The sequence below is a fragment of the Actinomadura spongiicola genome, from assembly GCF_003432485.1.
Classification (GTDB): Bacteria; Actinomycetota; Actinomycetes; order Streptosporangiales; family Streptosporangiaceae; genus Spirillospora; species Spirillospora spongiicola.
The window spans coordinates 630926-686800 of record NZ_QVNQ01000004.1 but is presented as its reverse complement, the minus strand read 5'-3'; the positions used below and the strand labels follow the sequence as shown (position 1 = coordinate 686800).

The window sequence follows — 55875 nt, the reverse complement described above, 5'->3', positions numbered from 1 at the left end:
ATCGCGGTGGTCGCCACGGCGATCAGCATGGCGGTGGCGCTGGTCGCCGCGCACAGCGCCATCTTCGCCTCGACCTCGTCGCGCAGCGCGATGCCGAACCGCACCCGGACGGCCTCCGCCCGGATCACCGCGGCGATCAGCACATCGGTGAAGCACGAGGCGATCACGACGCTGCTCATCACGGCGAGCAGCAGTTGCCAGGGCAGGTCGAGCGTCAGCACGGGCCGGAAGCACAGCGCCACGAGCGCGACGGTGAACAGCCGCCGCGCCATCGCGTCGGGGCGCGGCCACCGGCCGACCGCGACATGCGGCAGCGAGCCGACCAGCATCCCGACCGCGGTGACGGCGACGACCTGGAGCGCCGAGTGTTCGGCGGCGACCACGCCGAGCGGCGCGTCCTTGGCGGCGCCCTCGGGGCCGACGCCGACCAGCAGCGCGTAGCCCAGTGCCCCGGCCCCGGCGATCGGCGCGACCTCCCGGTTGCCGGGCATGACCATCCGGAACAGCTCGCCGAGCGCGATCAGCACCCCGAAGATGATCGCGACGTTGGGCTGGCGGAGGCCCGCGGCCGCGACCTGCGCGAACGCGACGACGACGAACAGCCCGACGGTGGCGATCAGCAACAGCTGGCCGGTGTCGATCGGCTGCCACACGGCCCGCTCCCGGACCTGGCTCTCACCGCTCATGGGGGCGCCGTTCACCGCCGCACTTCGTCGCCGGGCCGTTCTCGCGTGGGTGGTCGGCGTCCCACGCTCCCCGGCTCCTGCCGTTCCTCGTCACCGGCCACGCGCAGGGGCGTGCTCGGGTCGTCGTGGTCCTGCTGGGTGGTCTCGACGACGTCGTCGTCCGGGAGCACGACGGGACGCGGCGGTTCCCAGCCCTCCCGGTCGAGCGCCCGCAGGAACGCCTCGACCATCGCGGGGTCGAAGTGGTCGCCCATGGAGCGGCGCAGCTCCGCCACGGCCTCGTCGACGCTGCGGGCGGGACGGTAGGAGCGGGTGGACGTCATCGAGTCGAACGCGTCGGCGACGGCGATGACCCGGGCGAACTCGGGGATCTCGTCGCCCGCGAGGCCCATGGGGTAGCCGCGTCCGTTCATCTTCTCGTGGTGGTGCATGATCCCGGCGAGCGCCTCGTCCAGGAACCCGATCTCCCGGACGATCTGCAGCCCGCGCATCGGGTGCAGCTGGATCGCGGCGAACTCCTCCTCGGTCATCGGACCGTTCTTCTGGAGCACCTTCGTGGGGACGCCGAGCTTGCCGACGTCGTGCAGCATCCCGGCGTAGCGGATGGCCTCGACCCGGTCGGCGCGCATCCCGATCTCCTGCGCGATCATCACCGAGCCGCGGGAGACCCGCTCGGAGTGGCCGCGGGTGTAGTAGTCCTTGGTCTCGACGGCCTGGCACAGCGCGGCGAGGGTGGCGGCGTGGGCCTGCTGCTGCACGTACGCCTGGTCCATCGCCCACCGGGCGATGAGCAGCGGCAGCAGCACCAGCACGGCGGCGAACGGCCCGACGCGCGGCCACAGCCCGGCGATCAGCAGGCCGACCATGCCGTAGCCGAGGCAGCCGACCGACAGCTGCCCGTACTCGTGCAGCAGCTCGCGTGGTTTGGCCTGCCGGCTGAGCAGCAGGACCCCGGCCATCAGCGTCAGGTTGACGACCACGAAGGTGACGAGGGCGCCGAGGAACGGGCCGATGACGTTCTCGACCCAGCGGATCTGCCCGGGGTCGAACCGGTCGCCGCCGAGGAGCTTGAAGACCGTTCCGGCGACGTAGCCGCTGAGGGCGAGCTGCGCGCCGTTGAAGACGCGTTTGACCGGCGCGAAGAACCGCTGGCCGGTGACCACGGCGCAGATGCCGAGCAGCGCCGCGCCGGCGGCGCCGAACAGCACGACGGAGGCCAGGCTCGCGGCGAAGCTCATCGACACCCGGGCCCGGGCGACGTTCAGCCGGGCGGGCGCGGAGTCGCAGACGAGGAACAGCAGGGCCAGCACGGCGAGTTCGGCCCAGTCGATGTCCGTGAAGGACGACGTCGCGATGAGTCCGGTCGCCAGCGCGACCACGCCACAGACGTACGCCCAGGCAGCGAGAGGTAGTCCACGCATTGCCGCCCCCTCGGGGAGTGAACGCCTTTCCTCCGGCGTCTCCGCGGCGGCGCGGCCTTCGCGGGGCGCGGCCGGTGCGGGGTCGCCGGGGACGAAAGGTGTTCGGTGACGAAAGGCGGGCCACCGGGCTGAACGCGTGCCTACCGGCACTACACCCAGGACACGCCCTCGGGCATCATCAGCGACGACGCCGAGGCGCTCCGGCGCCGGACGGTTTCCGCCGGCGTCACGCGCTTGAGCATGGCTCCTTGCCTCCCCCCGCGAACCGGGCCGTCCGGCCTCGCGGCCGGTCACCGGGACCGGGACGGTCCAGGCTTCCGGCCGTGCACATACCCCGGAATTCCCGGGTATGCACATGCTCCCGTCGCTGATTTCGGCTCAAGCCTAACGCGGACCGGCAAGGTCACACAGGCATGCACGAAAACGTGAACGAAGCGTGAACCAATCGTCACGTGTTGTGATCATTTGTACTGCACGAATACGGGTTACGTATGCGCACCATATCCCGAGGCCCCGAAAATCATGTGCAAATGCAATAGCATCCGAAAGCGCATCGGAACGAGGTTACGAAACGACAACATCCGGCATTAGGGGGTATTCAGCTCCGCGCCCGGGCGTTCCGCTCCCGCGCCCACGCGACCGTCGCGGCGAGACCGTCCCGCAGCCCCGTCCTCGGCTCCCAGCCGAGCGCCTCCCGCGTGCGCCGCGGATCGACGGACATCGCGGGGAGGTCGCCCAGGCGGGGCGGCGCGAACTCCGGGTCGTCCGGGGCGCCGGCCGCCTCGGCGACCAGCGTGTGCAGGTCGCGGTCGGTGGTCTCCACGCCCGTGCCGACGTTGAGGCGGCGCCCGTCGCCCCCGCCCTCGGCGGCGCGGGCGAACGCGTCCACCACGTCCAGCACGTACACGTAGTCGCGGGTCTGGGTGCCGTCGCCGTAGACGCGGGTGGGACGGCCGGACAGCAGCGCGTCGGTGAAGATCGAGATCACGCCCGCCTCGCCCTCGGGCGTCTGCCTCGGCCCGTACACGTTCGCCAGCGTCAGCGTCGTGTGGTCGATGCCGTGCAGGGCCGTGTACATCCCCGCGTACACCTCGCCGGACACCTTGGACGCCGCGTACGGCGACGCGGGCCGCAGCTCCGCGTCCGGCGGGACGGGCAGCGCGTCCGGCACCCCGTACACCGCGCAGCTGGAGGTGAACACGACCTTGCGCGCGCCCGCCGCCCGCGCCGCCTCCAGGACGTTCGCCGTCCCGACCACGTTGATCCGCGCGTCGCGCAGCGGGTCGGCGACGCTGGCGCGCACGCTGACCTGCGCCGCCAGATGGCAGATCACCTCGGGACGCCGCGCCGCCGCCTTCTCGGCGAGGGTCGGGTCGGTGACGTCCATCTCCCACAGCTCCACACCGGGACGGACGTTCCGGCCGGACGACAGGTCGTCCACGCCGATGACCTCGTGGCCGTCGGCGACGAGCCGGTCGACGAGATGGGACCCGATGAAACCGGCGGCGCCGGTGACGAGTGCGAGCACCCGCGAAACGATACCGGCGATCAGCCGCCCGCGGACCCGGTCTTCTCGGCGCCTCCGGACGCCTTGATCTCGCCGCAGATCTCCTCGATGCGGCCGAGCACCTTGGCGCGCAGGTCGGTGGGCGCCGACTCGCAGCCGCAGGACTTGTTCACGAGTTTCTTGACGGCCTCTTCGAGCCCGTACTCGCGCAGGCACGGCCCGCACTCGTCCAGGTGCTGGCGCACCTCACCGCAGCCGCCCTGGTCGAGCTCGCCGTCAAGATAGGTGTAGACCCGTGCCAGGACCTCGTCGCACGGGGTCTCGTGGTGGTTGCCACAGCTCATGGCTCACTCACCCTTCTCGCACACCGCGCCGCGGCAGGGCACGGTGTCCGGCTTCACGATGTCCGGCTTCACAGCGTCCGGCATCGAGACCACGCTCATCGAAGCCGCGCTCATCGAAGCCGCGCTCATCGGGACCCCCCGCTCGCCCGCGTGAGGCCCCTCTCCTCAGCGTAGTCCTCCAGCATGACGCGCAGCTGCCGTCTTCCGCGGTGCAGCCGCGACATCACCGTGCCGATGGGCGTGCCCATGATCTCGGCGATCTCCTTGTAGGCGAAGCCCTCGACGTCGGCGAGATAGACGGCGATGCGGAACTCCTCCGGCAGTTCCTGCAGCGCCCGCTTCACGTCCGTGTCGGGCAGGTGCTCAAGCGCCTCCGACTCGGCGGACTTCAACCCGCTGGAGGTGTGCGACTCCGCGCGGGCGATCTGCCAGTCCTCGATGTCCTCGGTGGCGGCCTGCTGCGGCTGTCGCTGCTTCTTGCGGTAGGAGTTGATGAACGTGTTGGTCAGGATCCGGTACAGCCACGCCTTGAGGTTGGTGCCTTCCTTGAACTGGTGGAAGGACGCGAACGCCTTGGCGAAGGTCTCCTGCACGAGATCCTCGGCGTCCGCGGGGTTGCGCGTCATGCGCAGCGCGGCCGAATACAGCTGGTCCAAGAACGGGAGCACGTCGCGCTGGAACCGTTCCTGACGCTGCTCCACGGTCTCCGTGGTGCCCGGTACCTGACCCACCTCCTCGGCTGTGGCGCCCTTGGCCCCGACTAGGCCGACGGCGTCGTATCCCACAGACGATATCGGTCCGCGCGGCATGCCGAGGCGGGCGGGTGCCCGCGCGGCGTCGCGCGCCGTCCGCTGCTGATCTGCAACGGCTGTGGTCATAGGTGTGCACCTCCGCTGTACTCCCTGTGCGTCGGTGCAACACCGCTACATCGCCGCCGATTCCCCGGCAGGGAGTGACGAAAAGAACAGGCGTCCCGGCCCCCGTCCTATACGGAGGGTGGCGATCATGCGGAACGGGGAAGGACGTCACGTATACGGCGAGAACAGGAGCAAGCGGTGCATCCGGTGCTTCCGGCGCAACCTTCCGAGCCCACCATCGCCAGTCTGCGTGACACCAACGGGGACTCCCTGGCGCGCTACTGGAGGTTCTACTGGGCGGTCGCGGCCGCCCAGCTGGGCCGCTGGCTCCCGCGCGGCCCCTCCCGCGTGCTGGACATCTCGGGCGGACGGTGCGCCGCCCAGGCCGCCGCCGCCGGTCACACCGTCCTCGAAGTGCGCGATCCGGGCGAGACCTCGGAACCCGGACGGCCCGCGCGGGGCACCGCGATCCCGATCATCGGCGAGACCGGAACGCTCGGCTTCATCGCCGACGGCACCATGGACGCCGTCATCGCGGAGAACCGCGTCCTGTCCCGGCACCTGGCCACCGAGGCGACCATCGCCGAGATCGCCCGCGTCCTGCGCCCCGGCGGTCGCGTCCTGCTCTGCGTCGACTCCCTCACCCTCGGCATGGCGCTGCTGGCCGAACGGAACTACTGGGCGCACCTGTCCGACCTGCCGAGCGCGGAGGTCTGCCTCGTCCCCTGGCCGGACGGGACGATCACCCGCTCCTTCTCCGCCCACCAGCTCCGCGAGCTGCTCGCCGACGCGGGCCTCGAGGTCGAGTGGATCAGGCCCCGCACGGTGCTGTCCCCCTCGACCGTCGAGCACGTCCTCGCCCAGCGGCCCCGGGCCCTCGGAAGACTCGTCCGCACCGAACTCAACGCCCCCGCACCTGACGAGTCCCTCGGCATGGGCCTTCTCGCGAGCGCCGTCCGCCCGTCAGGTACCGGTGAGTCGAGGTCATCGCACGTCAGATGACCCCGACTCGGCACGGGTCACCGTGAGCTGCGGGTGGCGCGGTCGTGCTTGGACTGGCAGGTGATGCAGCGGGCGGCGTCGGGACGGGCTTCCAGCCGCCCTTCGGGGACATCCTTGCCGCAGCCCAGGCACCGGCCGTAGATACCGGCGTCGATCCTCTCCAGCGCGGCGGCGACGCCGCGCCGGTGCCGGCCCAGGGATTCCAGGGCGGCCTCCACACGATCGTGATCGGTGAGACCGGCCCCGGCGTCCGCGGCCGAATTGTCGCGTTCTGGACTTTCGCCCCTGAGAATGGCAATGGAACGGTCCAGGTCCTGGAGCATGGCCTCCAGGCGAGAGCGGGCTACGGCGGTGTCCACGATGCTGCGAACTCCTCCCGGTGGGGGGCTCCGGGCAATTCGGTTCAGAACAAACCGTCGGAATGGTTTCCAGGACTATCCCCAGAAGCCGCCGGTTCTATGAGTTCCGGTCCGTTGTTTCTCACGCTGTTGACGGCCTTCGACACAGGGTAGGCGTCCATTGTTCCGGCCATCGCCGGCACGAGGAGCCCGCGCACCTCTTCGGTGTCGGTGAGCGCGGGATCGAGCCACGCGTCCCAGCGGTCCCGTTCGACGATCATCGGCATCCGGTCGTGAATGCGGCCGAGGTCGTCGGGCGCGTCGGTCGTGATGACGGTGCACGTCCAGACCCATTCGTCCTCGGGGGACTTCCACAACTCGTAGAGACCGGCCATCGCCATGATCGCGCCGTCGTTGGGGCGGATGAAGAACGGCTGCTTCTGCGGCTTCTTGGCCTTCTTCTCGCCGTCGGCCGGATCCTGCTGGAGGGTGTACCACTCGAAGTAGCCGTCGGCGGGCAGCAGGCAGCGTCGCCGGGCGAACGCGCGCCGGTACGACGGCTTCTCGTGCACCGTCTCGAACCTCGCGTTGATCATGCGGGATCCGATGGACAGGTCCTTGGCCCAGGACGGGACGAGGCCCCAGCGGACCGTGCGCAGCTGCCGGACGGCGGGCTCCTCCTCCGGAGCGTCCTTCGGGCGCCGGTTCAGCACGACCGGGACCTGCTTGGTCGGGGCGACGTTGTAGTCGGGCTCGATGTCCCCGTCGACGGCGTCGAGTTGCACCTGGAACTCGTCCAGCAGCTCCTGACGCGCACGGGTGGTGGCATAACGTCCGCACATGGCCCCCATCCTGCCGCGCTTGAGCGGCGGCGCGCTGGGCATGTAGCGGGTCATGCGACCCTTCACCACTCTCGCCCGCCCGTTCGTGGCGGCCCCGTACATCATGAACGGCCTGGACGCGCTCCGGGATCCGCGCGAGCGCGCCGAGCGGGTCGGCCCGGCGGTCAAGCCGGTCGCGGACCGGATCGACTGGCTGCCGAAGGACCCCGAGTCCCTCGTCCGCATGCAGGGCGCTCTCAGCCTCGGCACCGGCGCGCTGCTGCTGACCGGCAGGTTCCGGCGGCTCACGACCCTGCTGATGGCGGCGCAGCTGGTGCCCGTCCTGGCGACCGAGCACCGCTACTGGACGGAGGACGACGCCGAGCGCCGCGCCGACGAACGGTCCCATCTGCTGAAGAACGCCGGGCTGTTCGGCGCGCTGCTGATGGTCGCGTCCGAGCCCCGCCGCCCGCCGCGCCTTGCGGAGGTGCGCCGGCAGGCGCGGGAGGCGCAGATCAAGAGCGGCGCGGAGGCGAAGGCGATGCGCCGGGAGGCGGCCCTGGCGTTGCGCGACGCGCGCCGCGAGGCGGCCCGTCAGGTGCGCACGGCACGCGCCCAGACCGGCAGCAAGGCCGCCAAGGCCGGAGGTAAGGCCGGTAAGGCCGGTATCAAGGTCGGTAAGGCCGCCAAAGCCGGTAAGGCGGGCGGCGCGGTGAAGAACGTCGGGCGAGCGTTCCGGACCAACCGGACGTCCAAGCCCGGTCGTGTGGCCGTCCAGGCGGGCAAGGTCAAGCAGGCCGTCAAGCGCTGAACTTTCCGAAGGGAACCTTAAAGGAGGCTCAAATCCGTTGAACCGTGGGGTGGCGCGGTCCCGTACTGCCAGATGACCGGCTCGTAGACGAGGACGGAGACGCCCCGGCCATGGCAGTTCCCGGATCTTCCGGTCGACAGACCGGCGGGCTGCGGAGCCTGCTCCGCCGACCCGGCACGCGCGGCGACGACCGTGACGAGGAGCGTGACGAGGACATCGCCGCGGGCCTGTACCGCGAGTACCATCGCCCGCTCCTCGCGTTCGTCCTCCGGTTGACCGGCGGCGACCGTCCGTGGGCCGAGGACGTGGTGCAGGAGACGATGATCCGGGCGTGGCGGAGCGCGGACCGGTTGGACGACCGCACGTCCTCGCTGATGCCGTGGCTGGCGACCGTCTCCCGGCGTATCGTGATCGACAACCGGCGGCAGCGCGAGGTCCGGCCCCCGGAGGTCGGTGACGCCCCCCTGGAGAACCTGCCGATGGCGGACGAGCTGGACGGCCTGCTGCGCAAGGTGGTCGTGACGGAGGCCCTGGAGTCGCTGTCCCCGGCGCACCGGCAGGCCCTCACCGAGACGGTGCTGCGGGACCGGACGGTCAACCAGGCCGCCGAGTACCTCGGGATCCCGGTGGGGACGGTCAAGTCCCGGGTCTACTACGCGTTGCGCGCGTTGCGCGTCGCCCTGGAGGAGAGGGGGGTGACCTCGTGAGCTCCCAGGTCGAGCACACCGATGTCGGCGCCTACGCGCTGGGGCTCCTGGAGGACGGGGACCGCCGGGCCTTCGAGGCGCATCTGCGCGGGTGCGCGCCCTGCCGGGCCGAGCTGAACGAGATGTCGGGAACGGCCGGGATCCTCACGTCCCTCGGCGAGGTGACCGCGGCGGCGCCGTCCCCTCCCCCGGCGCCGGTGGTCGACATGATGCGGCGCAAGCGGAGCGCGGACCGGCGTTCGTCGCGCCGTGCCGTCCTCACCGCCGGGTCCGCCGCCGCGGCCGTCGCGCTGGCCGCGGGCATCGGCGTCGGGACGGTCCTGGGCGACGACGACACGCCTTCCACGCCGCCGGTGCGGCAGGCGCTGCCCGGCGACAAGTTCCGGGCGACGGACCCGCGGACCGGCGCGTCCGGCACGGTCGGCCTGGTCGACAAGGGGTGGGGGACGCAGGTCGGCCTGGAACTGCGCGGCATCAAGGGCCCGCTGCGGTGCCACCTGGAGGCCGTGTCCCGGGACGGCGAACGCAGCGTCGTCGCGGGATGGCGCGTCCCGGACAAGGGGTACGGCGTGCCGGAGCAGCCGAAGCCGCTCGTCATGCAGGGCGGAACGGGCCTGACCCGCCAGGAGATCACCCGTTTCGAGGTCCGGCTCGACACCGGCGGAACCCTGCTGAGCATCCCCCTCTGACCGCCCCTCCGAACGTTTCCCGCCGGGAGCGGGCCGCCGGATACCCTTGGATCATGCCCTCTCCGCACTGGTCCGCGCCCGTCGCGCATGCCCCGGTGGACGCCGTGGTGCCGCTGCCCGGGTCGAAGTCGATGACGAACCGGGCGCTGGTGCTCGCCGCGCTCGCGGACGCGCCGTCCCGCATCGTGCGGCCGCTGCGCAGCCGCGACACCGACCTGATGGCGGGTGCTCTGCGCGCGCTCGGCGTGGACGTCGCCGACGACTCCGCGGACTGGCTGGTCCGTCCGGGCGACCTGACCGGTCCGGCGCGGGTCGACGTGGGTCTCGCCGGGACGGTGATGCGGTTCCTGCCGCCCGTCGCGGCGCTGGCGTCCGGCGAGGTGGCCGTGGACGGCGACCCGCGCGCCCGGGAACGTCCGATGGGCCCGATCATCACGGCGCTGCGGGCGCTCGGCGCCGTGATCGACGACGGCGGGCGCGGCGCGCTCCCGTTCACCGTGCGCGGGACGGGCGCCGTCGACGGCGGCGAGGTCACGATCGACGCGTCCGGGTCGTCGCAGCTGGTGTCGGGGCTGCTGCTGGCCGCGCCGCGCTTCGAGAAGGGCGTGCAGGTCAGGCATGAGGGCCCGCCGGTGCCGTCGGCGCCGCACCTGGCGATGACGGTCCGGATGCTGCGGGACGCGGGCGCGGCCGTCGAGACGGAGCCGGACGTGTGGCGGGTCGCGCCGGGCACCCTCCGGGGCGGCGACAGGGAGATCGAGCCGGACCTGTCGAACGCGGCGCAGTTCCTCGGCGCGGCGCTCGTCACCGGCGGCCGCGTCACCGTGCCCGGCTGGCCGACCGAGACCACACAACCGGGCGACGCGCTGCGCGACCTGCTCACCGCGATGGGCGCGCAGGTGTCCCACGGCCCGGACGGCCTCACGGTCCGCGGCGGCGACGGCTTCCACGGGCTGGACGCCGACCTGCGCGAGGTCGGTGAGCTGACCCCGGTGCTCGCGGCGCTCGCCGCGCTCGCCGACTCGCCGTCCAGGTTGACCGGCATCGCGCACCTGCGCGGCCACGAGACCGACCGGCTCGCGGCGCTCGTCACCGAGATCAACGGGCTGGGCGGCGACGTCAGGGAACTGCCGGACGGGTTGGACATCCGGCCGCGACCGTTGCGCGGCGGCGTGTTCCACACCTACGACGACCACCGGATGGTGATGGCGGCGGCCGTGCTTGGCCTGGCCGTTCCCGGCGTCGAGGTGGAGAATCCGGGCACCGTGGGCAAGACTCTTCCGGATTTCACCGAGTTGTGGGCGTCGATGCTCGCGCCCGCCTGAGAGCAGGGACAGGACCACTGGCACGACGAACAGGGGACTACGACGAGGACGATGTCCGGGTGCGGCCGGGGCGGCGCGGGTCGCGGCCACGCACCCGCCGCCGTCCCGCGCACGAGGACGCCTCGCCCGGTTTCGTGATCGCGGTGGACCGGGGCCGGTACCGCTGCGTCGTCGACCGCGGCACCGCCGACGAACGCGGCGTCACCGCGATGCGCGCCCGCGAGCTCGGCCGCAAGGGCGTGGTCGTCGGTGACCGGGTGGCGCTGGTCGGGGACGTGTCCGGCGCCCCCGACACCCTGGCCCGGATCGTCCGCGTCGAGCCGCGGACGTCGTCGCTGCGCCGCACCGCCGACGACACCGACCCGTTCGAGCGGATCGTCGTCGCGAACGCCGACCAGCTCGTGATCGTCACGGCGCTCGCGGACCCCGAGCCCCGCCCCCGCATGATCGATCGGCAGCTCGTCGCCGCGTACGACGCGGGGATGGACCCGCTGCTGTGCCTCACCAAGGCCGACCTCGGGGACCCCGCCGACCTGATCGCCGAGTACGCGCCGCTCGGCGTCCCGTACGCCGTGACGCGCCGCGACGGCGACCCGGACGGGCTGCGCCGCCACCTGACCGGCCGGACGAGCGTGCTCGTCGGCCATTCGGGCGTCGGCAAGTCGACGCTGGTGAACGCGCTCGTCCCGGACGCGGAACGGGCCGTCAGCCATGTCAACGCGGTCACCGGCCGGGGCCGGCACACCTCGTCGTCGGCGATCGCGCTGGAGCTGCCCGGCGGCGACGGCTGGATCATCGACACGCCGGGCGTGCGGAGCTTCGGCCTCGCGCACGTCGAACCCGGGCACGTCATCGCGGCGTTCGAGGACCTCGCGGAGGGCGCTGCGGAGCGCTGCCCGCCGCACTGCGACCACCTCCAGGACAGTTGCGGGCTGGACGGCTGGGTCGACGACGGGCACGCCAGCCGCGCCCGTCTCGACTCCCTGCGGCGCCTGCTCGCCAGCCGCGAGGGGGAGCCCGAGTAGTAGTGGGCGACTCGCCCGGCTCACGTCGGTATGGTCGCTGCCATGGTCCGGTTGATCGCAGCGCGCTACGAGCTGGTGGAGGTGCTCGGACGCGGCGGGATGGGCGCCGTGTGGCTGGCCCGCGACCGCACGCTCGACCGCGAGGTGGCCGTCAAGGAGGTGACGCCGCCGGAGGGCCTGGACGAGGCGCAGGTGGAACGGACGTACGCGCGGACGTTCCGGGAGGCCAGGTCGGCGGCGCGGCTGGACCATCCGGGCATCGTGACCGTCCACGACGTCGTCGAGGAGGACGGGCGCCCCTGGATCGTGATGCGGCTCGTCCGCGCCGAGAGCCTCGACAAGTTGATCGCGCGGGAGGGGCCGCTGCCGCCCCGGCGGGTCGCGGCGATCGGCGCGGACCTGCTGGACGCGTTGCGCGCCGCGCACGCCGCCGGGGTCGTGCACCGGGACGTCAAGCCCGGCAACGTGCTGCTGCCCCCGGACCGGGCCGTGCTCACCGACTTCGGCATCGCGACCGTCGCCGGGGACGAGACCCTCACCCAGGCGGGCGCCATCGTGGGGTCGCCCGCCTACCTGGCGCCCGAGCAGGCCCGCTACCAGAAGGCCACGCCCGCGTCGGACCTGTGGTCCCTCGGCGCGACCCTGTACGCCGCCGTGGAGGGCCGCCCCCCGTACAAACGGCCGGACGTGTGGGGAGTGATGGCCGCCGTCCTGTCCGACGACCCCGATCCGCTCCAGCTCGCCGGGCCTCTCGCTCCCGTCCTGTACGGCCTGCTCCGCAAGGACCCCGAGCAGCGAATGAGCCCCGACGAGGCGGGGCGGCTCCTCCGCCAGGTCGCCCAGGGCCCCCTCGCCCCCTTGCCACCGCCTCCGCGGAACGCGGCGCCGCACAACCTGACGCTTCCGCCGCCGGCCCCGCCGACGGTTCCCGGAACCGTCCCGCCGCACCCACCGCGCCCGCCGAGACGCGTGCCGTGGCCGCTGATCGTCCCGGCCGGGGTCTTCGCCGCCGCGCTGGTCGTCGCCATCGCCTCCATCGTGATCTTCACCGCCGGCGGCGAGGACGCCGACCCGCGGACGTCGCCGTCCGGCAGGGCGTCGTCGTCCGGCCAGGCGTCCACGTCGACGCGGCAGAACGTGGCCCTGCCCTCCGGGTACCGCCTCCATCGCGGATCGGCCTTCGTCGCGGCGGTCCCGCGGGGCTGGCAGGTCGAGGTCTCGGGAGACGACCTGACGATCAAGGATCCGACCGAGGGAGTGGTGCGGGGCCTGGCGATCCAGCGTCTGGTGTCCACGGCCTTCCCCGACCCCGGAAACGGCCTGGCCTCCGCGCTCGGCAAGATGAAGGCGGACACGACCCAGTACCCGAAGTTCAAGGAGGAGAGCTTCGACCGGAAGATCCCCTACCAGGGGGACATGGCCGCCGAGGCCCAGTTCACCTTCGTCCGGAACGGCCTTCCCGGTCGGGTCCGTGTCCGGGTGTTCCGGTTCGACGGCGCCATCTACCAGATCATCCTCATGGCGAGCCAGAAGCATTGGGACGGGGCCGTCCCGGTCTACGAGACGTTCCTCGACACGCTGCGCGGCACCGCCTGACGACCATGGACGCTTCCGGCGACTGGAACGCTCTGGAACGCGGCGCGAGGCCCGAGTACGACCCGGGAAGACTGTTCCACTTCCCGCAAGCGCTGTGAGCCCGCCCTAACTGTTGGAGGGTTCCTCGAACAGGCTCCGCGCCCGAGCCTCGGCGTCGTTCAGGGCCTTGATGTGGTCGGGCGCGAGTTCCTCCACGCACCGGGTCATCTCCTCGGTGACGCGGCTGAACGCGCTCTCCTCCGCGCCGCGCAGCGCGGCCCGGACGCTCGCCGACCGCGCTCCGAGCGCCGCCCATTCCAGTTCCAGCCGCGCGACGGCCTCGTCGAACGCGCGGGCCGTCTCGGCGCCCGCCTCCTTCAGCTCGTCCGGGACCGGTCCACGTCCCGCCTTGCGGGCGTGGCCCGACAGCGTCGAGATCCGGCCGGCGAGCGCCAGCCCCTCCCGGGCCAGGGGAAGCACGTCGTGGATCAGGTCGGTGACCGCCCTGGCGAGGTCCTCCACGCGGGTGAGCAGCGTCTGCGTCGCCTCCTCCAGCGCCGTCGAGGTGCGTTCGGCGACGCGTTCGGCGACGTCCCGCTGCCGCTGCGACAGCACCGGCACGATGTCACGATCCAGCCTGCGCCGCAGTTCCCGCTCCAGCTCGCCGCGCCCGGCGGGCCCGGCCCGTCCGGCCCAGTCCGCGACGACCCGGTCGATGCGCTGCTCCCCGGACGCGGCGATCTCCGAGGTGATCTCGTCGAGGGCCTCGCCCACCCGTGCCTTCAACCGTTCCACGCGCCCGTAGAGGGCCTCGCGCTTGAACGGGTCGTTGAGCTCGTTGAGCTGTGTCTGCAACCGCCGGGACACGTCGATGGCGTGCTCGGCGAGCGGGACGAGGCGGTCGGCGAGCTCGTCGAGCGTTTCCGCCCGGCGCGGGTCGGTCAGCTCGGCCACCCATGCGGGAAGATCGTGCGCCATGGGCCCATGCTGCCATTCCCGGACGCGATCGTCGGGCCGGAACGCCGCGCCGCGCCGGAGGTGGCCGACCGAAAAGCCGGAACGGCCGGGTAAGTGTGTCTGGACGGCCGGTGCTCAGGGTAGCGTTGCTCGCCGTGGCGGGCTATTCCGATGACCTGCGTCTCGCGCATGTGCTGGCGGACGGGGCCGACGACATCACGACCAGGCGTTTCCGCGCGCTCGATCTCGACATCGAGACCAAGCCGGACCTGACGCCGGTCAGCGACGCCGACCGCAGCGTCGAGGAGCAGATCCGCGGCACGCTGAAGCGGGCCCGTCCCCGCGACGCGGTGTACGGCGAGGAGTTCGGCAAGACCGGCTTCGGGAACCGCTGCTGGATCATCGACCCGATCGACGGGACGAAGAACTTCGTGCGGGGCGTGCCGGTGTGGGCGACGCTGATCGCGCTGATGGAGAACGACGAGATCGTCGTCGGGGTCGTGTCGGCGCCCGCGCTGAACCGCCGCTGGTGGGCGGCGCGCGGCGGCGGCGCCTGGACGGGACGCAGCCTGACCCGCGCCACCCGGATGACCGTGTCGTCGGTGTCGGAGCTGACGGACGCGTCCCTGTCGTTCTCCAGCCTCAGCGGCTGGGAGGAGCAGGGCCGCCTCGACCGGTTCCTCGACCTGACCCGCGAGGTGTGGCGGACGAGGGCGTTCGGCGACTTCTGGTCGCACATGATGGTCGCCGAGGGCGCCGTCGACATCTCCGCCGAGCCGGAGGTGTCGCTGTGGGACCTCGCGGCGCTCCAGGTCATCGTGGAGGAGGCCGGGGGCACGTTCACCGACCTGTCCGGCAAGCCCGGCGTGGAGGGCGGCAGCGTCGTGTGCACGAACGGCAAACTGCACGCCGAGGTCCTGCGCACGCTCGGCGGAGGACAGCTCTCCCTGCGCATCTAGCAGCGCGCTTCCAGCGGATCATCAGCCGGCGGGCCGGACGGGTCACGGTGGTGGCCAACGCGCAGACTCGCGACATATCGTGGAACAGCGGTCGCGGGGCGGCCGTTGTACGAAGTGGCGGCCCGTCTACGGAGGTACCAGATGTCGGCCCAGACAAAGTTCGTGATCGGCGGCGTCGTCGTCGGCTTCCTGACCCTGTTCATCTTTCCCTGGTGGCTGACCGCGCTGATCATCCTCGGTGTCCTCGGGACACCGCTCGTCGGATACCTGATGCTCGACCCGTCTCAGCGCAAGCGCGTGCGCGCGCAGGGACGCAAGCGCCTCGGCAGCTGACCCGGGGCGTCGCCCGGAACCCGCCGACTAGGGTGCGGGTGTGGCGGACGTACAGGTCGGCGTGGTCGGCGCGGGCATCGTCGGGCTGGCGATCGCGCGCCGGTTGGCGCGGACGCGCCCGGACCTGAGGGTGACGGTCCTGGAGAAGGAGGACCGTGTCGCGGTCCATCAGACGGGCCGCAACAGCGGGGTCGCGCACGCGGGTCTCTACTACGCTCCGGGTTCGTTGAAGGCGACGCTGTGCAGGCGCGGAATCGTCAAGCTCAGGGAATATTGCCATGACCGTAACCTGCCCTACGTGGAGTGCGGCAAGATCGTCGTGGCCCGGAGCGCGGCGGAGTTGGCGGCCCTGGACGAGATCGAGCGCCGCGCCACCGCGAACGGGGTCCCGGGGCTGCGGCGGCTGACGCCGGGCGGGCTGCGCGAGATCGAGCCGCACGCGGCCGGGATCGCCGCGCTGCACTCCCCCACCACCGCGATCACCGACTTTGGGGCCGTGGCACGGGCCTTCGCCGACGACGTCGTGGCGGCGGGCGGTGAACTCAGGTTCGGCTTCGAGGTCGAACGCCTCAACAGGACCGGCGACCGGGTCACGGCCGTCTCCCCCCACGACCGCGTGACGTTCGACCGCCTGGTGATCTGCGCGGGCCTGCACTCCGACCGGGTGGCGCGGCTGGCGGGCGACACGGCGGCACCGGCGATCGTCCCGTTCCGGGGCGAGTATCTACGCCTGCTCCCCTCCCGGACGGACCTGGTCCGCGGCCTGATCTATCCCGTCCCCGACCCGCGCTACCCGTTCCTCGGGGTGCATTTCACGCGCCGGGTGGACGGCGGCGTGGACATCGGCCCGAACGCCGTCCTCGCCCTGGCCAGGGAGGGGTACCGGTGGCGTGACGTGCGCCCGGCGGACGTGTGGGAGACCGTCCGCTGGCCGGGTTTCCGCCGCCTGGCCCGGGAGCACTGGCGGACGGGCGCGCGGGAGCTGTACGGCTCGGCGGTCCGGCGGGCGTTCATCAAGGAGGCACGGAGTTTCGTCCCGGAGCTGGCGCCGAGCGACGTCGTCCGGGCACCCGCGGGCGTCCGCGCCCAGGCCGTCGACCCGGACGGTTCCCTGGTCGACGACTTCCGCATCACCCGGATCGGCCCGATCGTCAGTCTCCGGAACGCCCCGTCCCCGGCGGCGACGTCGTCGTTGGCCATCGCGGAGCACGTCACCGCGACGCTCTAGGTTCCAGCGCCTCAAGGCGGACGGGCAGCCCGTCCTTCGGCGACGGCAGGGACGTGGTGTCGAGGGGCATCTCGTATCCCGTCGGGACGCTCCAGCGGAAGCGCCGCAGCATCTCATGCATGATCGTCTTCACCTGCGTTCCGGCGAGGTGGATGCCGATGCAGGTGTGCGCGCCGCCGCCGAACGGCGACCACGCGTACCGGTGGATCTTGTCCTCGCGGCGTTCCGGGGAGAAGCGGCCGGGGTCGAAGGTGTCCGGGTCGGGCCACCAGTCGGCCATGCGGTGGTTGCTGAGCATCGGCACGACGACGGTGGTGCCCGCGGGGATGTGGAACCCGAGGACAGCGGTGTCCTTGACGACCTTGCGCGGCAGCGCCGGAACGGGCGCGATCAACCGCATGGACTCCTTCATCACCGAATCCAGGCCGGTGAGAGCGTTGAGATCCTCGAACGTCAGCGAGTCTCCGGCGGCCAGGGACTCGTCCCGGAGCCGCTCCTGCCATTCGGGACGCCGGGCGAGGTGGTACGCCATCGACGTGAGCGTGATGGTGGTCGTGTCGTGCGCCGCCATCAACGCGAAGATCATGTGGTTGACGACGTCGTCATCGGTGAACCGTTGCCCGTCATCGGACTCCGCCGAGCACAGCGCCGCGAACAGGTCGTTCCCGCCGTCCCGCCGCTTGGCGGGCAGCCACCGGCGAAAGAACTCCTCCAGTGTTCGTCGAGCCCGAAGCCCACGGTGCCAGCGCAGCCCGGGCACGGGAAAGCGCACGTACGCCGTTCCCGCGCGGACGGCGTCGATGAAGGCCCCGTTGACACGGGCACGCTCGCCGTCCTCCAACTCGACTCCCATGAGCACGTCCACGGCGAGGTCGAGGGTGAGCTGCTTGACATGGTCGTACACCCGGAATCCCGCGCCGGGCCGCCAACGTCCCACACCGTCGACGACGCCGTCCGCCATCATCTCCAGGTAGGCGCGGAGCCGGGGACGGCTGAACGCCTGCCGCATGATGCGGCGATGGTGCAGGTGTTCCTCGAAGTCGAGGAGCATGAGCCCGCGGCGGAAGAACGGCCCGATGAAGTAGCTCCACGCGGGCCCGCTCGCGAACGCGTCGTCCCGGTCGACGAGGACGACCTCGGCGGCCTCCGGCCCGTGAACGGTGACGGTCCGCTGCCCGAGCAGCCATCCCCAGGCGACCGGCCCGAGTTCCGCGTACCGTTTGCGCGCCATGCCCACCGGGTCGCGCATCACGGCGAAGGTGCTGCCGATGAAGGGGATTCCGCCCCCGCCGGGCACCGCTTTGAGGCCGCTGCCCGCCGGTGGTGGCGCGAGATCGCCCATCAGCGCGCGTCCAGCAGGCGCCGCCGCGCCGTGGCGGTCAACGGCCGGTACGCGCCAACCTTGTCGCGGTGGTAGGTCACCGCGTTCCCTGGGCCGGGGACACCTTCGTCGCGCAGCGGCGCCGTCCACAGCCGCCGCCCGGCCGTGACCGGCACCTCGTCCACCACCCGGACGATCGCGGGCCGCAGCCCCGGTTCCACCCGCAGCAGCGCCTCCGACAGATCCAGTGGCTTGAACTCGGCCGCGCCCCGCAGGCTCACGGCCGCCACGGCCAGCTCCCGCTCCCCCACCGGAACCCCATAGACGGCCACGGTATCGACGCAGGGCAGGTCGCCGAGCGCGTCGAGGATCGGCCCTGGCGGGACGAGCCCATCAGCCGTCCGGATGAGTTCGCTCTCCCGTCCTACCAGCCAGAAGTCACCATCGTCGTCCCGGCGGAACAGGTCCCCGGTGATCGTCCAGGCGTCCTCGGGTGCGAACACGCCCCGCACGCACCGTGCCGCCGAGCCGGCCGCGGCGAGCCGCACCCGCGCGAGGAGCATGCCGATCTCGCCGGCCTCACAGTCGACGGCGAATCCGTCCGGCCCTTCGCACAACCGCCCGTTCTCCAGGTCGTACCGGGCGAGCCGCACCTCCGCGCCGCCGGGCAGCGGCCTCCCCAGCGCCCCGGGCTTCCTGCCGGTCAGGTTGACCAGGACGGCCTCCCCCTCCGTCGAGGCGTAGAACTCCAGCACCCGGGCCGGAGCGAACCGTTCCTCGACTCGCCGCCACAGCCCGCGCGGCATCCCGGACCCGATGAACAGCCGGATGGAATGGTGCCGCTCGCCCGGCTCGGCCGGCGCGTCCACCAGATCGCGCAGCAGTGTCCACGTGTAGGACGCGACGGTCACGCCATAGCGGCGTGCCTCGTCCCAGAACGTCTCCGGGTCATAGGTGCTGGCGAGCGCAAGCCGCGCGCCTCCCGCGACGGCTCCCCCGAGACTCATCAGCAGCGCGGAGGGGTGCTGGAGCGGCGTGATGCTGTACACGGTGTCGGACGGTGACAGCGCCGCCGACGACGCCGTCCCGAACGCCGACAGCGCCCACCGCCGGTTGGTGATCCGGCTCGCCCGGAGCCGCTCCCCGTCGCCCCGAAAGACCACGAACGCGAGATCCCCCGCCCGCCCCGGATTCTCCGAGAACCACCCGGGCAGGGCCACACCCTCAGGATCGATGGCCTCCATGTCCATCAACAACCCACGTCCACCCCGCGCCGGCGCACCAAGCAGGTACGCCTCGACGCCGTCAAGCTTCGCGGCCGGCTCGGCGTGCTCCGGATCGGCGATCACCCGGGTGACCCGCGCCAGCCGCGCTTCGGTGGCCGGGTCCCCGTCGGGGCGCAGCAGCACGGCGACGGCGCCGAGGCGGCTGAGCGCGGCGACGAGCGCGAGCGCCGTGGGCCGGGTGCCCATCAGCACGCCGACCGCGTCACCGCGCCGCACCCCGATGTGGATCAGCCCGCGCACCACGGCGTCGACGCGTCCCTTGACGGCGCCGTGCGTGTAGGGCCGCCCCTTGTACAGGAAGAACACCTCGTCGGGCCTCCGCCGGACCTGTTCGTCCAGCAGCAGCCCCAGGGACATGCGGGTATCGGATCGGACGCCTTCCAGCCGCGCCAGCCGCGGCAGGTTCCGCGCGGCCTCACCGGTGAGCTGCCGTGTGCCGTGCACGACCCGCGACGCCGTCCGGTACGCCGACCGCGCCGCGCTGCCCCCGACGCCCATGGCGAGGTGAAGCCCGTACCCGGCGGGGCGGCCCACGGCTTCGGCCTCCTCGTCCCCACGGACGGGCACGACGATGTCGGGCAGTCCGCCGTCTCCCTCACGCCAGCGCGCCCAGGCGGCGACGGCGGGCCAGGTCCGCGCGACCGCGTGCCCGCCGACGACGAGCCCGAAGTGCCCGGCGTGCAGGGCCGCCTCGTACACCTGGGCGCGGGGCGCGGCCCGCCGGATCCCGCGGACGGTCGGGGGCGGCGCGATCTCGTCGACCTCCCCGACGAACGTCAGGACGGGGCAGGTGATGTCGGCGAGCGTCACGATCCGGTCTCCGATGACGAACCCGCCGGTGAGCATGCGGTTGTGCTGGACGAACTGGCGGACGAACTCGGCGAGCGCCGGCCCCGGCCACGAAACCCAGCCTTCCCGTTCCAAGAATCTCCGTTGCCGTTCCCTGGACGCGAGCCGTTCCCGATCGTGCAACTGCATGAGGAACTCGACCCGGGACCGCACCGACTTCACCGGGCTCAGCACCTGGAACCCGAGCCGCGTCACCCACCCCGGAACAGCGAACCCGCCGAGTGCCCAGTCGGGGATCCGTTCAACACCCTCGGACGCGAGCCAGCGCGGCAACCCGAACGGAAGCCCGGCACTGGTATCCGTCGGGCTCCCGAACGTCACCACCGACCCGATGCCGTCGCTGCGCCGGTACGCCGCGGCCTGGTAGACGAACATGCCGCCCTGCGAGTACCCGGCGAGGTGCACCTCCCGTCCCGTCAACCCGCGAATGCGTTCCACGGCGTCCGACACCGCCAGAACATGGTCGCTGACGGTCCGTTCAAGTCCACCGGGTTCCCGTTCGGGCGCCCCGAAATCGATGACCCACGGGTCGGCCCCGTTCTCCCGCAGCACCCGCACCGCGCTGATCCGGGACGCGATGTCGTACACCTCCGCTGTGATCATCAGCGGCGGCACGAGCAGGACGACGGGCCCGTTTCCCCCGTCCGGAAAGTAGTGCCGCAGCCGATAGACCCGCTGTTCGGTGACGACTTCGAAGGCCGACGCGTCCTCATCGGTGTCGAAGCCGCCGAACCGGGCGATCTCCAGGGCGTTCTGGGCGGTGGAGCCCAGGCGGGCGCCCAGGCGGAGCAGCGTGGCTGCGACTTCCGGCATCGTCGACCTCTTCATGGCGTCACCGCCATGGTGTCCTGTCGTCACCGGCTTAATCAAACCTCAGGGCACGACCCGAGCCCCGTCCATGTTCCCGGCCCGCAGCCGTTCCCACATGTAGCGACGGCGCGGTTTGCCGCTGGAGGTCCGCTGGATCAGCCCGCTTCCCACGACAACGGTGACTTCGACGTCGCCTCCCAGCCTGCGACGCAACATCTCACGAACGTCACCGATCCACGACTCGTCCCGCGTCTCGGCGAACAACGCGAGCCCCTTGCGCCCCGCCCCGGGCACCCCGACCACCACGATCCGCCCCTTTCCGAGCCCGGTCGCCTCAGCGATCTTCGCTTCGAGATCCTCGACGTACACGGACCGCCCGCGGACCTTGATGCTGTCCCCCATCCTCCCGAGGACGAACAGTTGCCCCGCATGGAAGAACCCGGCGTCCCCGGTGTAGACCTTCCCGTCGATGAACCGCGTCGATTTCCCCTCGGCCCCCGCGTAGTAGCCAGGGCAAGCAGACGCGCCCCCCACCACGATCTCGCCGAGCAGCCCCTCCTCCAACTCGGCCCCGTCATCATCGACAATCGTCACAGGCACACCCACCTCGGGCGTGCCACACCCCACGACCCACCCGGCCTTGGCCCCGACGGACTCGGGCCCAAGCGTGTGCTCCTCCAGAATCCGAACCCTCTCCCCGAACGACAACGATTCCGGGTCGGGCCGCACCGCCAGCGGGTCGCGACGCACCTGGTCCATGGTCACCAGCAGTGTCGTCTCCGCCATCCCGTACGCGGGTTTGAACGCCGTGCGGGAGAACCCGAACGGTTCCACGAGCCGCGCGAACGATTCGAGGGCGTGCGGGTCGATGGGTTCGGCGCCGACGATCGCCGTCCGCCACCCGGACAGGTCGACACCTTCCAACTGTTCGGCTTTGACGCGCCGCGCGCAGTACGCGTACGCGAACGGCGGCGCGGCCGTATGCGCGGCCTCCCCGAAACACCGAATCCACCGCGCGGGATCCCGAATGAACTGGTCGGGCCGCATGAGCCGCAACGTCGCCTGCCGCGCGATCGGCGTCAGGAAACACCCGATCAATCCCATGTCGTGGTACAGCGGCAGCCAGGACGCGACCGAGTCATCATCCGTGAACCCGGCGGCCCGCCCGATCAACGCGCTGTTGGCCTCCAGGTTGTCCCAGGTGACCATGACCCCGCGGGGCGCTCCGCTGGACCCGGACGTGAACTGGAGAAGGGCGAGTTCGCCGACCGGCTGCACCTCGGCCTCTTCGGCGGCCTGCCGCGGCTGCCAGGGTTCGCCGCTGAGCCCCGCGGCGTTCATGGCCTGTGCGGCGTACTCGCCGAGCTCTTTGGACGCGACGACGAGCACGGGCGCGGCCTGCCGCAGAATCGCCGCGACATGCGCCACGTAGTCATCTCCGTCCTGGAACAACGGAGGCGTGATCAGGCAGACGGTGGCCCCCGCCGCCCACACCCCGAAGTAGGCCTCGATACAGGTGAAGTCCGTGGAAAGGATGAGACAGACGACGTCTCCGGGCCGAACCCCTTCCTCGATGAGCGCCCCCGCGGTGCGCCGCGCGGCGGCGGCCAGTTCCCCGTAGTCGCGGAACTCCCACCCGCCGTCATCGGTGGCGAGGTGCACGCCCCGTCCCGCGATCGGTTCGTCCAGCCAGCCGCGCAGCACAGATGCCATCGTGATCCTTTCGCCCCTTGACCCGCCGGTAACTTCACCAGCACGCGTGTCCACCGTCAACCGCCCCGACCAGCAAAGACCCCACGCCCCGTTTGGAGACGTCCCACAAGGACATCACCGCCGCCGAAGAAGGGCCCACCGCCCCACGACCCTCCACCCGAGCAGGGCCGCCCCCAGAAAAAGGGTCGCCACGACCACGAACGCCCCCGCGGTCCCCTGCCCTGAAAGCACCCGCAACCCCATCCCCACCGCCACGGTCGTCCCCCACACCCCGACCCCCGAGGGAAAGATCAATTCCGCCCGCCCCCAAACCCGCCAAGCGATCCACCCACCCCCCACCCCCACAAGAAACGGCCACAAAGCAGACAAATACCCCACAACGTCAACCCCGTCATGATGCGCGCCCCGCCCAATCCCAACGAAGACGAGCACACAGACAACATCAAGCCCCAGCCCCAAAGAACTCCGCACCCCAAGACTCTAAGCCGAGCCCGAGGGGAACAGGGGCGAAGCCCCCGGGGGGGACAGGGGCGGAGCCCCGGGGGCGGGCGGGTGGGGGATGGCGGAGGCACGGGGGGCTCCGGGGGGTCGTCCCCCCGGAAAAAGCGAAGGATCCCCAGGGAAGACGCAAAGCGCCGACCATGGGGACCCAGATCCGTAGCGGGGGCAGGATTTGAACCTGCGACCTCTGGGTTATGAGCCCAGCGAGCTACCGAACTGCTCCACCCCGCGGTGATGGGTTAACTGTATGGGGCGGGGGGTGGTTGTGCAAACCGGTTTGGGTGGGGGTGGGTTCAGCCCATGTGGGGGTAGCGGTGGTCGGTGGGCGGGACGAGGGTTTCTTTGATGGAGCGGGTTGATGTCCAGCGGAGGAGGTTGAAGATGGATCCGGCTTTGTCGTTGGTGCCGGATGCGCGTGCGCCGCCGAAGGGTTGTTGTCCGACGACGGCTCCGGTGGGTTTGTCGTTGATGTAGAAGTTGCCTGCGGCGTAGCGGAGGGTGTGGGCGGTGTGGGCGGCGGCGGCTCGGTCGTTGGCGATGACGGCGCCGGTGAGGGCGTAGGGGGCGACGTTTTCCATTTGGGTGAGGGTGGCGTCGTACTGGTCGTCGTCGTAGACGTGGATGCCGAGGATGGGTCCGAAGTATTCGGTGCGGAAGATGTCGTTGTCGGGGTCGTCGGAGAGGAGCAGGGTGGGCCGGACGAAGTATCCGGTGGAGTCGTCGTAGGTCCCGCCGGCGATGATGTCGACGTCGGGGTCGGCTTGGGCGCGGTCGATGGCGGCTTTGTTCTTGGCGTAGGCGCGCTGGTCGATGAGGGCGCCCATGAAGTTGGTGAGGTCGGCGACGTCTCCCATGGTGAGGGCGTCGACTTCGGCGACGAGTTCGTCTTTGAACCCATCGTCCCAGAGGCTCCGCGGAATGTAGGCACGAGAGGCAGCAGAGCACTTTTGCCCCTGATACTCGAACGCGCCCCTGATAAGCGCGGTCTTCAGCACTGCCCGATCAGCAGACGGATGCGCAACAACAAAATCTTTACCACCCGTCTCTCCCACGAGTCGCGGATACCCACGATACCGATCGATATTGGCCCCCACCCTTTTCCAGAGATGCTGAAAAGTCGCGGTCGATCCGGTGAAGTGAATTCCGGCCAACTCGGGATGCTGTAGGGCGACCTCAGAAACAGCAAGCCCATCCCCGGTGACAAGGTTGATGACACCAGGCGGCAACCCGGCTTCTTCCAGGAGCCGCATGAGCAGCACAGCCGAGTAGGTCTGTGTCGGCGACGGCTTCCAGATGACGACGTTGCCCATGAGCGCGGGGGCGGTCGGAAGGTTGCCGGCGATCGCGGTGAAGTTGAACGGCGTGACGGCGTAGATGAACCCTTCGAGGGGCCGGTGGTCGATCCGGTTCCATACGCCGGGGCTGTTGATGGGTTGTTCGGCGAGGATCCGGCGGGCGAAGTGGACGTTGAATCGCCAGAAGTCGACGAGTTCGCAGGGGCTGTCGATTTCGGCTTGCTGGACGGTTTTGGATTGTCCGAGCATGGTGGCGGCGAGGAGGGTTTCGCGCCAGGGTCCGGCGAGCAGGTCGGCGGCGCGGAGGAAGATCGCGGCCCGGTCGTCGAAGGTCAGCGCCCGCCAGGCGGGCGCGGCCTTGAGGGCGGCGGCGATGGCCTCGCGGGCATCGTCCTCCGTCGCCGTCCCGAACGTCCCGAGCACGGACGCATGTTTGTGCGGCTGCACAACGGCGACCTTCGCCCCGCCGCCCAATCGGTGCCGTCCGCCGATGGTCATGGGCAGGTCGATCGGCGCCTGTTCGGTCAGTTCGGCGATTTTGGCTTCGAGCCGGGTCCGTTCGGCGCTGCCGGGGGCGTACCCGCGGACCGGCTCGTTCTCGGGCGTCGGAACTTTGGTCACGGCGTCCATGGGGGCTCCCTCTCAGCGGTTGACGAACGAACGGAGAAAGAAGACGAGGTTGGCGGGTCGTTCTGCGAGGCGCCTCATGAAGTAGCCGTACCAGTCGGCCCCGTAAGGCACGTATACGCGCATCTGGTGGGCCTCAGCAAGCCGCCGCTGCTCATCGCTCCGGATGCCGTAGAGCATCTGAAACTCATAGGAGGAAGGGGCCCGCTCAACAGCAAGCGCCAACGCGATATCGATCATTCGCGGATCGTGACTCCCGATCATCGGGTACCCGTCCCCCCGCATGAGGATCCGCAGCCCCCGTACGTAAGCCCGGTCGACGTCCCGCTTCCCCTGGAACGCCACCGACGCAGGTTCCGCATAGGCCCCTTTGACGAGCCGCACCCGCGACCCTTCCCCCACCAAGTCCCGAAGGTCGCCCGCCGTACGCCGCAGCATCGCCTGAACAGCCACACCCACCCACGGAAAGTCAACACGCAACTTGCCCAGAATTTCCAGCGTCGAGTCGACGGTCGTATGGTCCTCCATGTCAAGCGTGACGGTCACGCCGACCCGCCCTGCCGCCGCACAGATCTCCCGCGCATGGTCGAGCGCCAAGGCCCCGTCCAACGCCTGCCCGAGCGCGGACAGTTTCACCGAAGCGTCGGCACCCCTGGCGAGCCCGTGTTCCTCGAACGCCGCGAACATGTCCAGATACGCGTCCCTGACGACCGCGGCCTGCTCACGCTCAACGGTGTCCTCACCAAGATGATCGAGAGTGACCTTCAATCCATCCCGACGTAGTTCCCGCACCACCTCGATGGCCGCATCAAGGTCGTCCCCGGCAACGAACCGGTCAACGACCCCTCGGGTCAGCGGCACGGACGTGACGAGGTCACGCGTCCGGCGGCTGCGGGCGGCGGCGAGCAGAAGCGTGCTGAGCATCAGAACCTCCGACGTTGAACACCTCGCACGCTAGGAGCCGCCACCCCAACCTCGTATAGTCAGATGCCACTTTCATCTCATCAATACTTCATACAAACGTACGAAGGACCAAGGATGGACCTCCAGGAGATCACGGAACACGCGGCCGACCTGCTCCACGCGCCCGCCACGTTGGAGGACCGCGATTTCCACCTGGTCGCCTACGCCCCTCACGGCGACATGATCGACCCGGTCCGGATGGACTCGATATTGCACCGCCGCGCCACGGCCGCCGTCCGCGCCCGTTTCGAGAGCTACGGCATCACCCGCGCCACGACGCCCGTCCGAATCCCCGCCGACCGTTCGATCAACCAACTGGGCCGCCTCTGCCTCCCCATCCGCTGGAACAACGTCACCTACGGCTACCTGTGGCTTCTGGACGACGAGGAGCACATAACGAACACCCAGGCGTCCCACGCGATGCCTCTCTGCGAACGCGCCGGCCTACTGATGGCCCGCCAGGCACGCGAACGCGACGACCTGGGCTGGAAGCTCGCGGACCTGCTCTCCACCCACCCCGACGCCCGCACCCAGGCGGTAGACGATCTGACCAACGCGGGCGTGGCGGACGCACCCTTCACCGTGGCAGTTCTCCGCTCCCCGAGCCCCGAGCCCCTCAACCCGTGGCTGCTCCCCCACTCCACCCTCACCACGGTGTGGCAACGAGACCACGTCCTCCTGCACCCGGCAGAAGCCTCCACCACGGTGGACCGAGCCCGCCGCCTCCTAGAAGAACGCAACGTCCCCGTCCGAACGGGCATCTTCTCCCCGTGCCCCACCCTCAACGACGTCCACGAGGGCTGGCAACGCGCCCGCGTGGCCGCCCGAACCGCCGCCCCCGGCGAAGCCCGCGACTGGACGTCCCTGGGCGTCCTCCGCCTCCTCCGCACCGCGGGCGACAAGGCCCTGACCCAGGCAACCCAGACCGAAGGCACAAGGCGCCTCGAAGGTCACCCCGTCCTCCTGGAAACAGCCCGCACCTACCTAGACCAAGCAGGCAACACCCAGAAAACCGCCCAAACCCTGAACATCCACCGCCAAACCCTCTACCACCGCCTAAGCCGCATAGAAGCCCTAACAGCCCTCTCCCTAACCAACGGCCAAGACCGCCTAACCCTCCACCTGGCCCTGACCCTGACCCCCCACCTCGATTAGCCGTACTGACCACAGAGGTTGCGAACGCCGGGGACCAGTCGGATGATCTTGGAATGAGGGAGGACCCCCGGATTCGGTGTGGATTGCGACATCTGCACCCGCCATCCGTGCCGGGACGACACGACAGATCACACAGACCCAACGCCGCCAGCGGCCGAGGAAGCCGCCCACAACGCACTCGCCAAGCCCACCGAGGCGAAGCCGAAGCGAAGGCCGAAATCCGACCGAGTTCGCGGCGAGGCCACCGCGCCCAGCGCGCCGAATCAGCACTGGACCCCCTAGGCTCCGACCACCAGGATCTGTAGAACCGTCCGCGACCTCACAGCCCAATCTCACCAAACTCCGTCGCCAGCCAGATCAGCCCAACGAGCCCGCCTGACAGCGCGACCGCTTAACAAGCGTGACCCCATCTCAGAGATGCGAAACCACCGGGCGACTGTGGCCAACCATCCAGTCGATGGCTCAGGTTATTGAAAGCAACGTCCAGCACCGTGAGGACTGGTGGCGGCAACGTTTCCCTCGTCTCTCGACCGAAGACTGACCCGTCCGCGCGTAGGTCGTTACCGCCCATCCCCCAGCCGATGATGAGCCCACTGCCGGGCGGCGTCGGCGTGCTCTCTCGCCCAGTCGGCGTCATTGGCGGCAAGGTTGAGTTTCCATTTGTCGGCGAAGACCCGGCTGAACAGATCGATGGCTGCATGGTCGGTGTTCGTCCACACGGGGAATCGGGAGAGCCACCTCTCCGTCTGGGCGGGCGTATGCCCAGCCTTCAACAGCCAGGGAACGAGCAACGCCAGCTCCAGGAACGCGGCACCACGGCCAGCGAACGTCCAGTCCACCAAGAAGACCGACCCGTCGTCACCGAGCAGGACGTTGGCGGGGTTCAGATCGGCGTGAAGCAATGTGTCGCCAGCAAGCATTGTGACGTCGGCCATTGCCTCCCAGCGTCGCTCGACGCGCTTGCGTTCGAGCACCGGCGGGACAGGGCGGTCCTGGAGGCCGTCGATGACCTTCGTCAAGACGTCCAGGTCCGCCGAACCCGGCGAATAGTCGGCATGGCGGGCCTGGACGTGCTCGAAGGCCAAGACGAGCCACCCCCCGGCCTCCACCGTCCAGTGAAGGCGGGGGGCGTACTCGGTGACATAGGGATTGATCGCGGCTTCCCAACGCAGGGACCGGACCTCCGGGCCATCGGTGTCAGGCTCGGCCTTGCGGGCAGCCTTGAGGAACAGCCGCCTGCGGCCAGCGTGGATGGTCGCGGCGACGTCCGCGTGATTGCCGGCGGGCGCAGGCTCAACCCCGTGGATCGGCCCGGTGTGCGCCATGATCGCCCCGAGCACCTCGGACGGCAGTGCGGACCAGTCGCTTCGCATTGATCAATCCCCGTCGTCGGATCAGGCGGTGTGAGGTGGCTGCGCGCAGTTCTCAGGGCAGCAGGACTCGCCGTCCATCCACCATTCCAGATCGACGTGGTACCCGGTGGCGCGCATCGCCGCCAGGCCACGCGCGGACGCCTGCCCGGAACGGATGTCCTCGTCCATGATCGGCAAGTGGTGCATGTACCGGCCCGCGACCCGGTCGCACACCTCGGCGAAGGTGCGGGTGCGCATCATCGAGCGGTGCCAAATCTTGTCGACGGCGGGCGACGGCGCGAACTTCACCCAGGCACGCGGGTCGCCGCCGACCTCGGCCATGGTGGCTCCCCACGCTTTAAGGAAAACCAGGAACTGCTCGACGCCCGCCTCGGCGTAAGGACGGGTGACCTTGTCGAAGGTCACCACGTCGTCGACCATGACCTGGAACTGCTCCAGCGTCACCAGGTCGCGAGGGTCCTTGGCGACCGTGGCCGCCCGTTCGGTGGTGATGGTCATCGTGACCTCCAGCGGCGCGCCTGATGTGTGGTTCCGCGACCTGGGTGCGCGCCTGCTGCCCCAGGCTGCGGAGGTGAGTGGGCGCTCGTCCGCGGCATCGACCCCCGGAACCCGCGCGCCGAGGCTCACGGCAATCAGCTGAGACCGGGCGTGAGGAAACCAGTTCGCGGTTCCACGACGTGAGCCCAAGGTGTCGTTGCGGGGACTACTCCTCGTTCTCCAGCTCTTGGATGTTCTGTTCGGCCAACGCTCGGGTGGCCTTGATTTGGGCGGGCAGCTGGCCGTGCTGCACCATCGCCTGTTCGTAGGCGCCATGGGCGATCTCCAAGGCGGCCTGTACAGAGACGAGCGGTTTCGCCCGCGATGACTGCGGTGCTTTCAGACATTGGGACGTACCTCCAAAACGGCGAAGACCCACTCGCCCTCGCCAGCGGGCCGCCAGCCGGTGTAGGCGGCCAGCCTCTTCACGATGAAGAGCCCACGCCCGTTCTCGGCGTCGAGCTGCAGAGACCTGCACCGGGGCGATGCCGGGCCGGGGTCCCATACCTCGACGGTGAGTGTGTTGACCACCTCTTCACAGATCCGAACCCGGATCTTCTTGTGGCTTGCCTGAGTGACCGAGTTCGTCACCAGCTCGCACACCACCAACTGGGCATCTTCCGCCTGTCGCTCGGACAGCCCCACATGACGAGAGCCGCACCGCCGCACGGCGGGCGATGCCCACTGTCGCCGGTGGTGAGAGGAACTCATGATCCATAAAAATCTTCCGCGTCTCCTGGGCTGCTGTCGTCATCGGTGACTCCCGATTCGGTACCGGGCCCGTCCTGCTGTTCCACACCGAACGGCGGACCTCGTGTCACACGACACTGGCTTGCGGCGAGCGCTCCGCACCAGAAGAGAGGCAAAAGGAGGCAGACAACCTCAGCGGTAGGTGTCGGCCGCTGCCTCGATCAGCCTCCCCGCTTCGTCTCCAAAGACGGCAGAGCGGTAAAGATCTTCAAACGCAGCCAAATACAAGGAGACCTCGCCCGGCACGGTGATGGTGACCAGGGCAGACAGGATCTCCACCTCCACCTTGTTGCCGTCGAACACGGTGAAGTTCTCCAACACCCACTGAGAACGTGCACGAGCGAAGGGGAGCACTCCCAGCGCCACCGAAGGGATCGCGGACGCTGTGATGTTCGCCAGGTGCGAGAGCTGATTGAGCATTACTTGTGGTTCACCGAGGCGGTAGTACAGCGCCGCCTCTTCCATCAGGAACAGGAACTTACGACCAGGGCGCCACAGAACACGCTGCCGGTCAATGCGAGCGGCTGCCGCTCCTGGTACATCGTCGTCAGGCCCGCCCGATCGACGGGAGATGAGAGTAAGCAACTCAGTTACGTAATCCCGAGTCTGGAGGAGGCCGGGCACGACCTGAGAACAGTACGTCCAGTCGGTGGAGGCCCCTTCGTACAGGGCAAGGCGACTCTCCTGGAGCCGCCTCAGGCCGCCTTTACCTCGCTGGAGGCGCTTCCAGGTCGCATAGGCAGAGTCCACAGACTGCAGAGCCGCTATGAGGTCCTCGCACTGGTCCTCGGCGTCACAGACGCGGCACCAGGCCCTGATGTCGGCGGCGGTCGGCGGCCGTCGAGCATGCTCGATCTTGCCGACCTTCCATCTGTCCCATCCGGCGGCTTCGGCGAGGTATTGGGTCTTGATCCCCGAGTTCAGGCGGATCTCGCGCAGGCGGTCGGCGAGGGCCTGCCGAGCTGCTTGAACAGCCGGGTACTGGGGTGAAGGCACGGTGTCAGTATCGAATCGGCTACTGCGGGCGGTAGTCCTTATGCGGAATCGCTCGCTCCCATGCTCCCTCGAAAGCGCTACCGCACTGCTCCGCCACAGCCGGATCGTCGGTCAGTTCTGCGCCAACGTAGTCCCCGACGCCGGAGAAGTAGCCGAACCGAACGAGACGATCGTCCAACACCCAATAGTCATTGGCGGGCAAGCACAGACCGCCAGCCTGCCGGCGAGGCAACCAACGGACCTGCTCGCCGGCCGCCTCATTGAGCGCGCCGGCCCCTTCGTACTCGAATCGGGTGAACGGGGCCAGAGGCTCAGAGACGACCCGGACACGACGCATGGTGACGCCGCGCCCCACCGCAGTCCGTACGATCTCGGCCCACTCGTGCTCTTGCTCGGCGATGTCGGCAGAGGTCACATAACCGTCCAGCCAGCGCAGGAACAGCGGGTCATCAGGCGTGTAGGCATCCCTCAGTTCGAGGTGAACCGCCGTCCGCCGCGCCGTGGCAAACAGTGCGGCGAAGTCCTCTGCGTCGAGATCGTCAGGTCTCGGCGTTGTCACGTAGCGCCTCCAAGATGGTCTCCCGCATCCGGGCCGGGAACCTCACCAGACTCTCGTGCGGAGCGAGAGGACTGTTCCCCTTCGCCTCGGCGAGCACCTGCGGGGCCGCCTCGGTCCAGCCCTGGAAGAGGATGTCGCCTGTGTCCTCATCGAGGTGGACAGCCAGGCAGTTTCCGCCCTGCGTGTTCGGGTCGATCGCGAGCAACCGCAGCGCCATGACGGCCTCCGTCATCGATGGTGAGGCGAAGAGAGGCATCTCGTCTAGGAGACTCTCCCGCCTATGCAGCTCTGGTCAAGGGATTCCACAGCGAGCTAACGTCCGCGCATGGATACCGCGAGGACGTCGAAGAGCGTGGCGTGGAGGACGTCGACTTACACCAGGGAAGGCAACTGCGTCCAGATAGCTGAACTTGAAGCCCGAGTCATCGGCATCCGAGACTCCAAAGACCCGGACGGCCCGTACCTGCCCCTGTCCCAGGCTGTCCTGGCGACTCTCCTCACCCAGATCAAGGCTGGCGTCCTCGGCCTCTAACGGGGCGACTAGTGTTCTGCGCCTGAAAATTCTTGTAGATATCGGGCGAGGGAGCTGAGGATTTCTTCGGCGGGCTTGGTCCACACGCACGGCTTGGGGTTGTTGTTCCACTGCTGGATCCAGGCGCGGACGTCGGCTTCGAGAGCTTGGACGCTTTTGTGGACGCCGCGTTGGGTGAGCTGGGTGGTGAGGTAGGCGAACCAGCGTTCGACCTGGTTGAGCCAGGACGACCCGGTCGGGGTGAAATGCACGTGGAAGCGAGGGTGGCGGGCCAGCCATTCGTGGACGAGCGGTGTCTTGTGAGTGGCCAGGTTGTCGCAGATCAGGTGCACCTCCAGTTCGGCGGGCACGGCCTTGTCGATCGCGACAAGGAACTACCGTTCTGGTCAGCGGGGACCGGGATCGTGCTGGCGATACCGCGGCGGCGTAGGTGGTCCCGGATCGATGGAGGGACAGGGCGGGCGAAGCCCCAAGGGGGACAGGGGCGGAGCCCCGGGGGCGGGCGGGTGGGGGATGGCGGAGGCACGGGGGGCTCCGGGGGGTCGTCCCCCCGGAAAAAGCGAAGGATCCCCAGGGAAGACGCAAAGCGCCGACCATGGGGACCCAGATCCGTAGCGGGGGCAGGATTTGAACCTGCGACCTCTGGGTTATGAGCCCAGCGAGCTACCGAACTGCTCCACCCCGCGGTGTTGGTTCAAGTGTAGGGCATGGGGTGGGGTGGTGGGGACGGGTCATCGGGTGCAGCTGGGGATGGGGCCTTTGCCGCTGGTGAGGGCGTTGATGGCTTGGAGGGTGCCGTGGAGGGTGTCGGCGCGGATGAGGCGGAGGCCGTCGGGGCGGGAGGCGGCGGCGTCGGCGCAGTTGTCTTTGGGGGTGAGGAAGACGGTGGCGCCGGCGCGGCGGGCGGCGATCATTTTTTGTTGGATGCCGCCGATGGGGCCGACTTCGCCGTTGGCGGTGATGGTGCCGGTGCCGGCGATGAAGCGGCCTTGGGTGAGGGGGCCTGGGGTGAGTTTGTCGATGATGGCGAGGGAGAACATGAGGCCGGCTGAGGGGCCGCCGATGTCGCCGACGCTGATGTCGATTTTGAAGGGGAATTTGTACTGGTCGGCGATGACGATGCCGACGGCGGCGCGGTCGCCGCCGGGGGTGGCGACGGTTTTGAGGGTGGCGGTGTGGGGTTTGCCGGCGCGGGTGTAGGTGACGGTGACGGTGTCGCCGATCTTGTGTTTGGCCATGGTGCCGGTGACTTGGGCGACGTTGGTGACTTTGGCGCCGTCGACGGCGGTGATCTCGTCGTCGGGTTTGAGGATGCCGTCGGCGGGGCGGCCTTTTTGGACGCCTTCGACGATGACGCGGGTGGAGATGGGGATGCCGAGTTCGTGGAGGGCGGCGGCTTCGGCGTTCTGTTGGGAGTTCTCCATCTGGCGGGTGTTCTCTTCGTCGACCTGCTTCGGCGTTTCGTCCTGGGGGAAGATGGTTTCTTCGGGGACGATGGCGGTGTCGTCGGCGAGCCAGCCGCGGAGGGCGGTGAGGAGGTCGATGCGTCCGCTGGGTCCGCCTCGGTAGGTGACGGTGGTGAAGTTGAGGTGTCCGCCGCCGGGGTAGGTTTGGCGGCCTTCGATTCTGATGAGGGGTTGGCCTTTGTCGTTGGTGCCGAGGGTGTTGCTCGTGGGCCCGGGGGTGAGCGCGACGTACGGGACGCGCATGACGGAGCCGATGATGGCGAGCACGAGGACGATCACGCTCGCTGTGGTGAGCGTGGCGGCACGACGGGACATGGTCGGAACTCTATTCGGTGGTGGGGGTCAGCACGCGCCGACCCATTCGTCGCCGCCGTCGGTGAAGGTCTGGTGTTTCCAGAGGGGCACGTGTGCTTTGAGGTCGTCGATGAGGCGGCGGCAGGCGGTGAAGGCTTCGTCGCGGTGGGCGCCGGCGGCGGCGACGATGACGGCGGTGTCGCCGACGCGGAGGTCTCCGACGCGGTGGACGGCGGCGAGGCCGAGGACGGGGTGGTCGGCGGCGACTTTCTCCATGACGGCGCGGAGTCGCTGGTGGGCGGTGGGGTGCGCGCTGTAGGAGAGGCCGTGGACGGCGCGGGCGTGGTCGTTGTCGCGGACCGTTCCGATGAAGACGGCGGTGCCGCCGACGCCGGGCGCGGCGACGGCGGCGAGCGTTTCGTCGACGGAGAGGGGCGTGTCGCGGACGTCGACCAGCTTGATCACCTCGTCGGTGGAGGTGGTGGCGGCGCTGTCTTGGGTCACGTCGGCAGGCTACCCGCCCGTGGCTGGTTCGTCCGGTTCGAGGGTGGCGGCGAGGGCTTCGGGGAGGTTGCGGACGAGTTCGGTTCCGGTGAGGACGGCGTCTTCGCTGTCGTGGCTGCGCATGCGGATGGCGGAGAGGCGGGCGCCGTCGCGGAGGACGCCGATGACCATGCGGACGTCTTCGCGGGCGGGGTGGGTGCCGACGAACGCTTCGGCTGCGGCGGCGTCGTCGGGGATGTCGGCTTCGACGTCGGCGGGGAGGATGACGCGTTCGAGGACGAGGGCGCAGCCGTCGACGGTGTCGGGCCAGACGATTCCGGCGAGGGATCGTTCGAGGTCGTTGGGTTCGGGGAGGGTGTCCTGTTCGACGGGGACGAGGGCGTCGGCGTCGGGGGGGAGCTGGGCGGCGATGCCGGGTTCGGCGCGGCGGAGGACGCCGCTGCGGACGAGGGCGTACAGGCTCGGCGGGGCGTCCCACCCCTTCTGGGCCGAGTGACGTTCGAGGTCGAGGACGACTTCTTCCAGATGGTTCACGGGCCCATCTTTCCCCCTTTCGCCCTGGGGACATGCGGGAACCCCCGTGTCAGTCGGTAAGTTGCTTATTCAGCGCTGCACCGGCGGGCGGCCGGTGGCGAGATTCTCGATCGGAGGGGTCAGTTGACCTTCCGGACTCCCGGCTTCGGGCGCCGGCTCGGTACCGGACGGACACGGCTGGTGTTGCCGACACTGGTGGTGTTCGCCGTGCTCCTGGTCGCGTTCATGGTGTTCACGGCGACGTACACGAATGTGCTGTGGTACGACTCCATCGGCTTCAAGAAGGTGTACACGACGCAGCTTCAGGCGAAGGTGGTGCTGTTCTTCGGGGCGGGGCTGCTGATGTCGCTGGTGGTGGGCGCGAATGTGGCGGTGGCGTATCGGCTGCGTCCGGCGTACCGGCCGTTGTCGGTGGAGCAGCAGGGCTTGGAGCGGTACCGCACGGTGATCGATCCGCGCCGGCGGCTGATCGCGTGGTCGTTGTTGGGCCTGTTGGGGGTGTTGACGGGTTCGTCGGTGGCGGGCCAGTGGCCGGTGTGGTTGGCGTTCCTGAACCGGACGTCGTTCGGTGTGGAGGATCCGCAGTTCCACAAGGACGTGTCGTTCTACGTCTTCACGTATCCGTTCTTGCGTCTGGTCCTCGGTGTGGTCTTCGCGACGTTGATCCTGTCGATTCTGGCCGCGGTGGTGGTGCATTACCTGTACGGGGGTTTGCGGCTGCAGGGGCCGGGTGACAAGGCGAGTCCGCCCGCGCGTGCCCATCTGTCGGTGCTGTTCGGGCTGTTCATCCTGTTGAAGGCGGTCGCGTACTGGTTCGACCGGTACGGCTTGGTGCATTCGGAGCGGGGCGTGACGACGGGCGCGTCCTACACCGATGTCAACGCGCTGCTGCCGGCGAAGACCATCCTCATGATCATCGCGCTGTTGTGCTCGGTGATGTTCTTCAGCAACCTGATGCGGCGCGGGATGATGCTGCCGGGCGTGGGGGCCACGCTGCTGGTCCTGTCGGCGATCCTGCTGGGCGGGGTGTATCCGCTGTTGATCCAGCAGTTCCAGGTGAAGCCGGACGAGCTGGCCAAGGAGCAGACGTTCATCGAGCGCAACATCGAGTTCACCCGTAGGGCGTACGGCGTGGACAAGGCGAGCGTCGTCCAGTACGGGTCGCAGCCGGTGACCGACAAGGAGAAGCTTCGCCAGGAGGCGGACACGCTCGTTCAGGGCGGCGTGCGCGTCCTCGACCCGGCGGTGATGGGCGAGACGTTCGAGCAGCTTCAGCGCATCAGGCCGTTCTACAAGTTCCCCGACACGCTCGACGTCGACCGGTACCAGGTGGACGGCCGGATGGTCGACACGATCGTCGCGCTGCGGGAGCTGTCGGGGGCGCCTTCGGGGCAGCGGAGCTGGGTGAAGGACCACATGGTCTACACGCACGGCTACGGGCTGGTGTCGGCGTACGGGGATCGTTTCGACGGCAAGCTGCCCGACTTCGTCACGAAGAACATGCCGGTCTCCCCGCAGCACAAGATCAAGGTGGCGAAGCCGGAGATCTACTTTGGGGAGCGGTCGCCGCGGTACTCGGTGGTCGGCGGGCGCGGCCAGGAGGAGCTGAACTACCCGGACAACAGCAAGGCGGGGCAGCAGAGCAGCAACTACGACGGTGACGGCGGCGTCCCGATCGACTCGTTCTTCCACAAGTTGCTGTTCGCGTCGAAGTTCCAGGACAAGAACCTGCTGCTGTCCGGCGCGATCAACAAGGACGCGAAGATCCTCTACGACCGGTCGCCGCGGGAGATGGTGCGCAAGGCGGCGCCTTGGCTGACGCTGGACGGCGACCCGTACCCGGCGGTGGTGAACGGGCGCATCCTGTGGATCGTGGACGGCTACACCACGTCCAACGCCTACCCGTACTCGGAGGAGATGAGTCTGGCGGAGGCGACCCGCGACACCATCACCGACACGCGGTCGGCGGTGGCGCGGCAGGCCGACGATCACATCAACTACATGCGCAACTCGGTGAAGGCGACGGTGGACGCCTATGACGGGTCGGTGCACCTGTACCAATGGGACGAGAACGACCCGATCACGAAGACGTGGATGAAGGTGTTCGACAACACCGTCCAGCCGAGGTCGTCGATCCCGCCGGAACTGGAGGCGCATTTCCGTTACCCGCAGGACCTGTTCAAGGTGCAGCGGAAGATCCTCACGAAGTACCACGTGACGGACCCGTCGGCGTTCTACAACGGTGAGGGTTTCTGGGAGGTGCCGGAGGACCCGTCGACGAAGGACAGGCGCCAGCCGCCGTACTACCAAAGCATGCGGATGCCCGGTCAGGACTCCGAGTCGTTCTTGCTCACGACGGTGTTCAACCCGCGCGGCAACGCCCAGTTGGCGGCGTTCATGGCGGTGGGGTCGACGCCGGGACGCGACTACGGGCAGATCCAGATCCTGCAGATGCCGCGGGACGCGCAACCGGCGGGGCCGGGCCAGGTGCAGAACTCGTTCGAGACGGACGATCAGGTGAAGGGCGACCTGTTCGCGCTGAGACAGGGCGGCACGAAGACCGTGGCGGGCAATCTGCTGACGATCCCGTTCGGGGGGAGCCTGCTGTACGTCGAGCCGATGTACAAGAAGGCGGCGGGCGGCAAGGAGCAGCAGCCGTATCCGATCCTCGGCAAGATCCTCGTCCAGTACGGGAACAGCAGCGCCTCGGCGGACACGCTGAAGGAGGCGTTGGAGAAGGTTCTCGGCGGCACGGGCGCGGCGCCGCCGGTGGACGCTCCGCCGGGGACGGCGCCGGGCGGGCAGCTCACCGCGGAGGCGCGGAAGGCGGTCGGCGACCTTCAACGGGCCATCCAGGACTACGAGAACGCCCGCAAGGAAGGCAACTATCCGGGGATGGGCGAGGCCTGGAAGCGGATCAAGGAGGCGCAGGCGGCGCTTTCGGCGGCGAGCCGGGCGAAGCCCGCGGCGCCGTCCCCGTCGCCGCGCCCGACCGGGTCTCCGTCCGGTTCCCCGACCCCGACCACGACACCGTCCACGGGCTGAGGCCGTCTCTGTCACAGCCCCGGCCCATGGCACTCGCCTGACGGCTCGTGCCGTGTCCGTGTCGGCGCGAACGCGACATCGCTCGCGATCCGCGCGGTGAGGTTCGCCTCCGGCGTCGCCTCACCGCGCGGGTGACGCGTTCGCGTGCGTGGCCGATGGAGGCGCGCCCTCTGGCTGAGGCCGAGACCCGGCCGGGTTCAGCGGCGGCGTTTGCGTGCGCGGCGGATGGCGGCGGCGGCGCCGATCGCGGCGACGGTGGCGCCGGCGGCGGTCGCCATGGTGGCCTCCTTGCCGCCGACGCGGCGTCCGACGACGGCGTGCCGTCCCGCTGTCTCGTCGATCAGGGCGCGCAGCGCGGTGGCGTTGTCGTATAGGGGTTTCCAGCCGGCGGCGCGGAGCCGCGCGCAGTCCACGACCCACGGGTAGGCGACATAGTGCAGGTCGGTGGCGGGCGCGGGTGTCATGCCGAGCCGGTGCAGCCGCTGCGCCATGCCGAAGGTGAGCGCGGCGGGCAGTTCGAAGGTCCGCTTCCCGGTGATCTCGGTCACCTCGTCGGGGCCGAGCCAGCCGTCGCAGCCGACGGCGAGGGGCCCGGTGACGTTCTCGGTGACGACGACGTCCAGCGCGGACGCGAGGTCCTCGATGTGGCAGAACTGCCAGCCGGGTGTGCTGCCCTTGACCGACAGCAGCCGCGGCGCCTCGAAGTGCCGGGTGATGACGGTGTCCACGCCGGGGCCGGTGAGCGCGGCGGGGCGGACGACGGTGACGTCCAGGCCGGGGTGGGTGATCGGCGCGGTCGCGGCCAGTTCCTCGATCTCCAGGTAGTCGCCCGCGATGCTGGTGCTGGCCTCGGCGCGCAGCGGCGCGTCCTCGTCCAGCGGCACCTCGTTGCCGGGCTCGGCGCCGTACACCATCGCGGACGTGACGAGGACCACGCGGCGGACGCGGGCGGCAGCGGCGGCGGTCACCACGGTCTGGGCGCCGCGGACGTTGTGGGTGCGGCGGTCGCGGGGGTCCACGTCCGGGGAGTCCTCGACGTCCAGGTTGACGATCACGTCGACGTCCGACAGCCGGTTGGACAGCAGGGGGTCACGGATGTCGACGACACGCCACGTGACCGCGGGCACATCGCCGCGGTGCCCGTCGATGGCGACGACCTTGCGGATCTCTTCCCGTTCGGCGAGCCGGGCGGCGAGCAGCCGTCCCGCGCCGGTGGCGGCGCCGGTGACGGCGACGACCGGGCCCTTGCTACGCCGAGGGCGAACCTTGCCCGTTGCCACGGAGGCGCCCCCTTCCTTGTGTACGCGACCTTGCCGGGACCGGCTAACGTTGCGGATATGAGCCCATCATGCATCCCAGGGGCAAACCGATGAGTGACAACCCGTTCGGTTTCAACCGTCCCGGCAACGGTGACGACGACGACCGGCCCCAGGATCCATTCAAGGGCATGGGCGGCGACATGGCGCAGTTCGCCGACATGCTGCACCGCTTCGCGGACATGATCGGCGGCCAGGGCGCGGGCGGCGCCGCCGGTGGCGGCCCCCTGAACTGGGACCTGGCCAAGAACATCGCGCGGCACACGGTGGTGGAGGAGGGCGACCCGTCGGTCGTCGACGCCGAGCGGCGCCAGGTGGAGGAGGCGCTGCGCCTCGCGGACCTGTGGCTGGACGAGAAGACGACCCTGCCCGCCGGGATCCGCACGCCGCGGGCGTGGAGCCGGTCCGAGTGGATCGAGCAGACGCTGCCGGTGTGGGCGAAGGTGTGCGACCCGATCGCGGACCGCATGGTCGACTCGATGGGCGGGGCGCTCGGCGGCGGTGAGATCCCCGACGACATGCGGGCGATGGCGGGCCCGCTGATCGGGATGGTCAAGCAGATGGCGGGCGCGATGGTCGGCGGCCAGGCGGGGCAGGCGCTCGGCGCGCTGGCCCGTGAGGTGACCGGGTCCGCGGACGTGGGGCTGCCGCTCGCCCCGGACGGTGTGGGCGCGCTGCTGCCCGCGGGCGTCGAGGCGTTCGGCTCCGGGCTGGAGGTCTCCGCCGACGAGGTCCGGCTGTACCTGGCGCTGCGGGAGGCCGCCCACCAGCGACTCTTCGCGCACGTGCCGTGGCTGCGGTCGCATCTGCTGGGCGCGGTCGAGGAGTACGCGCGGGGCATCACGGTCGACCTTTCGGGCATCGAGCAGGCCGTCCAGGGTCTGGACCTGTCGAATCCGGAGGCGATCCAGGAGGCGCTCGGCGGCGAGATCCAGCTCCAGCCGGAGGAGACGCCGCGGCAGAAGGCGGCGCTGGCCCGGTTGGAGACGACGCTCGCGCTGGTCGAGGGCTGGGTCGACACGGTGGTCAACGAGGCGGCGGACGGGCGGCTGCCCGGTTCGGTAAAGCTGGCCGAGGCGGTGCGGCGGCGCCGCGCGACGGGCGGGCCGGCGGAGCGGACGTTCGCGACGCTGGTCGGCCTGGAGCTGCGGCCGCGGCGGCTGCGGGAGGCGGCGGCGCTGTGGCGGACGCTCACGCAGGCGCGGGGCGTGCAGGACCGGGACGCGATCTGGGACCATCCCGACCTGCTTCCGACGTCCGATGATCTCGACGATCCCGATGGTTTCGTCCATGGCCGCGACGAGATCGAGGGCCTTTCCGACCTGGACCTGTCCAGGTTGACCAAGGCCCCGGAGGACGAGACCGGGAAGCCCGACGAGAAACCCGACGATCGGGATCTCGGTGACGATGAGGGACCGGGCGACGACTCCGGACAGGACGGGCCCCGAGCATGAGCCGGTCCCGCGAGTCGCATCCGCGGCCGGTGGTCCGTGTGAACGGCTGCCGGTACGAGCCGTGCTCGTCGACGAACGCGATCAGGCGGCGCATCGCGCGGGCGAGCCTGTGCTGGCACCGTCCGGTCGATCAGGAACGTCGGCGCCGCACCCTCGACAACTCCCGTTATCCGCGCGTGGGTCGCCGGTGACGCGGACGCCCCTGTACGAGGACGCGGTGCGCGTCCTGTCGTCCTGGGAGGCGCCGGACGCCGGTCAGGAGGACGTCCGGCTCGGTTTCCTGCGGCATCTGGAGGAGCATCCGGCGGACGGGATGTGGCGGGAGTGCGCGGCCGGGCACATCACGGCCAGCACGGCGGTGCTCGACGCGTCCCGGACCCGGGTGCTGCTGACCCTGCACGCGAAGTTCAAGGCGTGGTTCCAGCTCGGCGGGCACTGCGAGCCGGGGGACGTCACGTTGGCGGGCGCGGCGCTGCGGGAGGCGACGGAGGAGTCCGGCATCGCGGGGCTGCGGCTGCGGCCGGTACCCGTCCGGCTGGACCGGCACGCCGTCCGCTGCCGTCCGGAGGGGACGTGGCATCTGGACGTCCAGTACGTCGCGATCGCCCCGGTGGACGCGCGGCACACGGTGAGCGCCGAGTCGGACGCCCTCGACTGGTTCCCGGTGGACGATCTTCCCGGTTCGACGGACGACGCCGTCCGCGGGCTTGTGGCGCAGGCCGTCAGGAGCTGAGCGGGTGCCCTTCGAGGAGGGCGCGGGTGCATTCCCAGCCTTCCAGGCCGGGGTCGAGGAACCGCAGGTCGTGGACGGTGCGGATGCGGTGCCATCCCGGCCCCTGCGGGACGAGGCCTGGGCGTGGGGCGGCGGCGCGGAGCCGGGCCAGCGCGTCCGGCGTGTCGAGGTCGACGTCGCGCAGGGCCGTGGCGAGCCAGCCGGGGAGCGGCAGCCGGGCGGCGAGCGCGACGAGCCCTTCGGGGCGGGCGGCGCAGGCGGCGGCGGGGGCGCCGCCGAGGGCGCGGAACAGTTTGCCGAGGAGCAGCGGCGGCAGGTCGGGGGCGTCCGCGGCGACCAGCGCGGCGGTGTCGGCGCCGCGCTCGCGCAGCGCCGCGAACGCGTCCGCGAGGGTCGCCTCCCGGACGATGGGGGTGCCGGGCCAGGTGACGGCCTCGGCGTCCGGCTGGTCGGGCGGGTCGAGGACGAGGGCGCAGGTCACCAGCTCAAGCCCGGCGACGGCCTCGTAGGTGTCTTCGAGCAGCGCGAGCCGGAACTCGTCGGCATCGACGCCGGGCGGGCCGCTCGGCCGCGAGCCCGGCCGGTGGGGGAACGACAGGACGGCGGCGTAACGCGACGGGGCCCCGGGCGGTGGCGCCGGGGCGTCGGTCATCCGGCGACCTCGTGGGGGAAGTCGTCGCCGTGGTGGACGGCCTCGTCGCCGATCTCGCCGTCCGGCGCGTCCGCCTCCAGCGGCAGGTGCGCGGCGGCGGCGACGCCCTCCAGGTAGCCGCGGGCCCGCTCGGCCTTCGGATAGTTGCCGACGAGCTCCCAGAAGTCGGCGCCGTGCCCGGGGATCAGCAGATGGGCCAGTTCGTGGACGAGGACGTAGTCGACGACCCAGCCCGGCATGCCCCGCAGGCGGGTGGACAGCCGGATCGTGCCGTCGTCGGGGGTGCACGACCCCCATCGGGCGCGCTGGTTGGCGACCCAGCGGACGCTCACGGGGTCGGCCCGGCCGTCGAGGTAGCGGCGGGACAGTTCCCTGGCGCGCGACTGGAGGTCTGCGTCGCTCGGCCGCCGGCGGCGCTCCCGCTCCGCGAGGCGCTCGAGGATGGTCGCGATCCACTGTTCCTCTTCGGCTTTGCTCAGCCTGGACGGAACCATCACCACCACCTTGTCGCCGTCGCGGTAGGCGGACACGGTGCGCCGGCGCCTTGCGCTGCGGCGGACCTCAACGTTAGGGGGCACGCCTGAACCGTACTCGAAATTTTGCGTTCACCACAGGGGGTGTTTGACGTTGCCGCAGGTCAGAACCTATGTTTTGGACGGGTGTCCACCCAGCGAGGCGATGCGCGGGAGGTGCGTGCCGGTCATGGCGTCCACGCTGACGAGTCGGCGTCACGGCACCGCCCTCGGGGGCCGTCGTGCGCCCGCGATGCCACCGTCCACGGCCCCGGGAGACGGCGTGAAAAAGCGCACACTTACCACAGCGTCGCAGGTCGTGGGGTTCGGCGCCGCCCGGGTCCGGCGAGACTTCCCGGTGGTTGTGGCGTGAACGACAACCGATCGTCGACAATGGTCAGCGTGAGCGATCTTCCCCGCCGCGCGGTGACGCGGTCAGCAAAGCTGGCGTCACTCCCCATCGGTTTCGCGGGGCGCACCGCGCTCGGCATGGGGAAGCGGACGTTCGGGCGCCCGGCCGAGACCGTCGCGGCGGAGATCCAGGCCCGGACCGCCGAGCAGCTGTTCAAGGTGCTCGGCGAGCTCAAGGGCGGGGCGATGAAGCTCGGCCAGATGCTGTCGATCTTCGAGGCGGCGTTGCCGCCGGAGATCGCCGGTCCGTACCGTGCCACGCTGACGCGGTTGCAGGAGGCCGCTCCCCCGCTGCCCGCCGCGACCGTCCACCGGGTGCTGGCGGAGTTCCTCGGGGACGACTGGCGCGACTACTTCGAGTCGTTCGACGACGAGCCGGCGGCGGCCGCGTCGATCGGGCAGGTGCACCGCGCCGTGTGGCACGACGGCCGCGCCGTCGCGGTCAAGGTGCAGTATCCCGGCGCCGGCAAGGCCCTGATCAGCGATTTCAACCAGCTCGCCCGGCTCGGCAGGCTGTTCGGGGTGCTGATGCCGGGCCTGGACGTCAAGGCGATGCTCGCGGAGCTGAAGGAGCGGGTGGTCGAGGAGCTCGACTACACGATCGAGGCCGAGTCCCAGACGATCTTCCGGAACGCCTACGCGGACGATCCCGACTTCTACGTTCCCGAGGTCATCGCGCAGAGCGGGAACATCCTGATCACCGAGTGGATGGACGGCACGGCCCTCTCGAAGATCATCAGCGAGGGCGACCAGGAGACGCGGAACCACGCGGCCCTGCTGTACTGCCGGTTTCTCCTGTCGGGGCCGAAACGGTCCGGGATGCTGCACGGCGACCCGCATCCCGGCAACTTCCGGCTGCTGGAGGACGGCCGGCTCGGCGTCCTCGACTTCGGCGCCGTCGACCGCATTCCCGGTGGCTTCCAGCGGCGGCTCGGGCTGCTCCTGCGGATCGGCACGATGGCCGACATCGACGAGGTCGAGGAGGCGCTGCGCCGGGAGGACTTCATCCGGGAGGGCGTGGAGATCGACGCCGACTCCCTCCAGGCGTTCCTCGCCCCGATCACCGAGCCGTTCGTCACCGACACGTTCAAGTTCAGCCGCGAATGGCTCCGCGACATGGCCGCCCGCGTCACCGACCTGCGCCCGTCCAACGTGGTGCGGCAGCTCAACCTGCCGCCCCAGTACGTCATCATCCACCGGGTCCTGTCGGCGGGCACCGGGGTGCTGTGCCAGCTGGAATGCGAGATCCCGGCGCGGGCGGAGTCGCTGAAGTGGGTTCCGGGATTCGCCGACGACGAGGACGGCGAACTCGTCGCCACGTGAGATTCGTCGGGAAAGCCCGGCGGGCCCCGCGCACTGATGTGATGCGCGGGGCCCGCTCGTTCGCGCGTCCGGGTCGTGGGATACCGGACGCGCTCCACACGCCCGCCGGGAGGCGCGCCGTCCGTCAAACCATCCAAGAAAGAACGGGCGGCGGCCTGCGACCGATGCGGGCCGTTCGGTCTCTTCTCAGCTTCGATCTTCTAGGAGCGATGCCGCGCCTTCGGCATCTGCGTGTACGTCCCGTCGGGAACGGTCGGCGCGAGCAGGACGCGCCGCACGCGCGACGCCCTGGTCCGGGCGTCGCGGCGCGCCCGCCGCAGGGCGTGCAGCCGCACGGCCAGGTCGGCGGGCACGTCCCGGGACTCGACCGGGTCCGCTCCGGTGCCCCGGAGACGCGCCCCCCGCACGGGGGCCGCGTCTCCGGGGTCGGTGACCGGCGTCGCCGCCGGCATCACACGGTCACTTCGTCGGGCCGCGGGTGCTTGCGCGGGCGGCCACGCGGCCGCTTGCGCGGCACGATCACACCGCGGACGAACAGTTCGCCGCCCCAGACGCCCCAGGGCTCCTTGCGCTCGAGCGCCCCCGCGAGGCACTCCTTCCGAAGCGGGCACTCCAGGCACAGGGCCTTGGCGAGCTCGACGTCGGCGGGAGCCTCGGCGAAGAACAGCTCCGGGTCAGTCCGGCACGGAAGAGTGAGGTCCTCCTCGCTGATGGCGAGAGCCCCCTGCATCACAGTCACCCTTGTTCCTCTCGTTGGATCTCAACGGGCGTGTCGGTGGGTTGTCCGGGCAAACAAGAAGGCCGCGGATCCGGTGTCTGGATCCGCGGCCTGGGGGCTTGCCGGTCTGTTTCTAAACCGGTTGCCTCCAGGGGTACGGACCCGACACGTCACCCGTGACGGTGACGCCCACGTGGGTCGTGGCCGGAGCCGGGACGGTCATGTCTTCGAGAAGGTGTTCGAAGACACTGCGCCCTTGGTCCTGGATTCGCTGCTCGATGCGCAGATCGGTGCCGCGCATGCTCAGTCCGCGTAGCCCACGCAGTCGCGTTCCGGGCTTGGTCGCACCAGCGGCCGAGGCGCCATACGGTGAGGTGCCATACGGTGAGGTGCCAGGGCATGCGGCGGCGGTCCAGGACGACGCGGATTTGATCAACGTGTTGCTCACCGGACTGCACACCACCTTTCTGGCTCCTCGGGGCCGCACCGGCGGATCGGAGACGATCCGCACCGGCGGGCCGGTTGATTGCTCGCGTTCGAGCCTACGGGGATCTTGCCGAATCAAGCAAGATATTTTTGACCTGCGACTTTGTGGGTGACTTCACTCTTTCTTCGCGGAAACCGCGCCCGCCGGGCGGGCGGTGGAGCCGGACGGGCCGGGTCGGCGGTGCGCCGGCCCGGCCCGTCAGGTGTCGCGTCCGCTCAGGTCACCTCGTGCCGAGCAGGGTGGACGGCGGCACGCGCGTCGCGACCGGCGGCAGCTGCGTGGGCCGGCCGGCGGCGGGCGCCCGCGTCGTCGTCGCGCCGGGGTTCACGGACGCCCGGGTGTCGAGCGCCGACTCGGGGTCGCGCTCGAACGGCTGGACGTCGCCGACGCACACCTTGCCCGCGGGCGGGAGTTCGCCGCGGAGCAGGTAGGCGTCGACGGCGTTCGTCACGCACGCGGACGTGCCGTAGGCGGCGTGGCCCCAGCTGTCGCTGGACAGCAGGCGGCTGCCGGGCAGCAGCTTGCTGGACGACACCGCGTCGTCGTAGTTCGTGGCCGGGTCGTAGTAGTTCCCGACGAACAGGACGGGCGCGCTCGTCCGCCGGTTGAACGGGCCGCGGTAGGCGTCCTCGTCGCGGACCTTCCAGGAGTCACCGGCGCACTGGACGGACGACCAGCCCCACGCCCGACCGAAGTGGGGCGCGCGCTTGTCGGACGCGGCGGTCAGCGCCGGCCAGTCCCCGGCCTTCTTCGGGTGCAGGCCGTCGGTGCAGACGACGGAGCTGAACACGTCGAGGAAGTTGTCGTAGGGGAAGCCCTTGGCGGCGGCCGCACGCTGCGCCCCGACCTCGGCGCGGCTCCTGGCGACGCGGGCGGCGATGGCCTCGCGCGCCGCGGCCGCCCGTGCCTTCGTCGAGGTGGACGAGGTCGCCTCCCACAGCTCGGTGGCCGCCATGTCGATGAACTCGTAGCCGTCCACGTCGTAGAGGCTGGAGAGCGTGGCGCCGATGAGGTCGGCGTAGGTGATCTTCGAGCCGCCGATGTCGGCGGGCTTCGCCTTCAGCCGCGCGGCGAGAACGTCGAAGTTCTTGACGGGGTCGCCGTACGCCGCGAACGTGCATTTCGCCTCGCCCGCCTTCCCGCAGCGGACGAGCAGTTCCTTCAGTGCCCGGTAGGCTCCGTCGCCGGACTTCAACCGGTCGTCGATGATCTGGTCCGCGGTCTTCTTGGTGCCCGCCCAGGAGACCGGGTTGATGATGGCGTCCACGGCCAGGGCCCGCAGCCGGTCGGGGAACATGTTGGCGTAGTACTGGCCGAGCGCCGACCCGTAGCTGAAGCCCAGGTAGGTCAGCTTCTTCTCACCGACCGCGCGGCGCAGGACGTCCATGTCCCGCGCGACCTCGGCGGTGGAGCTCGCGCCCGCCAGCTTCTTGCCGGTGGTGGAACAGCCCTTGCCGAGCGCCTTCGCGGACTTGATGTAGGCCGCCTCTTCCTTCCCGCCCATGGGGAATCCCACCTCCATCCCGGCGAGCGCGAGCTGCTGGTCCCTTGCGGACTTGAAGCACTGGATCTGGTCGCTGAAGCCGGTGCCGCGCGGGTCGAAGCCGACGATGTCGAAGCGGTCGAGCATGTCCTCGCCGAGGAACAGCGGCGCGTCGACGGCCATCAGGGTGCCGGAGCCGCCGGGTCCGCCCGGGTTGAGGAACAGGGTCCCGATCCGCTTCTTGGGATCGCGGGCCTTCACCCGGGCGACGGCGATCTCGGTGGTCGCGCCCTTCGGGGAGTCGTAGTCCAGGGGCAGCCGGACGGTCGCGCATTCCGCGGAGCCGAAGCACTCGTACCAGCCGAGTTTCGGGGTGGGCACGCCGTCGACGCGCTTCTTCTCGACCGCGCTCGTCTTGTCGCCCGCGGCGGCGCGGGCGCCGGGTTCGGCGACGGCGGTGGCGGCGGCGGCCGGAACGAGCGCCGCGCCGGCCACGGCGACCGCGAGAATTCTGGTTCTCAGGTGCATACGGTTCCCCGGTGAGATCAGTGGACATGTCCGCGTAAAAACGCGGATTGGATTACATGATCTTGGGGGTGCACCTGGCGCCGCGTGAACCACCGAGTGGGGGCTCGTGAAGCCGGGCGAATCCGCCCTCAGGGGGATTGACGCGCGACGTCATCCTCTGAAACCCCAGGCACGGACCTCGTCCGGCGCGGCGGCGCGGACTTCGGCGCCGGAGTTCGGCCCTGGCCTGTTCCGGTCAGGCTCCGGCGACCCGGATCAGACCTTCCTGCATGACGGACACGACCAGCTCCCCGGAACGGGTGAACACCTGCCCGCGGGCAAGGCCGCGGGCGCCGCCGGCGAAGGGCGTGTCCTGGTGGTACAGCAGCCACTCGTCGGCGCGGAACGGCCGGTGGAACCACATCGCGTGGTCGAGGCTCGCGCCCATCGTCCGCTTGTCGCCCCAGAACAGCCCGTGGTTGAGCAGGACGGTGTCGAGCAGCGTCATGTCGGACGCGTACGTCATCAGGCACACGTGGAGCAGCGGGTCGTCGGGCAGTTCGCCGTCCACGCGCAACCACACCTTCGACACGGGCGTCACCAGCGACGGGTCCTTCGCGGCCTCCAAGGACAGCGGCGTCGCGTGCCGGATGTCGAACGGCCGCCGGGTGACGAACTCACGCGCGCCGACCTCGCCGAAGTACGGGGTCATGCGGGTCAGGCTGTCCGGCAGCGTCTCGGGCGCGGGCGCGTCCGGCATCTCCGCCTGGTGGGCGGGCCCGTCCTCCACGATCTGGAACGACGCCGACAACGTGAAGATCGCCTTGCCGTGCTGGACGGCGGTGACCCGCCGCGTGGTGAAGGACCGTCCGTCCCGGACCCGGTCGACGGTGTAGACGATCGGGACGAGCGGGTCGCCCGGACGGATGAAGTAGGCGTGCAGCGAGTGCACGGGCCGGTTCACTGGAACGGTCCGACCGGCGGCGACGAGCGCCTGACCGGCGACCTGCCCGCCGAAGACGCGCTGCCGGCGCTCGTCGGACGTGCGTCCGCGGAAGATGTCGTTCTCGATCTGTTCGAGATCCAGCAGGTCCAGCAGCGCCTTCAGCGATTCCCTCACGCCCGCAAGTCTCCCCTAGCCGATGCTCAGTGGCCGCACAGGGTCAGCACCTCGTCGCCGTAGCGGTCGAGTTTGACCCTGCCGACGCCGGGGATCCGCGCCAGTTCCTCCCGCGACTCGGGGTTGTGCTCGGCGATCGCCTGGAGCGTCGCGTCGGTGAAGACGACGTAGGCGGGGATCTTCTGCTCGTCGGAGATGCGGGCGCGCCACTCCTTCAGCGCGAGGAGGAGTTCCTCGTTCAGCTCGGAGGGGCAGTCCTCGCAGCGGCCGAGCTTGCGTTCGACGGCGGCGGTCAGCGGCCGGCCGCACACCCGGCACGGTTGCGGCCCCTTCGCGGCGCGGCGCTTCGTGCGGTCGGCGCGGGGTGGGGCGAGCGTGGCGGCCTTGCCCGTGAGGCCGTGCAGGAAGCGGGACGGGCGGCGGTGCCGCGCCCCGCCCGGCGCCCGTGACAGCGCCCACGACAGCGACAGGTGCACGCGCGCCCGGGTGATCCCGACGTACAGGAGCCGCCGTTCCTCCTCGATCTGGGCCGGGGTCTCGGCGTAGACGATCGGGAGGGTCCCCTCGACGAGCCCGACGAGGAACACCGCGTCCCACTCCAGGCCCTTGGCGGCGTGCAGGGACGCCAGGGTGACGCCCTCCAGCGGGGGCGCGTGCTGGGCTGCGGCGCGTTCCTCCAGGTCGGCGACGAAGTCGGGGAGGCCCGCCGTCGGGTCGTCGGCGGCGATGTCCTCCGCGAGCTGCGCCAGCGCGGCCAGCGACTCCCAGCGGGCGCGCACCGCGCCCGCCCCCTCGGGCGGCCGGTCGGAGAACCCGGCGCCGGACAGGACGTGCCGGACGGTCTGGATCAACCCCATCCCGTCGGTCTCGGCGTCCGCGCCGACCCGGGTGGCGGCGCGCAGCATGAAGACGGCCTGCTTGACCTCGGGCCGGTCGAAGAACCGTTCCGCGCCGCGCAGGACGTACGGCACGCCCGCCGCCGCCAGCGCCGACTCGTACGTCTCCGACTGCGCGTTGATCCGGTAGAGGATCGCGATCTCCCGCGCGGGAACGCCCTCGTCGATGAGCTTGCGGGCGCGCCGCGCCGCGTCGTCGGCCTCGGCGATCTCGTCGTCGTACTCGTTGAACACCGGCTCGGGCCCGGTCTCCCGCTGGGCCACCAGCTCCAGCCCGTGATCTCCGGCCGGACGGCCGCCGGGGGCGTCCGGCGCCGCGCGTCTCGCCTGCCCGATCACCGCGTTGGCGAGCCGGACGACCTGCGGCGTCGACCGGTAGTCGCGGACGAGCCTGACGACCTTCGCGTCCGGGTGCTCGCGGGTGAAGTCGAGCAGGTGCGACGGGCTCGCGCCGGTGAACGAGTAGATCGTCTGGTTCGGGTCACCGACGACGCACAGGTCGTCGCGGTCGCCGAGCCAGGTGTCGAGGAGCAGCTTCTGGAGCGGGTTGACGTCCTGGAACTCGTCCACGACGAAGTGCCGGTACTGCTCGCGGACCTGGTTGGCCACCTCCCGGTGCTCGGTGAGCACGGCGGCGGTCAGTTCCAGCATCCCCTCGAAGTCGAGCAGGTTGCGTTCGCGTCTGAGCTGCTCGTACATGGCGTAGACGCGGGCGACGTCGACGACCTCGGCGGGCGGTCGCCGACCGGCCTTGGCGACGGCCGCAGGGTAGTCCTCGGGACGGTTCTGGGTGACCTTCGCCCATTCGATCTCGCTCGCGACGTCGCGCAGTTCCGTCCGTCCGAGCGACAGCCGGCACGCGCGGGCCGCGTCGGCGACCAGCCCGGCCTTCTTCTCGATGATCTTCGGGGGGTCGCCGCCGACGACCCGCGGCCAGAAGTAGGTGAGCTGGCGCAGCGCCGCCGCGTGGAACGTCCGCGCCTGGACGCCGGGCGCGCCGAGCTGCCGCAGCCGGCTGCGCAGCTCCCCCGCCGCCCGCGTGGTGAACGTCACGGCCAGCACCCGCTGCGGCGTCACGACGCCGGTCAGGGTGGCGTAGGCGATCCGGTGCGTGATGGCCCTGGTCTTGCCGGTCCCGGCGCCCGCGAGCACGCACACCGGCCCCTGCACCGCCTCGGCGACCGCCCGCTGTTCGGGGTCGAGTCCCTCCAGCACCGACTCAGCCATCATCCCCCCATACTCGCAGGCCGTCCCATCCGTATCAGCCATACCTCGGGCCGTGAAGGGGGCGGAGCGGCGCGGAATGCGCGGACCCCCGACACTGTTCTCCGGTAGGCCGACGTGTGACACGAACGAGGGAGACGACACAGCGATGGCGACGCCGACGACCGACCGGGCGAAGGACCAGGCCGGTCAGCTCACCATGTACACGACGTCCTGGTGTGGATTCTGCCGGCGGCTCAAGAGCCAGCTCGCCCGTGACGGCATCGAGATGGTGGAGGTCGACATCGAACGCGACCCCGCCGCCGCCGAGTTCGTCATGAGCGTCAACGGCGGGAACGCCACCGTCCCCACGCTGGTCTTCCCCGACGGCACGGCCGCGACCAACCCGAGCGCCAAGGAAGTCAAGCGCCGCCTCGCGGAAATCGCCAACGCGGGCTAGGACACATTTCGCGCGGTGACCTCAGCCGCGCACGCGAACGCGTGACCCCGCCCGGTGCAGCGACGCCGGAGGCGAGCGGAGCCGGGCGGATCGCGAAGCGATGCCGCGTTCGCCCCAGGAACGGTCACGCAGCGAGCCGCCAGGCGAGCGAAGTGGGCCGTTCCTGCAATCAACACAGCCGGTCCTGCAATCAACACAGCGGGCGGCCGTACCAGCGCATGATGAGTTGCGCGGCGATGGACAGCGGGCCGGGCGGGACGAGTTCGCCGGCGTCGATGGCGGCGCGGAGTTCGTCGCGGGTGTACCAGGCGGCGTCCGAGATCTCCTCCGGATCGGGACGGAGCGGGACGTCGCCGTCCGCGCTGGCGGTGAAGCCGAGCATGAGGCTCTGCGGCAGCGGCCACGGCTGGCTGCCGAGGTAGCGGATGTCGCGGACGGGGAGCCCGACCTCCTCGCGCACCTCCCGCGCGACGGCCTGTTCGAGGGATTCGCCCGGTTCGACGAACCCCGCGAGGATCGAGCGGCGGTCGGCGGGCCATTGCGGGCCGCGGGCGAGCAGGATCCGGTCCGCCTCGTCGGTCACCAGCATGATCACGGCCGGGTCGACGCGCGGGAAGTGCTGGGAGCCGTCCTCGGGGCAGACGCGCACGTGCCCGGCGGACGCCACCCGCGTCGCGGCGCCGCAGCGGGTGCAGTGCCGGTGGGTCCGGTGCCAGTGCTCCAGCGCGACGGCGTGCGTGAGCAGGCCGGAGTCGCGGTCGCCGAGGAGCGCGCCGACGCGGCGTAGGCCGGCCGGGCGCGCGCCCTCGATGGTGGGCAGCGGGCCGGACGTCCCGAAGTACACGGTTCCGGACTCGTCCTCGCCGAGGAGCCAGCGGTCGCCGTTCGGCGCCTGGTCCGGCGGGACGAGGACGAGCGCGGGTTCGGGCCCGTCCGTCACGAGCGCCCGGCCGTCCTGGACGACGACGACCCGGGTGCCGGAGGCCGTCCAGGCGTCGTCGAGCCAGGCGTCGTCGCGGCGGTTCAGCGCGACCCGGTCGAGCGTTCCCCGCGCGAGCGCGAGCCACTCCAGCGGAGCGTGGTGCGTCATCCGCCCAGTCTCCACGCTTGCCACGTTTCCACGTGAGTTGTCAGCGCAGCGCGGTCGCGAGTTCTTCCCACAGGTACGCGGCGGCCTCGGCGCCCTTGAGGAGACGCGGTATCTCGACGTGCTCGTTCGGCGCGTGGATGCGGTCGCCGTCCAACCCGACCGCGACGAAGATCAGCGGCGCCTCCAGGATGTCGGCGAGGTCCGCCTCGGGGCCGCTGCCGCCCTCGCGGGTGAACAGCACCTCGGTGCCGAACGCCCGTTCCATCGCGCGCCGCGCGGCCCTGACCCCGGCGGAGTCGATCGGCGAGAAGCAGGGCCGGACACCGCCGCCCGGAACGCGCACCTCGGCCTCGACGCCCGCCGGGACGTGCTCGGCGACCCAGGACTCGAACGCCATCTGGATCTTGCTGGGGTCCTGGGCGGCGACCAGCCGGAACGAGATCTTGGCGTGCGCCTCGGCGGGGACGATCGTCTTGCCGCCGGGCCCGGTGTGCCCGCCCCACATGCCGTTGACCTCGGCGGTCGGCCGCGCCCAGATCCGTTCGAGGGTGGTGTAGCCCCGCTCTCCGTGGGCGGCGCGGCTGTCGCCGGCGGTGCGCAGCCACTCGTCCTCGTCGAACGGGAGACGCGCGAACAGCTCCCGCTCCTCGTCGGTCAGCGGGACGACGTCGTCGTAGAAGCCGGGGACGGTGACACGGCCGTCGGCGTCGTGCAGCGCGGCGAGGAGGTCCGCCATCGCGTGCAGCGGGTTCGGCACCGCGCCGCCGAACGAGCCGGAGTGCAGGTCGCGTGAGGGTCCGCGCAGCGTGACCTCGGCCTCGGTGAGTCCGCGCATCCCCGTGCACATCGACGGGACGTCCGCGCTCCACATCGTCGTGTCGCTGATGACGACGGCGTCGCAGGCGAGCCGCTCGCGGCGCGCCCGGAGCAGCTCCGCGAAGTGCGCCGACCCCGACTCCTCCTCGCCCTCGACGAGGAGTTTGATCGTGACGGGCGGCGCCTGCCGGCCGGACGCGGCGAGGCCCGCGCGGAGCCCGAGCGTGTGGAAGAGGATCTGGCCCTTGTCGTCGGACGTGCCGCGCCCGATGAGCCGATCGCCCTGTTCCACGGGGTGGAAGGGGTCGGTGTCCCACTCGTCGAGCGGCTCGACGGGCTGGACGTCGTGGTGGCCGTACACGACGACCGTGGGGGCGTCCGGATCCTCGGCGGGCCATTCCGCGTAGACGGCCGGGTGCCCGGAGGTCTCCCAGATCTCGACGGTCGGGAAGCCCTGCGCGCGCAGATGGTCGGCGAGCCAGTCGGCGGAGCGGCGCACATCCGCGGCGCGGCCGGGGTCCCCGGAGATCGACGGGATCGTCAGCCACTCCTTGAGGTCGGCGACGAACCGGTCCCGGCCGGCCTGGATGTACGCGACTACGTCGTTCACCTGCATGCCCCTTCGCATGTCGTATCGTCAGGCGGACTTCTTCCGTGTTCTTCCGTCCGGGGTCCCGGCGGCCCCGCCCGGCCGGGGCTTCCGGGAGACGAGAGAATTACAGTAAGGGATCCCGCCGCCTGAGCCCATGCCGCGCGCTCGTCCGTCAGTGGCGTCGACCGTCAGGCGCTCAGCAGCATCAGTTCCGTGCGGATGTTGTTCCGTGCGCGTTGTTCGTAGCGTTCGTGGGCTGTGGCCGTGTGAAAGAGCGTCGGCAGCGCCAGCAGCCCGTTGAGAATTTCGGACCGTCCGGCCCGGAACAGTTCGTCGGGGACGAACGCGTACTCCTCGCGGACGGCGGCGGCATAGGCCGCGTACCGGTCGGGGTCGGCGCCGAGAATCGCGAGGTCGGCGTCGCACAGGACCTGACCGTCGCGGTCGCCGTCCGCCGGGGCGTGCGTGGCGGTCAGCTCCACGAGGTGGACGACCTGCTCGACGTCGGAGGCCGGGAGGTCGGTGTCGGCGAGCATCCGGGCGGCGAGGCGGGCGCTGCGTTCCTCGTTGTCGGCGCGTTCGGGGTCGTAGACGGCGTCGTGGAACCACGCGGCGAGCCGGACGACGTCGGGCGCGTCGGCGTACCGGGCCAGCTCGTCCACGAGATCGAGGACGGCGGTGAGATGGTCCCGCGTGTGGTGGCGCCGGTGCGGCTCGCCATAACGCTTGTCCAGTTCCGTTCCGATATGACGGGTGTGCGGCCCCGCGAGCGCGACCCACCGGTCGACAAGGTCCATGGCCACATCCTGACGGACGACCGAACGGCCGGAACAGACGGCCGGGTCACGCGCGGACCCCGCACCCGGACAACGCGCTCGGGACACGCGAACCGCCGTCCTTGCTCCGGCGGACCGCCCCCGCCACTATGGTTCTGCGAGTTAGGCAAGCCTTACCTCACTGTCCGCCTGATCGTGCACTGAAAGGCCTATGCGTGGCCGCCTCTGTCAACCTGGCCGCCGGTAAGGCGACCCTCTACCTGGTCGCCGGAAAGCCCACGGACGCGGTGACGCACGGCTTCCTGCCCGCCGCCGCCCGACGGGGCCTGGACGTGACGCTTCTCACCGACCGTCCGGCGGACCACGCCGACAGGCACGACGGGCGGATCGTCGAATGCGACGTCTCCGACTACCGCGAGATCATCGCCGCCGTCGACCGCGACCCGGCGGCCGTGTTCTCCAACAGCGACTTCCTCCAGGCGCCCACCGCGCTCGCCGCCGCCTACTTCGGACTCCCGGCCAAGGACTGGCGGGCGGCGACCCGGACGAAGGACAAGGCGTTGATGCGTCGTCACCTGGCGCCGATCGACCCCGTCTTCTCGGCGGACGCCCGCCACGTACCGGCGGACGCGCCGTATCCCCTCGTTCTGAAGCCCCGTTCGGGCGTCGCCAGCGAAGACGTGTTCCTCGTCCAGAACGCTCTGGAACTGGACACACGCGTCGACGAGATCGCCGCGCACCGGAGCGAGCCTCTGGTGGTCGAAGAGTTCCTTCCGGGCCGTCTTCACACCCTCGAAACGCTCGGAGACGGACGGGAACTGCGCGTCCTGGGCTCGTTCCGTACGACGTTGTCTCCGCCACCCTTCTTCGTCGAAGAGCGCCTTGAGTGGACGGTCCCGCCACCGGAAACGCCGCAGGTTCTGGAGCAGCTCGACGCGCTCGGCGTCGGATTCGGTGCCTGCCACACGGAGTTCGTCGTCCACGAGGGCCGCGCCCGGATCATCGAGGTCAACTACAGGCTGATCGGTGACCACTGTGACTTCCTCCTCGCCGACCTCCTCGGGGTGCCCCTGTTCGAGGAGATCCTGACCGTCCATCTGGGTGGACGTCTCGCCGACTGGCACACGCCCCGCGAACGTCACGCCATAGCCGAACCGGTCATCGCCGACCGGTCCGGCACGCTCGCGTCGGCCCCGGGCCCGCTGCGCGTGGACGACGGACCGGTCCGGCTCGCGTACCGCCCTCAGCGCGCGGTCGGCGAGCCCGTCGCCGTCACCCGCACCAACCGCGACTACCTGGGCACCGTCCGCGCCATCGGTCCCGGGCCGGACGAGGTGAACGCCGCCCTGGCGCGCTTCCGCGCCGCCCACGACTGGACGATCACGTGACCGGCGACCACATCGAGGGCCCGCTCGCCGCACGCGTGCTGGACGCGCTGCTGCGCGAGAACTACGCGGGCCTGGGCGGTCTCGTCCAGGATCGGACGTTGCGGCTCCCGAACCGCTCCGTGCGCCTGGTGCGGGCGCGTCCCGCGTTCCTGTCCGAGCTCGTCGTGGACCCGGCGCAGGACCTCCGGTTGAGGGAGGTCTTCACCGCCGTCCGCGCGCTGGCGGATCCGCGCGACGACACGG

General features: G+C 70.4%; 56 protein-coding genes and 2 tRNA genes (2 of these 58 only partly in view). 20 read left to right on the top strand and 38 right to left on the bottom strand.

Translation table 11 applies throughout. The annotated features are described in order from the left end of the window. The 4 genes from D0T12_RS36555 to rsrA all read right to left on the bottom strand — a co-directional run. Nucleotides 1–686: the 5' portion of an HD-GYP domain-containing protein gene (locus D0T12_RS36555; RefSeq protein WP_117400472.1), read on the bottom strand. The gene continues 658 nt to the left of window position 1, outside the view; 686 of the gene's 1344 nt are visible here — the first part of the coding sequence; its start codon is at nucleotides 684–686; its stop codon lies beyond the left edge, outside the window. Between the two features lie 11 nt (nucleotides 687–697). Next, nucleotides 698–2107 (bottom strand): HD-GYP domain-containing protein, encoded by a 1410-nt coding sequence (locus D0T12_RS15875; protein ID WP_117400311.1) that lies wholly within the window; start codon nucleotides 2105–2107, stop codon nucleotides 698–700. Nucleotides 2108–2705: 598 nt separating this feature from the next. Next, nucleotides 2706–3635 (bottom strand): NAD-dependent epimerase/dehydratase family protein, encoded by a 930-nt coding sequence (locus D0T12_RS15870; RefSeq protein ID WP_117400310.1) that lies wholly within the window; start codon nucleotides 3633–3635, stop codon nucleotides 2706–2708. A gap of 20 nt (nucleotides 3636–3655) precedes the next feature. Continuing rightward, nucleotides 3656–3958 (bottom strand): mycothiol system anti-sigma-R factor, encoded by a 303-nt coding sequence (gene rsrA / locus D0T12_RS15865; RefSeq protein WP_117400309.1) that lies wholly within the window; start codon nucleotides 3956–3958, stop codon nucleotides 3656–3658. Between rsrA and D0T12_RS35355 the strand changes: the two genes are divergently transcribed. Beyond that, complete coding sequence (locus tag D0T12_RS35355) at nucleotides 3957–4112, top strand: hypothetical protein (protein ID WP_158581513.1); 156 nt, start codon at nucleotides 3957–3959, stop codon at nucleotides 4110–4112. The two genes, rsrA and D0T12_RS35355, sit on opposite strands and share 2 nt — an antisense overlap. Here the strand turns inward: D0T12_RS35355 and D0T12_RS15860 are convergent. Then, the gene (locus D0T12_RS15860) at nucleotides 4084–4689 is read right to left on the bottom strand and encodes a sigma-70 family RNA polymerase sigma factor (RefSeq protein ID WP_117400471.1); all 606 of its coding nucleotides are present in this window, start codon (nucleotides 4687–4689) and stop codon (nucleotides 4084–4086) included. The genes D0T12_RS35355 and D0T12_RS15860 overlap by 29 nt on opposite strands. Nucleotides 4690–5013: 324 nt before the next feature. On the opposite strand from D0T12_RS15860, the gene D0T12_RS15855 reads away from it, so the two are divergent. After that, complete coding sequence (locus D0T12_RS15855; protein ID WP_117400308.1) at nucleotides 5014–5817, top strand: class I SAM-dependent methyltransferase; 804 nt, start codon at nucleotides 5014–5016, stop codon at nucleotides 5815–5817. 17 nt (nucleotides 5818–5834) lie between these two features. On the opposite strand, the gene D0T12_RS15850 is transcribed toward D0T12_RS15855, so the two are convergent. Then, nucleotides 5835–6176 (bottom strand): TraR/DksA family transcriptional regulator, encoded by a 342-nt coding sequence (locus D0T12_RS15850; RefSeq protein WP_117400307.1) that lies wholly within the window; start codon nucleotides 6174–6176, stop codon nucleotides 5835–5837. Between the two features lie 44 nt (nucleotides 6177–6220). After that, nucleotides 6221–7051 carry an SOS response-associated peptidase gene (locus D0T12_RS15845; protein ID WP_325050809.1) on the bottom strand — a complete coding sequence of 277 codons (831 nt, stop codon included), beginning with the start codon at nucleotides 7049–7051 and terminating at the stop codon, nucleotides 6221–6223. Between D0T12_RS15845 and D0T12_RS15840 the strand changes: the two genes are divergently transcribed. The 6 genes from D0T12_RS15840 to D0T12_RS15815 all read left to right on the top strand — a co-directional run bounded on the left by D0T12_RS15840 (nucleotide 7050) and on the right by D0T12_RS15815 (nucleotide 13129). Continuing rightward, nucleotides 7050–7787 (top strand): DoxX family protein, encoded by a 738-nt coding sequence (locus D0T12_RS15840; protein ID WP_117400306.1) that lies wholly within the window; start codon nucleotides 7050–7052, stop codon nucleotides 7785–7787. The genes D0T12_RS15845 and D0T12_RS15840 overlap by 2 nt on opposite strands. A 110-nt stretch (nucleotides 7788–7897) precedes the next feature. Then, a complete protein-coding gene (locus tag D0T12_RS15835; RefSeq protein WP_117400305.1) occupies nucleotides 7898–8494 on the top strand; it encodes a sigma-70 family RNA polymerase sigma factor in 597 nt (198 codons plus the stop codon). Next, nucleotides 8491–9183 carry an anti-sigma factor family protein gene (locus D0T12_RS36550; RefSeq protein ID WP_117400304.1) on the top strand — a complete coding sequence of 231 codons (693 nt, stop codon included), beginning with the start codon at nucleotides 8491–8493 and terminating at the stop codon, nucleotides 9181–9183. Before D0T12_RS15835 ends, D0T12_RS36550 begins: the two co-directional genes overlap by 4 nt. 53 nt (nucleotides 9184–9236) lie before the next feature. Then, a complete protein-coding gene (gene aroA, locus D0T12_RS15825) occupies nucleotides 9237–10508 on the top strand; it encodes a 3-phosphoshikimate 1-carboxyvinyltransferase (RefSeq protein WP_117400303.1) in 1272 nt (423 codons plus the stop codon). A 59-nt stretch (nucleotides 10509–10567) separates the two neighbouring features. Beyond that, nucleotides 10568–11533: a ribosome small subunit-dependent GTPase A gene (rsgA, locus tag D0T12_RS15820; RefSeq protein WP_233526087.1), complete on the top strand. Its 966-nt coding sequence runs from the start codon at nucleotides 10568–10570 to the stop codon at nucleotides 11531–11533. A 42-nt stretch (nucleotides 11534–11575) separates the two neighbouring features. Then, complete coding sequence (locus tag D0T12_RS15815) at nucleotides 11576–13129, top strand: serine/threonine-protein kinase (RefSeq protein WP_158581512.1); 1554 nt, start codon at nucleotides 11576–11578, stop codon at nucleotides 13127–13129. A gap of 105 nt (nucleotides 13130–13234) precedes the next feature. On the opposite strand, the gene D0T12_RS15810 is transcribed toward D0T12_RS15815, so the two are convergent. Continuing rightward, nucleotides 13235–14086 (bottom strand): hypothetical protein, encoded by an 852-nt coding sequence (locus D0T12_RS15810; protein WP_117400301.1) that lies wholly within the window; start codon nucleotides 14084–14086, stop codon nucleotides 13235–13237. 134 nt (nucleotides 14087–14220) lie between these two features. Between D0T12_RS15810 and hisN the strand changes: the two genes are divergently transcribed. From hisN to lhgO, 3 genes are all read left to right on the top strand, one after another. Beyond that, complete coding sequence (gene hisN, locus D0T12_RS15805) at nucleotides 14221–15024, top strand: histidinol-phosphatase (RefSeq protein ID WP_117400468.1); 804 nt, start codon at nucleotides 14221–14223, stop codon at nucleotides 15022–15024. Between the two features lie 141 nt (nucleotides 15025–15165). Beyond that, the gene (locus D0T12_RS15800; protein WP_117400300.1) at nucleotides 15166–15357 is read left to right on the top strand and encodes a hypothetical protein; all 192 of its coding nucleotides are present in this window, start codon (nucleotides 15166–15168) and stop codon (nucleotides 15355–15357) included. Between the two features lie 40 nt (nucleotides 15358–15397). Then, nucleotides 15398–16585, top strand: coding sequence for an L-2-hydroxyglutarate oxidase (lhgO, locus tag D0T12_RS15795; RefSeq protein ID WP_117400299.1), 1188 nt, complete (start codon nucleotides 15398–15400; stop codon nucleotides 16583–16585). Here the strand turns inward: lhgO and D0T12_RS15790 are convergent. From D0T12_RS15790 to D0T12_RS15760, 7 genes are all read right to left on the bottom strand, one after another. After that, nucleotides 16569–17927 carry a cytochrome P450 gene (locus D0T12_RS15790; protein WP_117400298.1) on the bottom strand — a complete coding sequence of 453 codons (1359 nt, stop codon included), beginning with the start codon at nucleotides 17925–17927 and terminating at the stop codon, nucleotides 16569–16571. The two genes, lhgO and D0T12_RS15790, sit on opposite strands and share 17 nt — an antisense overlap. Next, entirely contained in the window at nucleotides 17927–20854 is a 2928-nt protein-coding gene (locus D0T12_RS15785; protein WP_117400467.1) for an AMP-binding protein, read from the bottom strand. The genes D0T12_RS15790 and D0T12_RS15785 overlap by 1 nt, the downstream gene beginning before the upstream one ends. A 60-nt stretch (nucleotides 20855–20914) precedes the next feature. Beyond that, nucleotides 20915–22564, bottom strand: coding sequence for an AMP-binding protein (locus D0T12_RS15780; RefSeq protein WP_117400297.1), 1650 nt, complete (start codon nucleotides 22562–22564; stop codon nucleotides 20915–20917). A gap of 114 nt (nucleotides 22565–22678) precedes the next feature. Next, nucleotides 22679–23035, bottom strand: a complete 357-nt coding sequence (locus D0T12_RS37385; RefSeq protein WP_117400296.1) for a DUF3054 domain-containing protein — start codon at nucleotides 23033–23035, stop codon at nucleotides 22679–22681. 187 nt (nucleotides 23036–23222) lie between these two features. Beyond that, nucleotides 23223–23296, bottom strand: a tRNA-Met gene (locus tag D0T12_RS15770). 62 nt (nucleotides 23297–23358) lie between these two features. Further along, nucleotides 23359–24990 carry an L-glutamate gamma-semialdehyde dehydrogenase gene (gene pruA, locus D0T12_RS15765; RefSeq protein ID WP_117400295.1) on the bottom strand — a complete coding sequence of 544 codons (1632 nt, stop codon included), beginning with the start codon at nucleotides 24988–24990 and terminating at the stop codon, nucleotides 23359–23361. 12 nt (nucleotides 24991–25002) lie between these two features. Beyond that, nucleotides 25003–25911 (bottom strand): proline dehydrogenase family protein, encoded by a 909-nt coding sequence (locus D0T12_RS15760; RefSeq protein ID WP_117400294.1) that lies wholly within the window; start codon nucleotides 25909–25911, stop codon nucleotides 25003–25005. 114 nt (nucleotides 25912–26025) lie between these two features. Between D0T12_RS15760 and D0T12_RS15755 the strand changes: the two genes are divergently transcribed. Beyond that, nucleotides 26026–27105 carry a PucR family transcriptional regulator gene (locus tag D0T12_RS15755; RefSeq protein ID WP_158581511.1) on the top strand — a complete coding sequence of 360 codons (1080 nt, stop codon included), beginning with the start codon at nucleotides 26026–26028 and terminating at the stop codon, nucleotides 27103–27105. 560 nt (nucleotides 27106–27665) lie between these two features. On the opposite strand, the gene D0T12_RS15750 is transcribed toward D0T12_RS15755, so the two are convergent. From D0T12_RS15750 to D0T12_RS15725, 7 genes are all read right to left on the bottom strand, one after another. Continuing rightward, nucleotides 27666–28478 carry a phosphotransferase gene (locus D0T12_RS15750; protein ID WP_117400292.1) on the bottom strand — a complete coding sequence of 271 codons (813 nt, stop codon included), beginning with the start codon at nucleotides 28476–28478 and terminating at the stop codon, nucleotides 27666–27668. Nucleotides 28479–28499: 21 nt separating this feature from the next. After that, entirely contained in the window at nucleotides 28500–28976 is a 477-nt protein-coding gene (locus D0T12_RS15745; RefSeq protein ID WP_117400291.1) for a glycine-rich domain-containing protein, read from the bottom strand. A gap of 205 nt (nucleotides 28977–29181) precedes the next feature. Beyond that, nucleotides 29182–29304 carry a hypothetical protein gene (locus D0T12_RS37025; RefSeq protein WP_267900404.1) on the bottom strand — a complete coding sequence of 41 codons (123 nt, stop codon included), beginning with the start codon at nucleotides 29302–29304 and terminating at the stop codon, nucleotides 29182–29184. A 50-nt stretch (nucleotides 29305–29354) separates the two neighbouring features. Further along, the gene (locus D0T12_RS15740; protein WP_117400290.1) at nucleotides 29355–29726 is read right to left on the bottom strand and encodes an ATP-binding protein; all 372 of its coding nucleotides are present in this window, start codon (nucleotides 29724–29726) and stop codon (nucleotides 29355–29357) included. 171 nt (nucleotides 29727–29897) lie between these two features. Then, nucleotides 29898–30761, bottom strand: coding sequence for a helix-turn-helix domain-containing protein (locus D0T12_RS15735; RefSeq protein WP_158581509.1), 864 nt, complete (start codon nucleotides 30759–30761; stop codon nucleotides 29898–29900). 19 nt (nucleotides 30762–30780) lie between these two features. Beyond that, entirely contained in the window at nucleotides 30781–31320 is a 540-nt protein-coding gene (locus D0T12_RS15730; protein WP_233526086.1) for a DUF6879 family protein, read from the bottom strand. After that, entirely contained in the window at nucleotides 31301–31552 is a 252-nt protein-coding gene (locus D0T12_RS15725; protein ID WP_233526085.1) for a hypothetical protein, read from the bottom strand. The genes D0T12_RS15730 and D0T12_RS15725 overlap by 20 nt, the downstream gene beginning before the upstream one ends. 93 nt (nucleotides 31553–31645) lie before the next feature. Between D0T12_RS15725 and D0T12_RS15720 the strand changes: the two genes are divergently transcribed. Continuing rightward, entirely contained in the window at nucleotides 31646–31852 is a 207-nt protein-coding gene (locus tag D0T12_RS15720; protein ID WP_117400288.1) for a DUF397 domain-containing protein, read from the top strand. Between the two features lie 8 nt (nucleotides 31853–31860). On the opposite strand, the gene D0T12_RS15715 is transcribed toward D0T12_RS15720, so the two are convergent. From D0T12_RS15715 to D0T12_RS15695, 5 genes are all read right to left on the bottom strand, one after another. Further along, nucleotides 31861–32214 carry a transposase gene (locus D0T12_RS15715; RefSeq protein ID WP_325050812.1) on the bottom strand — a complete coding sequence of 118 codons (354 nt, stop codon included), beginning with the start codon at nucleotides 32212–32214 and terminating at the stop codon, nucleotides 31861–31863. Between the two features lie 250 nt (nucleotides 32215–32464). Beyond that, a tRNA-Met gene (locus D0T12_RS15710) sits at nucleotides 32465–32538 on the bottom strand. Between the two features lie 45 nt (nucleotides 32539–32583). Continuing rightward, a complete protein-coding gene (locus D0T12_RS15705; RefSeq protein WP_117400287.1) occupies nucleotides 32584–33633 on the bottom strand; it encodes a YlbL family protein in 1050 nt (349 codons plus the stop codon). 27 nt (nucleotides 33634–33660) lie between these two features. After that, nucleotides 33661–34116, bottom strand: a complete 456-nt coding sequence (locus D0T12_RS15700) for a molybdenum cofactor biosynthesis protein MoaE (protein WP_233526083.1) — start codon at nucleotides 34114–34116, stop codon at nucleotides 33661–33663. Nucleotides 34117–34125: 9 nt separating this feature from the next. Continuing rightward, a complete protein-coding gene (locus D0T12_RS15695) occupies nucleotides 34126–34650 on the bottom strand; it encodes a PPA1309 family protein (protein ID WP_117400286.1) in 525 nt (174 codons plus the stop codon). Nucleotides 34651–34773: 123 nt separating this feature from the next. Between D0T12_RS15695 and D0T12_RS15690 the strand changes: the two genes are divergently transcribed. Continuing rightward, nucleotides 34774–37695, top strand: coding sequence for a UPF0182 family membrane protein (locus D0T12_RS15690; protein ID WP_117400285.1), 2922 nt, complete (start codon nucleotides 34774–34776; stop codon nucleotides 37693–37695). A 197-nt stretch (nucleotides 37696–37892) separates the two neighbouring features. On the opposite strand, the gene D0T12_RS15685 is transcribed toward D0T12_RS15690, so the two are convergent. Beyond that, entirely contained in the window at nucleotides 37893–38975 is a 1083-nt protein-coding gene (locus D0T12_RS15685) for an NAD-dependent epimerase/dehydratase family protein (protein ID WP_117400284.1), read from the bottom strand. Nucleotides 38976–39064: 89 nt separating this feature from the next. Here D0T12_RS15685 and D0T12_RS15680 point away from each other — a divergent pair, with 89 nt between their 5' ends. Together D0T12_RS15680 and D0T12_RS15675 are read left to right on the top strand one after the other, a co-directional pair. Beyond that, nucleotides 39065–40465, top strand: a complete 1401-nt coding sequence (locus D0T12_RS15680) for a zinc-dependent metalloprotease (protein ID WP_117400283.1) — start codon at nucleotides 39065–39067, stop codon at nucleotides 40463–40465. Nucleotides 40466–40652: 187 nt separating this feature from the next. Then, the gene (locus tag D0T12_RS15675) at nucleotides 40653–41198 is read left to right on the top strand and encodes an NUDIX hydrolase (RefSeq protein ID WP_233526082.1); all 546 of its coding nucleotides are present in this window, start codon (nucleotides 40653–40655) and stop codon (nucleotides 41196–41198) included. On the opposite strand, the gene D0T12_RS15670 is transcribed toward D0T12_RS15675, so the two are convergent. Continuing rightward, nucleotides 41188–41850, bottom strand: coding sequence for a hypothetical protein (locus tag D0T12_RS15670; protein WP_233526081.1), 663 nt, complete (start codon nucleotides 41848–41850; stop codon nucleotides 41188–41190). The genes D0T12_RS15675 and D0T12_RS15670 overlap by 11 nt on opposite strands. Then, nucleotides 41847–42380 carry a M48 metallopeptidase family protein gene (locus D0T12_RS15665; RefSeq protein ID WP_117400281.1) on the bottom strand — a complete coding sequence of 178 codons (534 nt, stop codon included), beginning with the start codon at nucleotides 42378–42380 and terminating at the stop codon, nucleotides 41847–41849. Before D0T12_RS15665 ends, D0T12_RS15670 begins: the two co-directional genes overlap by 4 nt. 384 nt (nucleotides 42381–42764) lie before the next feature. Here D0T12_RS15665 and D0T12_RS15660 point away from each other — a divergent pair, with 384 nt between their 5' ends. Next, complete coding sequence (locus D0T12_RS15660; protein WP_233526080.1) at nucleotides 42765–44096, top strand: ABC1 kinase family protein; 1332 nt, start codon at nucleotides 42765–42767, stop codon at nucleotides 44094–44096. Nucleotides 44097–44296: 200 nt separating this feature from the next. Here the strand turns inward: D0T12_RS15660 and D0T12_RS15655 are convergent, their stop codons facing one another. The 5 genes from D0T12_RS15655 to D0T12_RS15635 all read right to left on the bottom strand — a co-directional run bounded on the left by D0T12_RS15655 (nucleotide 44297) and on the right by D0T12_RS15635 (nucleotide 50537). Further along, nucleotides 44297–44548, bottom strand: a complete 252-nt coding sequence (locus tag D0T12_RS15655; protein ID WP_117400279.1) for a hypothetical protein — start codon at nucleotides 44546–44548, stop codon at nucleotides 44297–44299. Beyond that, complete coding sequence (locus tag D0T12_RS15650; RefSeq protein WP_117400278.1) at nucleotides 44548–44826, bottom strand: WhiB family transcriptional regulator; 279 nt, start codon at nucleotides 44824–44826, stop codon at nucleotides 44548–44550. Before D0T12_RS15650 ends, D0T12_RS15655 begins: the two co-directional genes overlap by 1 nt. A gap of 695 nt (nucleotides 44827–45521) precedes the next feature. Beyond that, the gene (locus D0T12_RS15645; protein ID WP_117400277.1) at nucleotides 45522–47312 is read right to left on the bottom strand and encodes an alpha/beta hydrolase; all 1791 of its coding nucleotides are present in this window, start codon (nucleotides 47310–47312) and stop codon (nucleotides 45522–45524) included. A 235-nt stretch (nucleotides 47313–47547) separates the two neighbouring features. Beyond that, entirely contained in the window at nucleotides 47548–48411 is an 864-nt protein-coding gene (gene tesB, locus D0T12_RS15640) for an acyl-CoA thioesterase II (RefSeq protein WP_117400276.1), read from the bottom strand. Between the two features lie 26 nt (nucleotides 48412–48437). After that, entirely contained in the window at nucleotides 48438–50537 is a 2100-nt protein-coding gene (locus D0T12_RS15635) for an ATP-dependent DNA helicase UvrD2 (RefSeq protein WP_117400275.1), read from the bottom strand. Between the two features lie 142 nt (nucleotides 50538–50679). On the opposite strand from D0T12_RS15635, the gene D0T12_RS15630 reads away from it, so the two are divergent. Beyond that, nucleotides 50680–50970: a mycoredoxin gene (locus tag D0T12_RS15630; RefSeq protein WP_117400274.1), complete on the top strand. Its 291-nt coding sequence runs from the start codon at nucleotides 50680–50682 to the stop codon at nucleotides 50968–50970. Between the two features lie 190 nt (nucleotides 50971–51160). Here the strand turns inward: D0T12_RS15630 and nudC are convergent, their stop codons facing one another. The 3 genes from nudC to D0T12_RS15615 form a co-directional block, all read right to left on the bottom strand. Beyond that, entirely contained in the window at nucleotides 51161–52060 is a 900-nt protein-coding gene (gene nudC, locus D0T12_RS15625; RefSeq protein WP_117400273.1) for an NAD(+) diphosphatase, read from the bottom strand. Between the two features lie 40 nt (nucleotides 52061–52100). Then, nucleotides 52101–53492 carry a dipeptidase gene (locus tag D0T12_RS15620; RefSeq protein ID WP_117400272.1) on the bottom strand — a complete coding sequence of 464 codons (1392 nt, stop codon included), beginning with the start codon at nucleotides 53490–53492 and terminating at the stop codon, nucleotides 52101–52103. Nucleotides 53493–53656: 164 nt separating this feature from the next. Beyond that, complete coding sequence (locus tag D0T12_RS15615) at nucleotides 53657–54265, bottom strand: HD domain-containing protein (RefSeq protein WP_117400271.1); 609 nt, start codon at nucleotides 54263–54265, stop codon at nucleotides 53657–53659. Nucleotides 54266–54459: 194 nt separating this feature from the next. Between D0T12_RS15615 and D0T12_RS15610 the strand changes: the two genes are divergently transcribed. Both D0T12_RS15610 and D0T12_RS15605 read left to right on the top strand, forming a co-directional pair. Next, nucleotides 54460–55632, top strand: a complete 1173-nt coding sequence (locus D0T12_RS15610) for an ATP-grasp domain-containing protein (RefSeq protein ID WP_233526078.1) — start codon at nucleotides 54460–54462, stop codon at nucleotides 55630–55632. Next, on the top strand, nucleotides 55629–55875 hold the 5' end (the start) of the coding sequence (locus tag D0T12_RS15605) for an IucA/IucC family protein (RefSeq protein ID WP_117400269.1). It continues 1346 nt past the right edge of the window; only the first 247 of its 1593 coding nucleotides appear in the window; it begins with the start codon at nucleotides 55629–55631; its stop codon lies off the right edge, out of view. The genes D0T12_RS15610 and D0T12_RS15605 overlap by 4 nt, the downstream gene beginning before the upstream one ends.

Excerpts from the sequence above, each read along its gene's own strand:
- D0T12_RS15745 (WP_117400291.1), bottom strand. The coding sequence starts at position 28,976 with ATGACCATCACCACCGAACGGGCGGCCACGGTCGCCAAGGACCCTCGC.
- D0T12_RS15635 (WP_117400275.1), bottom strand. The coding sequence starts at position 50,537 with ATGATGGCTGAGTCGGTGCTGGAGGGACTCGACCCCGAACAGCGGGCG.
- D0T12_RS15655 (WP_117400279.1), bottom strand. The coding sequence starts at position 44,548 with ATGCCGGCGGCGACGCCGGTCACCGACCCCGGAGACGCGGCCCCCGTG.
- D0T12_RS15725 (WP_233526085.1), bottom strand. The coding sequence starts at position 31,552 with ATGACGGAGGCCGTCATGGCGCTGCGGTTGCTCGCGATCGACCCGAAC.
- D0T12_RS15755 (WP_158581511.1), top strand. The coding sequence starts at position 26,026 with ATGGACCTCCAGGAGATCACGGAACACGCGGCCGACCTGCTCCACGCG.
- D0T12_RS15785 (WP_117400467.1), bottom strand. The coding sequence starts at position 20,854 with ATGCCGGAAGTCGCAGCCACGCTGCTCCGCCTGGGCGCCCGCCTGGGC.
- D0T12_RS15810 (WP_117400301.1), bottom strand. The coding sequence starts at position 14,086 with ATGGCGCACGATCTTCCCGCATGGGTGGCCGAGCTGACCGACCCGCGC.
- D0T12_RS15620 (WP_117400272.1), bottom strand. The coding sequence starts at position 53,492 with ATGCAGGTGAACGACGTAGTCGCGTACATCCAGGCCGGCCGGGACCGG.
- D0T12_RS15650 (WP_117400278.1), bottom strand. The coding sequence starts at position 44,826 with ATGCAGGGGGCTCTCGCCATCAGCGAGGAGGACCTCACTCTTCCGTGC.
- aroA (WP_117400303.1), top strand. The coding sequence starts at position 9,237 with ATGCCCTCTCCGCACTGGTCCGCGCCCGTCGCGCATGCCCCGGTGGAC.
- D0T12_RS15645 (WP_117400277.1), bottom strand. The coding sequence starts at position 47,312 with ATGCACCTGAGAACCAGAATTCTCGCGGTCGCCGTGGCCGGCGCGGCG.
- D0T12_RS15875 (WP_117400311.1), bottom strand. The coding sequence starts at position 2,107 with ATGCGTGGACTACCTCTCGCTGCCTGGGCGTACGTCTGTGGCGTGGTC.
- D0T12_RS15630 (WP_117400274.1), top strand. The coding sequence starts at position 50,680 with ATGGCGACGCCGACGACCGACCGGGCGAAGGACCAGGCCGGTCAGCTC.
- D0T12_RS15845 (WP_325050809.1), bottom strand. The coding sequence starts at position 7,051 with ATGACCCGCTACATGCCCAGCGCGCCGCCGCTCAAGCGCGGCAGGATG.
- rsrA (WP_117400309.1), bottom strand. The coding sequence starts at position 3,958 with ATGAGCTGTGGCAACCACCACGAGACCCCGTGCGACGAGGTCCTGGCA.
- D0T12_RS15760 (WP_117400294.1), bottom strand. The coding sequence starts at position 25,911 with ATGCTCAGCACGCTTCTGCTCGCCGCCGCCCGCAGCCGCCGGACGCGT.
- D0T12_RS15835 (WP_117400305.1), top strand. The coding sequence starts at position 7,898 with ATGGCAGTTCCCGGATCTTCCGGTCGACAGACCGGCGGGCTGCGGAGC.
- D0T12_RS15670 (WP_233526081.1), bottom strand. The coding sequence starts at position 41,850 with ATGACCGACGCCCCGGCGCCACCGCCCGGGGCCCCGTCGCGTTACGCC.
- nudC (WP_117400273.1), bottom strand. The coding sequence starts at position 52,060 with ATGACGCACCACGCTCCGCTGGAGTGGCTCGCGCTCGCGCGGGGAACG.
- D0T12_RS15790 (WP_117400298.1), bottom strand. The coding sequence starts at position 17,927 with ATGGGCGATCTCGCGCCACCACCGGCGGGCAGCGGCCTCAAAGCGGTG.
- D0T12_RS15780 (WP_117400297.1), bottom strand. The coding sequence starts at position 22,564 with ATGGCATCTGTGCTGCGCGGCTGGCTGGACGAACCGATCGCGGGACGG.
- pruA (WP_117400295.1), bottom strand. The coding sequence starts at position 24,990 with ATGGACGCCGTGACCAAAGTTCCGACGCCCGAGAACGAGCCGGTCCGC.
- D0T12_RS15615 (WP_117400271.1), bottom strand. The coding sequence starts at position 54,265 with ATGGACCTTGTCGACCGGTGGGTCGCGCTCGCGGGGCCGCACACCCGT.
- D0T12_RS15705 (WP_117400287.1), bottom strand. The coding sequence starts at position 33,633 with ATGTCCCGTCGTGCCGCCACGCTCACCACAGCGAGCGTGATCGTCCTC.
- D0T12_RS15720 (WP_117400288.1), top strand. The coding sequence starts at position 31,646 with ATGGATACCGCGAGGACGTCGAAGAGCGTGGCGTGGAGGACGTCGACT.
- D0T12_RS15740 (WP_117400290.1), bottom strand. The coding sequence starts at position 29,726 with ATGAGTTCCTCTCACCACCGGCGACAGTGGGCATCGCCCGCCGTGCGG.
- D0T12_RS15815 (WP_158581512.1), top strand. The coding sequence starts at position 11,576 with ATGGTCCGGTTGATCGCAGCGCGCTACGAGCTGGTGGAGGTGCTCGGA.
- D0T12_RS15800 (WP_117400300.1), top strand. The coding sequence starts at position 15,166 with ATGTCGGCCCAGACAAAGTTCGTGATCGGCGGCGTCGTCGTCGGCTTC.
- D0T12_RS35355 (WP_158581513.1), top strand. The coding sequence starts at position 3,957 with ATGGCTCACTCACCCTTCTCGCACACCGCGCCGCGGCAGGGCACGGTG.
- D0T12_RS15750 (WP_117400292.1), bottom strand. The coding sequence starts at position 28,478 with ATGCGAAGCGACTGGTCCGCACTGCCGTCCGAGGTGCTCGGGGCGATC.
- D0T12_RS15840 (WP_117400306.1), top strand. The coding sequence starts at position 7,050 with ATGCGACCCTTCACCACTCTCGCCCGCCCGTTCGTGGCGGCCCCGTAC.
- D0T12_RS15680 (WP_117400283.1), top strand. The coding sequence starts at position 39,065 with ATGAGTGACAACCCGTTCGGTTTCAACCGTCCCGGCAACGGTGACGAC.